The organism is Enterobacter sp. LM3, from assembly GCF_046622475.1.
GTDB lineage: Bacteria > Pseudomonadota > Gammaproteobacteria > Enterobacterales > Enterobacteriaceae > Enterobacter > Enterobacter cloacae_P.
On record NZ_JBJURN010000016.1, the window covers coordinates 56,594 to 99,231 of the forward strand.

General features: G+C 53.8%; 43 protein-coding genes, 1 tRNA gene and 1 other RNA gene (1 of these 45 cut by a window edge). 20 read left to right on the plus strand and 25 right to left on the minus strand.

What is annotated here, in order from left to right:
• The 7 genes from pflB to ACJ9N4_RS16335 form a co-directional block, all read right to left on the minus strand.
• Positions 1-207: the beginning of a formate C-acetyltransferase gene (gene pflB, locus ACJ9N4_RS16305; RefSeq protein ID WP_182272729.1), read on the minus strand. It extends 2,088 nt beyond the left edge of the window; only the first 207 of its 2,295 coding nucleotides appear in the window; the start codon lies at positions 205-207; its stop codon lies beyond the left edge, outside the window.
• 15 nt (positions 208-222) lie between these two features.
• Entirely contained in the window at positions 223-1,431 is a 1,209-nt protein-coding gene (gene tdcD, locus ACJ9N4_RS16310) for a propionate kinase (RefSeq protein WP_182272730.1), read from the minus strand.
• 30 nt (positions 1,432-1,461) lie between these two features.
• Positions 1,462-2,793, minus strand: coding sequence for a threonine/serine transporter TdcC (tdcC, locus tag ACJ9N4_RS16315; RefSeq protein ID WP_182272731.1), 1,332 nt, complete (start codon positions 2,791-2,793; stop codon positions 1,462-1,464).
• Between the two features lie 9 nt (positions 2,794-2,802).
• Complete coding sequence (gene tdcB / locus ACJ9N4_RS16320; RefSeq protein ID WP_182272732.1) at positions 2,803-3,792, minus strand: bifunctional threonine ammonia-lyase/L-serine ammonia-lyase TdcB; 990 nt, start codon at positions 3,790-3,792, stop codon at positions 2,803-2,805.
• Positions 3,793-3,908: 116 nt separating this feature from the next.
• Positions 3,909-4,829 carry a transcriptional regulator TdcA gene (gene tdcA / locus ACJ9N4_RS16325; protein WP_182918991.1) on the minus strand — a complete coding sequence of 307 codons (921 nt, stop codon included), beginning with the start codon at positions 4,827-4,829 and terminating at the stop codon, positions 3,909-3,911.
• A 687-nt stretch (positions 4,830-5,516) separates the two neighbouring features.
• Positions 5,517-5,895: RNase P RNA component class A (gene rnpB, locus ACJ9N4_RS16330), an RNA gene on the minus strand.
• Positions 5,896-6,022: 127 nt separating this feature from the next.
• Positions 6,023-6,832, minus strand: coding sequence for a DeoR family transcriptional regulator (locus tag ACJ9N4_RS16335; RefSeq protein WP_182272735.1), 810 nt, complete (start codon positions 6,830-6,832; stop codon positions 6,023-6,025).
• 239 nt (positions 6,833-7,071) lie between these two features.
• Between ACJ9N4_RS16335 and kbaZ the strand changes: the two genes are divergently transcribed.
• The 12 genes from kbaZ to ACJ9N4_RS16395 all read left to right on the plus strand — a co-directional run bounded on the left by kbaZ (position 7,072) and on the right by ACJ9N4_RS16395 (position 17,257).
• A complete protein-coding gene (gene kbaZ / locus ACJ9N4_RS16340; RefSeq protein WP_182918992.1) occupies positions 7,072-8,379 on the plus strand; it encodes a tagatose-bisphosphate aldolase subunit KbaZ in 1,308 nt (435 codons plus the stop codon).
• A 20-nt stretch (positions 8,380-8,399) separates the two neighbouring features.
• A complete protein-coding gene (gene agaV / locus ACJ9N4_RS16345) occupies positions 8,400-8,873 on the plus strand; it encodes a PTS N-acetylgalactosamine transporter subunit IIB (protein ID WP_182272737.1) in 474 nt (157 codons plus the stop codon).
• A 10-nt stretch (positions 8,874-8,883) separates the two neighbouring features.
• Positions 8,884-9,663 carry a PTS N-acetylgalactosamine transporter subunit IIC gene (gene agaW, locus ACJ9N4_RS16350; protein ID WP_182272738.1) on the plus strand — a complete coding sequence of 260 codons (780 nt, stop codon included), beginning with the start codon at positions 8,884-8,886 and terminating at the stop codon, positions 9,661-9,663.
• The gene (gene agaE, locus ACJ9N4_RS16355; protein WP_182272739.1) at positions 9,653-10,531 is read left to right on the plus strand and encodes a PTS N-acetylgalactosamine transporter subunit IID; all 879 of its coding nucleotides are present in this window, start codon (positions 9,653-9,655) and stop codon (positions 10,529-10,531) included. Before agaW ends, agaE begins: the two co-directional genes overlap by 11 nt.
• 16 nt (positions 10,532-10,547) lie before the next feature.
• Positions 10,548-10,982, plus strand: coding sequence for a PTS galactosamine/N-acetylgalactosamine transporter subunit IIA (gene agaF, locus ACJ9N4_RS16360; RefSeq protein WP_182272740.1), 435 nt, complete (start codon positions 10,548-10,550; stop codon positions 10,980-10,982).
• Complete coding sequence (gene nagA / locus ACJ9N4_RS16365) at positions 10,979-12,112, plus strand: N-acetylglucosamine-6-phosphate deacetylase (protein ID WP_411500648.1); 1,134 nt, start codon at positions 10,979-10,981, stop codon at positions 12,110-12,112. The genes agaF and nagA overlap by 4 nt, the downstream gene beginning before the upstream one ends.
• 246 nt (positions 12,113-12,358) lie before the next feature.
• Positions 12,359-13,507: an SIS domain-containing protein gene (locus tag ACJ9N4_RS16370; RefSeq protein WP_411500649.1), complete on the plus strand. Its 1,149-nt coding sequence runs from the start codon at positions 12,359-12,361 to the stop codon at positions 13,505-13,507.
• Between the two features lie 12 nt (positions 13,508-13,519).
• On the plus strand, positions 13,520-14,395 hold the full coding sequence (gene kbaY / locus ACJ9N4_RS16375) for a tagatose-bisphosphate aldolase subunit KbaY (protein ID WP_182918994.1): 876 nt from the start codon (positions 13,520-13,522) through the stop codon (positions 14,393-14,395).
• Between the two features lie 38 nt (positions 14,396-14,433).
• Positions 14,434-14,910 (plus strand): PTS galactosamine transporter subunit IIB, encoded by a 477-nt coding sequence (gene agaB / locus ACJ9N4_RS16380; RefSeq protein ID WP_182272744.1) that lies wholly within the window; start codon positions 14,434-14,436, stop codon positions 14,908-14,910.
• Between the two features lie 51 nt (positions 14,911-14,961).
• Positions 14,962-15,765: a PTS galactosamine transporter subunit IIC gene (gene agaC / locus ACJ9N4_RS16385; protein ID WP_182918995.1), complete on the plus strand. Its 804-nt coding sequence runs from the start codon at positions 14,962-14,964 to the stop codon at positions 15,763-15,765.
• Positions 15,755-16,546 carry a PTS galactosamine transporter subunit IID gene (gene agaD, locus ACJ9N4_RS16390; RefSeq protein ID WP_182272746.1) on the plus strand — a complete coding sequence of 264 codons (792 nt, stop codon included), beginning with the start codon at positions 15,755-15,757 and terminating at the stop codon, positions 16,544-16,546. The genes agaC and agaD overlap by 11 nt, the downstream gene beginning before the upstream one ends.
• Entirely contained in the window at positions 16,547-17,257 is a 711-nt protein-coding gene (locus tag ACJ9N4_RS16395) for a galactosamine-6-phosphate isomerase (RefSeq protein WP_411500650.1), read from the plus strand. It begins immediately after the preceding gene.
• 114 nt (positions 17,258-17,371) lie between these two features.
• Here the strand turns inward: ACJ9N4_RS16395 and rsmI are convergent, their stop codons facing one another.
• A complete protein-coding gene (gene rsmI, locus ACJ9N4_RS16400) occupies positions 17,372-18,235 on the minus strand; it encodes a 16S rRNA (cytidine(1402)-2'-O)-methyltransferase (protein ID WP_182272748.1) in 864 nt (287 codons plus the stop codon).
• A 60-nt stretch (positions 18,236-18,295) separates the two neighbouring features.
• On the opposite strand from rsmI, the gene ACJ9N4_RS16405 reads away from it, so the two are divergent.
• The 4 genes from ACJ9N4_RS16405 to dolP are packed head-to-tail and all read left to right on the plus strand — an operon-like array spanning position 18,296 to position 22,025.
• Complete coding sequence (locus ACJ9N4_RS16405) at positions 18,296-20,476, plus strand: penicillin-binding protein activator (RefSeq protein ID WP_411500651.1); 2,181 nt, start codon at positions 18,296-18,298, stop codon at positions 20,474-20,476.
• A complete protein-coding gene (locus tag ACJ9N4_RS16410; protein WP_182272750.1) occupies positions 20,434-20,829 on the plus strand; it encodes a YraN family protein in 396 nt (131 codons plus the stop codon). The genes ACJ9N4_RS16405 and ACJ9N4_RS16410 overlap by 43 nt, the downstream gene beginning before the upstream one ends.
• 20 nt (positions 20,830-20,849) lie before the next feature.
• Positions 20,850-21,440, plus strand: a complete 591-nt coding sequence (diaA, locus tag ACJ9N4_RS16415) for a DnaA initiator-associating protein DiaA (protein WP_003861754.1) — start codon at positions 20,850-20,852, stop codon at positions 21,438-21,440.
• Between the two features lie 9 nt (positions 21,441-21,449).
• Positions 21,450-22,025: a division/outer membrane stress-associated lipid-binding lipoprotein gene (dolP, locus tag ACJ9N4_RS16420; RefSeq protein ID WP_182272751.1), complete on the plus strand. Its 576-nt coding sequence runs from the start codon at positions 21,450-21,452 to the stop codon at positions 22,023-22,025.
• A 53-nt stretch (positions 22,026-22,078) separates the two neighbouring features.
• Here the strand turns inward: dolP and ACJ9N4_RS16425 are convergent, their stop codons facing one another.
• From ACJ9N4_RS16425 to ACJ9N4_RS16435, 3 genes are read right to left on the minus strand one after another with little or no spacing between them, the layout of a single operon-like run.
• Complete coding sequence (locus ACJ9N4_RS16425; RefSeq protein ID WP_411500652.1) at positions 22,079-23,116, minus strand: permease; 1,038 nt, start codon at positions 23,114-23,116, stop codon at positions 22,079-22,081.
• Between the two features lie 38 nt (positions 23,117-23,154).
• Positions 23,155-23,799, minus strand: a complete 645-nt coding sequence (locus tag ACJ9N4_RS16430) for an NAD(P)H-binding protein (RefSeq protein ID WP_182272753.1) — start codon at positions 23,797-23,799, stop codon at positions 23,155-23,157.
• A 3-nt stretch (positions 23,800-23,802) separates the two neighbouring features.
• Complete coding sequence (locus ACJ9N4_RS16435) at positions 23,803-24,231, minus strand: YhbP family protein (protein WP_182272754.1); 429 nt, start codon at positions 24,229-24,231, stop codon at positions 23,803-23,805.
• A 14-nt stretch (positions 24,232-24,245) separates the two neighbouring features.
• Between ACJ9N4_RS16435 and ACJ9N4_RS16440 the strand changes: the two genes are divergently transcribed.
• Positions 24,246-24,575 carry a GIY-YIG nuclease family protein gene (locus tag ACJ9N4_RS16440; RefSeq protein WP_182272755.1) on the plus strand — a complete coding sequence of 110 codons (330 nt, stop codon included), beginning with the start codon at positions 24,246-24,248 and terminating at the stop codon, positions 24,573-24,575.
• Here ACJ9N4_RS16440 and ACJ9N4_RS16445 read toward each other — a convergent pair.
• A complete protein-coding gene (locus ACJ9N4_RS16445; protein ID WP_182272756.1) occupies positions 24,562-25,065 on the minus strand; it encodes a GNAT family N-acetyltransferase in 504 nt (167 codons plus the stop codon). The genes ACJ9N4_RS16440 and ACJ9N4_RS16445 overlap by 14 nt on opposite strands.
• Positions 25,059-25,583 (minus strand): SCP2 domain-containing protein, encoded by a 525-nt coding sequence (locus ACJ9N4_RS16450; RefSeq protein WP_182272757.1) that lies wholly within the window; start codon positions 25,581-25,583, stop codon positions 25,059-25,061. Before ACJ9N4_RS16450 ends, ACJ9N4_RS16445 begins: the two co-directional genes overlap by 7 nt.
• Before the next feature lie 221 nt (positions 25,584-25,804).
• Between ACJ9N4_RS16450 and ACJ9N4_RS16455 the strand changes: the two genes are divergently transcribed.
• From ACJ9N4_RS16455 to ACJ9N4_RS16465, 3 genes are all read left to right on the plus strand, one after another.
• A complete protein-coding gene (locus tag ACJ9N4_RS16455; RefSeq protein ID WP_182919000.1) occupies positions 25,805-26,800 on the plus strand; it encodes a peptidase U32 family protein in 996 nt (331 codons plus the stop codon).
• Between the two features lie 7 nt (positions 26,801-26,807).
• A complete protein-coding gene (locus ACJ9N4_RS16460) occupies positions 26,808-27,686 on the plus strand; it encodes a U32 family peptidase (RefSeq protein ID WP_182272759.1) in 879 nt (292 codons plus the stop codon).
• Between the two features lie 203 nt (positions 27,687-27,889).
• Entirely contained in the window at positions 27,890-28,891 is a 1,002-nt protein-coding gene (locus tag ACJ9N4_RS16465) for a luciferase-like monooxygenase (RefSeq protein ID WP_182919002.1), read from the plus strand.
• A gap of 50 nt (positions 28,892-28,941) precedes the next feature.
• On the opposite strand, the gene mtr is transcribed toward ACJ9N4_RS16465, so the two are convergent.
• From mtr to ACJ9N4_RS16525, 12 genes are all read right to left on the minus strand, one after another.
• A complete protein-coding gene (gene mtr / locus ACJ9N4_RS16470) occupies positions 28,942-30,186 on the minus strand; it encodes a tryptophan permease (protein ID WP_411500653.1) in 1,245 nt (414 codons plus the stop codon).
• Between the two features lie 142 nt (positions 30,187-30,328).
• A complete protein-coding gene (locus tag ACJ9N4_RS16475) occupies positions 30,329-32,218 on the minus strand; it encodes a DEAD/DEAH family ATP-dependent RNA helicase (RefSeq protein WP_182272762.1) in 1,890 nt (629 codons plus the stop codon).
• On the minus strand, positions 32,211-32,291 hold the full coding sequence (gene yrbN, locus ACJ9N4_RS16480; protein ID WP_097533792.1) for a protein YrbN: 81 nt from the start codon (positions 32,289-32,291) through the stop codon (positions 32,211-32,213). Before yrbN ends, ACJ9N4_RS16475 begins: the two co-directional genes overlap by 8 nt.
• Before the next feature lie 107 nt (positions 32,292-32,398).
• Positions 32,399-33,283: a lipoprotein NlpI gene (gene nlpI / locus ACJ9N4_RS16485; protein ID WP_182919004.1), complete on the minus strand. Its 885-nt coding sequence runs from the start codon at positions 33,281-33,283 to the stop codon at positions 32,399-32,401.
• A gap of 109 nt (positions 33,284-33,392) precedes the next feature.
• The gene (gene pnp, locus ACJ9N4_RS16490; RefSeq protein ID WP_395121911.1) at positions 33,393-35,531 is read right to left on the minus strand and encodes a polyribonucleotide nucleotidyltransferase; all 2,139 of its coding nucleotides are present in this window, start codon (positions 35,529-35,531) and stop codon (positions 33,393-33,395) included.
• 242 nt (positions 35,532-35,773) lie between these two features.
• A complete protein-coding gene (rpsO, locus tag ACJ9N4_RS16495) occupies positions 35,774-36,043 on the minus strand; it encodes a 30S ribosomal protein S15 (RefSeq protein WP_003861789.1) in 270 nt (89 codons plus the stop codon).
• A 155-nt stretch (positions 36,044-36,198) separates the two neighbouring features.
• Positions 36,199-37,149, minus strand: coding sequence for a tRNA pseudouridine(55) synthase TruB (truB, locus tag ACJ9N4_RS16500; protein ID WP_182272765.1), 951 nt, complete (start codon positions 37,147-37,149; stop codon positions 36,199-36,201).
• Positions 37,149-37,553, minus strand: coding sequence for a 30S ribosome-binding factor RbfA (gene rbfA, locus ACJ9N4_RS16505; RefSeq protein WP_006687890.1), 405 nt, complete (start codon positions 37,551-37,553; stop codon positions 37,149-37,151). The genes truB and rbfA overlap by 1 nt, the downstream gene beginning before the upstream one ends.
• 102 nt (positions 37,554-37,655) lie before the next feature.
• Positions 37,656-40,346 (minus strand): translation initiation factor IF-2, encoded by a 2,691-nt coding sequence (infB, locus tag ACJ9N4_RS16510; RefSeq protein ID WP_182272766.1) that lies wholly within the window; start codon positions 40,344-40,346, stop codon positions 37,656-37,658.
• A 24-nt stretch (positions 40,347-40,370) separates the two neighbouring features.
• A complete protein-coding gene (gene nusA / locus ACJ9N4_RS16515; RefSeq protein ID WP_028017046.1) occupies positions 40,371-41,873 on the minus strand; it encodes a transcription termination factor NusA in 1,503 nt (500 codons plus the stop codon).
• 28 nt (positions 41,874-41,901) lie between these two features.
• Positions 41,902-42,354 carry a ribosome maturation factor RimP gene (gene rimP / locus ACJ9N4_RS16520; protein WP_152082405.1) on the minus strand — a complete coding sequence of 151 codons (453 nt, stop codon included), beginning with the start codon at positions 42,352-42,354 and terminating at the stop codon, positions 41,902-41,904.
• A 207-nt stretch (positions 42,355-42,561) separates the two neighbouring features.
• Positions 42,562-42,638 (minus strand) — tRNA-Met (locus ACJ9N4_RS16525).

Genomic DNA, 42,638 nt, shown 5'->3' on the forward strand with positions numbered 1-42,638 from the left:
CTCCTGGCGAATGCCAACCATCACCTTTTGCCACAGCGCCGTCGTTGCAGGCGTCGCCTGCGCGAGGAAAGCTTCATCGCCTTCATAAGGGGTGTAGTTACGCTGAATAAAATCGCGCACGTTAACGGCGTCTTTCCATTCTTCACCGCGAAACCCGGCCCATGCGTCGCTATAAGGCGCGACGCCTGTATCAATAGTTACTTTCATGACATTCTCGCTTTATCAGGCGTAAGCCGCAGCCGGTGTGACCTTCCCAAGACGGAGGGCGTCCAGTGCGATCATTTTTTCTTCGTTGGTTGGGATCACCGCGCAGGCCACGCGGGACGAATCGGTGGTAATCACGCGCTCACCCGCGCTGCCTGGCAGAGCGTTTTTAGCTTCATCCACGGTGATACCAAAGACCTTCAGGTGCTCAGCCACTAGCCCGCGAATAAGTTTTGAGTTCTCACCAATGCCGCCAGTAAACACCACACCATCCAGACGGTGCAGCGATGCCGCGTGACCGGCAATATGCCGCGCAATACGGTGCACAAAGGTGCGGATTGCGAGCTGCGCGCGCTGATGACCTTCATGCCAGGCTTTTTCCAGGGTTCGTAAATCAGAGGAAAGCCCGGAGATCCCAAGCAGGCCAGACTCTTTGTTGACCACGCGTTCCAGATCCTCGAACGACTGGCCGGTCTGCTGAGCAATCCACGCCATCGCACCAAAATCCACATCGCCACAACGCGTGCCCATCACCAGTCCTTCCAGCGGCGTCATCCCCATTGAGGTATCCACGCTTTCGCCGTTGCGCACCGCGCAGATGGACGCCCCGTTGCCGAGGTGAGCAATCACCAGCCCGCTGTCCTCAGGCGAAAGCCCAAGCAACGAATGTGCCTGCCCGGAAACGTAGCGGTGAGACGTGCCGTGGAAACCGTAGCGACGCACGCCAAGCTCTTCAAAATAGCGGTACGGCAACCCGTACAGCCAGGCATGCGGCGGCAGCGTCTGGTGGAAGCTGGTGTCAAACACAGCCACCTGCTGAATGCCCGGGAACAGGCGCTCAGCGGCTTCCACACCGCTTAGGTTGGCGTAGTTGTGCAATGGAGCCAGTGGGGAAACCTGGCGGATCTGTTCGATAACCTGTTCAGTGATAAGGGTCGACTCGCTGAAAAGTTCGCCTCCGTGGGCAATGCGGTGGCCAATTAAGGCCACGCTGCTCATCAGATCGCGTTTCTCCAGCTCCAGGGCGATGGCAGCCAGCGCCCCTTCGTAGTCATGGTGAGCCAGCGTGACTGGCTCACCCCCATTCACGGAAATAAAGGCTTTTTCAGTGTTGATACCGTCTGCAATCCCCGTCATCAGGGCATCACAGTTGCTGGCATCGAGTACCGAAAACTTAACAGAGGACGATCCACAGTTAATAACCAGTACAACCGGAAACTCAATCATGGTGTTACTCCGCTCTTCCTGAGCAATGATTTAGAACAGTTTGTAAACGATATTCAGGATGGTCAGCAGGCCGACAACCGTGACGAAGATGTTCTCGGTTCTGCCTTTGTATTTCGCCAGCGCCGGTGCCTTACGGATGGCATACATCGGCAACAGGCACAGCAGAGAAGCGATTATTGGTGCGCCCATAGCTTCGATAAGGTCGAGAATGTTCGGGTTGGCATATGCCACAACCCAGGTCGAACCCATGATGAAAATCATGCTGATGGTGTTCAGTTTGCGAAGGGAGACTTTCTTCTTATCACCCTTGTAACCAAACTTGAGGATCAAGCCGTTCAACCCTTCCAGGGTGCCCAGGTAGTGGCCGAAGAAAGATTTGAAGATAGCGACCAGCGCGATAATGGATGCACCATATTCCAGAATCGTAGCGAACGTAGATTTGGTACCCGACATCGATGCGAAGTGGTTCGCCAGGTAAGAAAGTACCGGAATGTTCTGCGCTTTGGCGTCCGCCATGTTCTGCGGAGAGAGCGTAAACAGGCAGCTAAAGGCGAAGAACATCACCACCGCCACCATCAGCATACTGGCGCGACCAATGATTTTGGAACATTTCTGCTCGGTGAACTCTTTACCAAACTCCGGCTCGTACTCTTCACGTTTAGAGACCACAAATGAGGAGACGATAGGTGAGAAGTTAAAGGAGAAGACCATGATGGAAATCCCCAGCCAGACCGTCACCAGAATGCCGTCATGGCCGGTGAAGGTGATATCGCTCAGGTTGACCTGGTCGATAACTGCGGAGTTCCAGTAAGGGATCAGCGACAGGGAAATCAGCACCAGACTGGCGATAAACGGGAACACCAGGAAGCTCATCACCTTCACCATCAGGTCTTTACCGAACCAGATGACAAAGGCCATCAGCAGCAGCAGGAACAGTGCCACAAAGCCACGGTTCAGCGCTGGCATCTGGAGCTGGTTTTCCCAGAAGGTCATGAAGGTGTTGGTAATGGTGACACCGTAAATCCACAGCAGTGGGCAAATCGCAAAGAAGTAGAGGAAGGTGATCACCACCCCACCGGTCTTACCAAAGTGCTCCTCCACCGTTTCGGTGATATTTCCGGAGACGTTGCTCCCGGACAGACACAGACGGGCCAGCGCACGGTGGCAGTAAAACGCAATTGGGAACGCGAGAAGCAGCATCAGCAGGATAGGGATCAAGCCGCCAAAGCCTGCACGAATAGGGAAGAACAGCACACCGGCACCGATTGCGGTACCAAACAGGCCGAGCGTCCAGGTGGTATCAGACTTACGCCAGGTCGACGTTTTTGTCTGGCCAACGATAATGCTTTCAGTGTTGCTCATAGGTCATCCTTATGCGTCAACGAAGCCGGTGATTTGGGAAACACGGGAGAGATCGATATTGCCGCCGGAAATAATGCTGACGGTTTTACGCCCCTGAATATAGTGGTCGAGCTTGCCGCTTAATAACGCGGCACAGGCCAGCGCACCAGCACCTTCCGTCACCACTTTATTTCGCTGAATGAGGGCAATCATGCTGTTGCGAATATCGTCTTCGCTGACCAGCACAATGTCATCGACCAATTCACGAACAATTTCGAAGGTTAAATTACCCGGGCGAGAAACATCGCAACCGTCTGCTAATGTTCCCGTCACACGGTGGGTCATGATTTCCCCGGCATAATACGATGCCGCCATGCCGTGAACGTTTTCAGACTGCACGCCGATAATATTGATGGTTGGGTTAATGGATTTAATGGCTGTCGCAATCCCGGCAATTAAACCGCCACCACCGATGGGCACAATCACGTTATCAACGTCGTACAAGTCTTCGAGAATTTCCAGACCGATAGTGCCCTGGCCTGCAATCACTTTAGGATCATCATAGGGTGGAATAAAAATGCGCCCTTCCATCTCAACGATTTCGCTCACTTTAGCGATGGTGTCATTGAAGTTCTCGCCGTGTAACACTACTTCTGCCGAGTAGTCACGGGTTGCCGCGACTTTGGATTTCGGCGCACCCATCGGCATCACTACTTTGCCGTCGATACCCAACATCGCGCAGGAGAGCGACACGCCCTGTGCGTGGTTCCCGGCCGAGCAGGCCACCACACCTTTGCGTTTTTCAGCATCGGTCAGCGAGCTTAATTTATTAAACGCACCGCGTATTTTAAAAGAGCCGGTACGCTGCATATTTTCAAATTTCAGGAATATCTCACCCTTACAACGCTCGCTGAGATAATTTGAACGCGGCATACCTGTTTTATATATTTTTCCCGCCAGTCGTTTTCTGGCATCCTGAATATCTTCAATTGTCACCGGGAGATCGTAGGTAATGTGCATAATATCCTCGTTATAATAATTCGTTTTCTTCAGGCAAAGTCAGGGTATCAGAGCATCGGTAAAATAAGCTCTGGGTGTTTTTTAAGAGATTTAACGTCAATCAGATAATTAATTAATCATCGTCGTCTTTCACTGTCGAGTGACGAATATTGTTTTGCCAGTTCAACTAATACTGACGCCGATTTTTTAATACGATAATTTTTCGACCACACCGCGGCATACCGTGCTACGGGTAATTCATCTTCAACTGGCAGGACAATAAACTGGTCAGAACCGAACGGTGCAATCATGTCGCGCGGAATGACCGTCAGGTAATCGGCATTCAGGACAAGGTTATAAATGGTGACGACGGAATCGGTCTGGACGATATTTTCAATGCTGATGTGGTTGTCTTGCAGGGTGGTCAGAAGTTCTTTGTAGTAGCCCATATCGGTTTGCGGCATCACCCACTGTTCATGCGTGAGCGATGCCAATGTAGTCGATCCGGTACACGTTCGTGATTTGCTTGCCACCAGTACAAACTCGGATTCAAACAGTGGCTCAACGTGGAGATCCTGCAGCAGCATTTCATCGCTCAGCGTGCCAATGGCGAAATCCAGTCGACCATCACGAATGGCGGGCAGGAAAGAAGAGAGCTGCGCTTCATACATGGAAACTCGTGCTTTTGGGAACACTTCCTTGAATTTTTTGATCATTTCTGACAGGAAAGTGAAGCCAATCAGCGACGGATAGCCAAAGGAGACATCCATGACGGTGCTGAAACTGAGGCTGTTAATTTCGCTCACCATGTTTTTCATTTCACGGGTGATCGACTCAGAGTATGACAGCAGAACCTGGCCTGCCGCGGTCAGTTTTACGCCGGTGTTTTTCCGCACCATGACTTCAACGCCGAAGTAGGATTCGATATCGCTGATAATTTTGCTGACCGCGGGTTGCGTCAACCCCAGTTGTCTTGCAGCAGAACCTATGGAGCCACTTTTAATGACTTCCTGAAATACAACAAGGTGCTGTGTTTTCGGTAGAATAATAGTGTTCATAATATTCTGCGTATATTTCCCTATGACGGGGTGGATTCTACTCAATATTGTTTCGGGGGGTATGTGCTGTTACTCACAATTTGCCTTTTCGCATCATTACCCACCGTCAAAAAACACAATAAAAAACATAAAAATCAACAACATAAACATTATCGAATACATTATTTGAATGACATTTATCAACAAAAATAGCAGTAATAAATTTATTTTATGGCGATAACCACGATGAATCTTTCACACTTTAAAATATCAATTAAGACTATCTTTCAGGCAATTAAAGGCTAATAAACAATCACCGCGCAATTAAAATAATCTTATGTTTTATCAAATAAATTGACAACGCGTTTACTGACCGGGTCTAAATAGTGGGATACATCACACATTCATTGGGAAAATGTTTTTGGATTCAATATATGTTTATCAAATAAGATAAAATCAGACATCATTAGAGCAACATTATTAACAAATAAAAAACACTGGAAAATAACCATTTTTCAGTGCGAAATTTTGTGATTACGATCACCAGTGGATGATGAATAAAATCCATCGCGGTAAAAATAGTGAAATGTGCTTAGTGTCGCAAAATTGAGAATTGATGTCGTTTGCAAACATTGCCGGGGGGCGCTTCGCTTACGCAACCTACAAAAAACCAAAAGCAAAAACCCCGCCGAAGCGGGGTTCTTTAAGAAGTGAAACTGACCGATAAGCCGGGTTCTGTCGTGGACAGTCATTCATCTAGGCCAGCAATCGCTCACTGGCTCAAGCAGCCTACCCGGGTTCAGTACGGGCCGTACCATGTGAACCCCTATTTGGCCTTGCTCCGGGTGGAGTTTACCGTGCCACGGACTGTTACCAGCCGCGCGGTGCGCTCTTACCGCACCCTTTCACCCTTACCTGATCCTGCTTGCGCAGGCCATCGGCGGTTTGCTCTCTGTTGCACTGGTCGTGGGTTTCCCCCCCAGGCGTTACCTGGCACCCTGCCCTATGGAGCCCGGACTTTCCTCCCCTCCGCCCGTCTCCCCCCGAAAGGGGACGACGACGAAGCGGCGACTGTCTGGTCAGCTTCGGCGCGAAGTATAGAGGGTTTAGCCGCCGCTGTCACCTTTGCGTGTATATCCCTGTCTTCACTATCGTCTGAGCGCCACTGATGGCAGGAAGACTTTCTTTACCAGATTCCTGGGGCGAGCCAAAAATCATCCCTTCACCAGCACCACCTCAACGCCACTTTTCCGCAATCCTTCCAGGCTCTCCGCCGGGATCCCTTCATCGACAATAATCATATCAATCCGTTGCGTATCAATAATCTTATGCAGACTGGAGCGGTTAAATTTGCTGGAATCGGTCACGACGATGATCCGCTCTGCTACCTCGCACATCTTGCGATTCAGCCGGGCTTCATCCTCATTGTGTGTGCTCACACCACGATCGAGATCGATGGCGTCGACACCCAGGAACAGCAGGTCAAAGTGGTAATTCTGTAATGACTGCTCGGCCTGATCGCCATAGAAAGATTGCGACTGGCGGCGCAAATGCCCGCCGGTCATCAGCAACTCAACCCCTTCCGCTTCCAGCAAGGCGTTCGCCACGTTCATCCCGTTGGTCATGGCAATCACATCCGTATGCTGACGAAGCATACGGGCGATTTCAAACGTCGTGGTGCCGGAGTCCAGAATGATGCGATGCCCAGGCTTCACCAGCCCGGCAGCCACCTGCGCGATGCTGCGCTTTACCGCCGTATTCAGCGAGCTTTTGTCTTCCACGGAAGGCTCCGCACCTGGCACATTGCCTTCACAAATCAGCGCGCCACCATAAGCGCGTACGGCAATGCCTTGTTTCTCAAGAAACGCCAGGTCATTGCGGATCGTCACCGTCGACACGCCGTATAAATGCGAAAGATCGTTAACCTGTACACTTCCCTGCGCCCGCAACCGCTGAATGATTTGTTCTCGCCTTTCACTGGTGCCGACGATGCGCTTTTCTGCGGAAGAATCGGTGCTGCTCATAGGAGTTCCTTAATCAATAAACTTTCGTTTCATTTCGTTTTACTTATTAAGGCCTTTCTTTTACGGGAATGCAAGCCCTGTCAGGCCATCATAAGCCGCTTCTCCCGGCGCTGAAACCTTTCATTATGTTTCTTTTGTGAAACAGATCGGAAAACTATTATCTTTCGTTTTATTTTTACAACACCATAATGCAGTATCAAATGAAACAAAACGAAAGATGAATACCATCACCATCCGAAATGGAGAGGAAAGTGAAACATCTGACAGAAATGGTGGAACAACATAAACGGGGGAATTCAAACGGGATTTATGCCGTCTGTTCCGCACATCCGTTGGTACTTGAAGCTGCAATTCGTTACGCCCATTCGCATCATACGCCGCTGTTGATTGAAGCCACCTCTAACCAGGTGGATCAGTTCGGGGGTTATACCGGCATGACACCCGCCGATTTCCATGGGTTTGTCTGCCAGCTGGCGGAGTCACTCGGTTTCCCGACATCACAGCTGATCTTCGGCGGGGATCATCTTGGCCCAAACCGCTGGCAAAACCTGCCTGCGCTTCAGGCGATGGCAAATGCCGACGATCTGATCAAAAGCTATGTCGCAGCCGGATTCAAAAAGATCCACCTCGACTGCAGCATGTCCTGTGAGGACGATCCGGTTCCCTTAACCGACGCTATCGTCGCCGAACGCGCAGCACGTCTGGCAAAAATTGCCGAAGCAACCTGCCGCGAACAGTTTGGTGTCTCTGACCTGGTCTATGTTATCGGCACTGAGGTTCCTGTGCCGGGCGGCGCACATGAGACGCTGACCGAACTCGACGTCACCACACCTGAAGCTGCGCGTGCCACACTTGAGGCGCACCGCCACGCGTTTGAAAAGGAAGGCTTAAACGACATCTGGCCGCGCATTATTGGCCTGGTGGTTCAGCCCGGCGTAGAGTTCGACCACGCACACATCTGCGACTATCAGCCACACAAAGCCGTCGCGCTGAGTGACATGGTTGAAGCATACGACACGCTGGTGTTTGAAGCGCACTCCACCGATTACCAGACGCCGCAGGCGTTGCGCCAACTGGTGAAAGATCACTTTGCGATCCTGAAAGTTGGCCCGGCGCTCACCTTCGCCCTGCGCGAAGCACTGTTCTCTCTGGCTGCTATTGAAGAGGAACTGTTGCCGGCTAAAGCCAGCTCTGGCCTGCGTCACGTGCTGGAAAACGTGATGCTCGATCGCCCGGAATACTGGCAGAGCCACTATCACGGTGACGGTAATGCGCGACGCCTGGCGCGTGGCTATAGCTACTCTGACCGCGTGCGTTATTACTGGCCAGACAACCAGATTGACAATGCCTTCGAGCGACTGGTGCGCAACCTGGCAGATGACCCTGTTCCGCTGCCGCTGATCAGCCAGTACCTCCCGCTGCAATACAGCAAAGTTCGCGAGGGTGCTCTCAAGTCAACACCGCGGGAACTCATCATCGACCACATTCAGGACATACTCCAGCAGTACCACACCGCCTGCGAAGGCGTAACGACTCAACACGTATAATTAAAAAAGAGGAAAACGCTATGCCAAACATTGTCTTATGCCGCATTGATGAACGTTTAATTCACGGTCAGGTAGGTGTGCAGTGGGTTGGATTCGCCGGGGCGAACCTGGTTCTGGTGGCGAATGACGAGGTTGCAGAAGATCCGGTTCAACAAAACCTGATGGAAATGGTGCTCGCGGAAGGGATCGCCGTGCGCTTCTGGTCGTTACAAAAAGTGATCGACAACATTCACCGCGCTGCCGATCGCCAGAAAATTCTGCTGGTCTGTAAATCGCCCACAGATTTTTTGACGCTGGTTGAGGGCGGTGTGCCCATCACCCGTATCAACGTAGGAAATATGCATTATGCCAACGGCAAACAACAAATTGCCAAAACGGTCTCTGTAGACGCGAACGATATCACTGCGTTCAACGGCCTGAAAACCGCCGGGGTGGAATGCTTCGTTCAGGGCGTTCCGACAGAGGCTGCTTTGGATCTCTTTAAACTGCTCTGAGGGATTCACAATGGAAATTAGTCTGTTGCAGGCCTTTGCGCTGGGCATTCTCGCCTTTATCGCCGGCCTGGATATGTTTAACGGCTTAACACATATGCACCGCCCGGTGGTACTTGGGCCACTGGTCGGCCTGATCCTGGGCGATCTGCACACCGGTATTCTGACTGGCGGTACGTTAGAACTGGTCTGGATGGGACTGGCTCCTCTGGCTGGCGCGCAACCACCAAACGTAATTATCGGTACCATCGTGGGTACCGCGTTTGCCATCAGCACAGGAGTGAAGCCAGATGTTGCCGTTGGCGTCGCCGTTCCGTTTGCTGTTGCCGTTCAGATGGGGATCACTTTCCTGTTCTCGGTGATGTCCGGCGTAATGTCCCGCTGCGATCGTATGGCGGCCAATGCCGACACTCGCGGTATTGAACGGGTCAACTATCTGGCACTGCTGGCGCTCGGCGTCTTCTATTTCCTGTGCGCTTTCCTGCCGATCTACTTTGGTGCTGAACACGCGAAAACCGCCATTGATGTTCTGCCGGAACGTCTGATTGACGGCCTCGGCGTCGCGGGCGGCATCATGCCAGCTATCGGCTTTGCTGTGTTGCTGAAGATCATGATGAAAAACGTCTACATCCCGTACTTCATTATCGGTTTTGTGGCTGCAGCCTGGCTCAAACTTCCGGTGCTGGCCATTGCGGCTGCTGCCCTGGCGATGGCCCTGATCGACCTGCTGCGTAAATCTCCTGAACCGACGGCTCCTTCAGCCCAGAAAGAGGAATTCGAAGATGGCATCTAATCAAACCACTCTGCCGGGTATTTCTGAAAGCGAAGAGACCCTGCTCACCGGCGTCAATGAAAACGTCTACGAAGACCAAACCATCGGTGCCGAGCTGACGAAAAAAGATATTAACCGCGTCGCCTGGCGCTCTATGCTGCTGCAGGCATCGTTCAACTACGAACGTATGCAGGCGTCCGGCTGGTTGTATGGTCTGTTGCCTGCGCTGAAAAAGATCCACACCAACAAGCGGGATCTGGCACGCGCCATGAAAGGTCACATGGGCTTCTTCAACACCCACCCATTCCTCGTGACCTTTGTTATCGGCATCATTCTGGCAATGGAGCGCTCTAAGCAGGATGTGAACAGCATTCAGAGCACCAAAATTGCCGTAGGCGCACCGCTCGGTGGTATCGGTGACGCGATGTTCTGGCTGACCTTACTTCCCATTTGCGGTGGTATTGGTGCCAGTCTGGCATTGCAAGGCTCCATTCTTGGCGCGGTGGTCTTTATCGTGCTGTTTAACGTGGTGCATCTCGGCCTGCGTTTTGGCCTGGCGCACTACGCTTACAGAATGGGCGTAGCAGCGATTCCGCTGATCAAAGCCAACACCAAAAAGGTCGGTCATGCGGCCTCCATCGTCGGGATGACGGTAATTGGCGCACTGGTGGCAACTTATGTACGCCTGAACACTACGCTCGAAATCAAGGCGGGTGATGCGGTCGTTAAACTGCAAACCGACGTCATCGACAAGCTCATGCCCGCCTTCCTGCCGCTGGTCTATACCCTGACCATGTTCTGGCTGGTACGCCGTGGCTGGAGCCCGCTGCGCCTGATTGGCATTACCGTGGTACTGGGCGTTGTGGGTAAGTTCTGTCACTTCCTGTAAAAGCAAAGAGGTTGCGATGTTAGGCATTATTTTGACGGGTCACGGCGGTTTTGCCAGTGGGCTTGAGCAGGCGATGAAGCAAATCCTCGGCGAACAACCGCAGTTTATCGCCATCGATTTTCCGGAAACGTCCACCACCGCGCGGTTGACCGCCCAGCTCGAACAGGCGATGAGCGAGCTGGACGAGCAGCACGATATTGTGTTTCTCACCGATCTGCTGGGCGGCACACCGTTCCGCGTGGCTTCAACGCTCGCGATGCAAAAACCGGGCAGTGAAGTGATAACCGGTACTAACCTGCAGTTATTGCTGGAGATGGTACTGGATCGCGATGGGTTAAGCAGCGAAGCGTTTCGACTGCAGGCGCTGGAGTGCGGGCATCGTGGCCTGACGAGCCTGGTGGATGAACTGGGACGCTGTCACGAGGAAGCACCGGCTGAGGAAGGGATATGAGCCAGCTGCTGCGCGCGCGCCGTGTTCTCACAAAACAGGGCTGGTTGAACGACCACCAGCTCTGCATGGCGCACGGGGTGATCACGGCAATTGACCCCATCCCAGCGGGCGTTACCGCTCGTGATGCCGAACTGCTTTGCCCGGCATATATTGATACCCACGTGCATGGCGGTGCGGGCGTGGATGTCATGGATGATGCACCAGATGTGCTGGATACGTTAGCCCTGCATAAAGCGCGTGAAGGGGTGGGTGCATTTTTGCCCACCACCGTCACCGCGCCGCTTGAGGCTATCCACGGGGCACTCAGGCGAATCGCCCGGCGCTGTCAAAACGGTGGCCCCGGGGCACAAATTCTGGGTAGTTATCTGGAAGGTCCGTACTTTACGCCGCAGAACAAAGGGGCGCATCCGCCGGAACTGTTCCGGGAGCTGGATATCGCTGAGCTGGACGCGCTCATTGCTGTCTCACAAAACACCCTGAGCGTGGTGGCGCTTGCTCCAGAAAAACCCGGCGCATTAGAGGCAATTCGTCACCTGAAACAACGGGGTGTACGCGTTATGCTGGGCCACAGTGCCGCCACCTACGATCAAACCCTCTCTGCGTTTGATGCGGGCGCAGATGGACTGGTGCACTGTTATAACGGCATGACGGGGTTGCATCACAGGGAACCAGGCATGGTGGGCGCAGGGCTGACTGACCCGCGGGCATGGCTGGAGCTGATTGCTGACGGGCATCACGTCCACCCGGGTGCCATGCGGCTGTGCAGCTGCTGCGCGAAGGATCGTATGGTACTGATTACCGATGCTATGCAGGCTGCAGGAATGCCGGACGGGCGCTATACGCTGTGTGGTGAAGAGGTCACCATGCAAAGCGGTGTTGTCCGTACCGCCTCCGGTGGCCTGGCGGGCAGCACGCTGTCGCTGGATGCCGCAGTGCGTAACATGGTGGAGCATGCACGGGTAACGGCAGAGGACGCTATTCATATGGCTTCGCTGCACCCTGCCCGCCTGCTGGGTATTGATAACCAGCTCGGATCGTTAGCGCCGGGCAAACGCGCAAATATTATCTCGCTGGACGCTGGGTTACACCTCCAGCAGATCTGGATCCAGGGCCAGGCTCTCCCCCTATAGCCCTTTCATTGTATGTCCTGTTGGCCTTACGACGTGCGATCGTAAGGCCTTTTTTTTCCTTTCCTTAAATCTTTCCTTTTCTTTGTCGATCACACTTTTCGTTTTATTTCTTTTCTTTCATTGAAGTTTCGATTTCTTTTCTATAGATTTTATTTAACTGCTTAAGTGAACAAGTGAAACGAAACGAAAGATAGCGACACGTTTGCCAGCGTCTGATGTGGAATTCACATGACTAAGGACTGAGTTATGCCAGAAACAAACACCCCCGCTACAACCGGCACATGGACCGAAGAAGAGATCCGCCAACAACCCACTTGCTGGATCCGCTCGCTCAATAACATTGATAGCCTGCGTTCCTCGATCGACAATTTCCTGATGCCGTTGCTGCGCAAGCACGATCTTAAGATCGTGCTGACTGGCGCGGGCACATCCGCGTTTATCGGTGACATCATTGCTCCCTGGCTCGCCAGCCACACCGGGAAAAGCATCACTGCCGTACCGACAACCGACCTGGTCACTAATCCAATGGATTATCTCAGCGCCGCGCATCCTCTGTTGTTGGTCTCTTTTGCTCGCTCCGGCAATAGTCCGGAAAGCGTGGCCGCCGTTGAACTGACGAATCAGTTTGTGCCGGAGTGCTACCACCTGTCGATAACCTGCAATGAGGCGGGAAGTTTGTACCAGAACACGGTCGACAGCGATAACGCTTTTGCCCTGCTGATGCCTGCCGAAACCCACGATCGCGGGTTCGCCATGACCAGCAGCATTACCACCATGATGGCGAGCTGCCTGGCGGTATTCGCGCCAGAAACAATCAACAGCCAAACCTTCCGCGACGTCGCCGATCGCTGTCAGGCGATCCTGTCCTCGCTCGGTGATTTCAGCCACGGCGTCTTTGGCAACGACTCCTGGAAACGGATCGTTTATCTGGGAAGTGGTGGTCTGCAGGGTGCAGCGCGTGAATCGGCGCTGAAAGTGCTGGAACTGACCGCAGGCAAACTGGCGGCCTTTTATGACTCGCCTACCGGTTTCCGTCACGGGCCTAAATCACTTGTAGATAACGAAACGCTGGTGGTGGTGTTTGTCTCCAGCCATCCGTATACGCGTCAGTACGATCTCGATCTACTGGCGGAACTGCGCCGCGACCGCCAGGCCATGCGCGTGGTGGCTATCGCCGCTGAAAATGATCCGGTCATTGAAGCTGGCCCGCATATCCTGTTGCCACCTTCCCGCCCGTTTATCGATATGGAGCAGGCGTTCTGCTTCCTGATGTACGCCCAGGTCTTTGCGCTCACGCAGTCGCTTAACGTAGGCAATACGCCAGATACACCATCGGCGAGCGGCACGGTTAACCGTGTTGTGCAGGGCGTGGTTATTCATCCGTGGCAGCTTTAAGAGGATCGCATCATGAGCATTATCTCAACGAAATACCTTCTGCAGGACGCTCAGGCAAAAGGCTATGCCGTTCCGGCATTCAACATCCATAACGCTGAGACGATCCAGGCGATCCTCGAAGTGTGCAGTGAAATGCGATCGCCGGTGATCCTCGCGGGCACGCCGGGCACCTTTAAGCACATTGCGCTGGAAGAGATTTACGCCCTGTGCAGCGCTTACTCCCTCACTTACGACATGCCGCTGGCGCTGCATCTCGATCACCATGAATCGCTGGATGATATTCGTCGCAAAGTCCACGCCGGTGTGCGCAGCGCAATGATTGACGGCAGCCATTATCCGTTTGAGCAAAACGTGAAGCTGGTGAAATCGGTGGTCGATTTCTGCCACCTCAACGACTGTAGCGTCGAGGCCGAACTGGGCCGTCTGGGGGGTGTGGAAGATGACATGAGCGTCGATGCGGAAAGCGCCTTTCTGACCGACCCGCAGGAAGCGAAACGCTTCGTTGAACTGACCGGCGTCGACAGCCTTGCCGTTGCTATTGGTACCGCGCACGGTCTCTATACCAAACGTCCGAAAATAGACTTCCAGCGGCTGGCCGAGATCCGTGAAGTGGTGAGTGTACCGCTGGTACTGCACGGTGCAAGCGATGTGCCGGATGACTACGTTCGCCGCACTATCGAACTGGGCGTTTGCAAAGTCAACGTGGCAACCGAGCTGAAGATTGCCTTCTCAGACGCGGTTAAAGCCTGGTTTGCCGACAATCCACAGGGCAACGATCCGCGCTTCTACATGCGGGTCGGCATGGATGCCATGAAAGAGGTGGTCAGAAGCAAGATTATGGTTTGTGGCTCGGCAGATAAATTAACGCTGAACCCTGCGACGGTATAAATGTGTAAACACCAGACAATGCCTTAAGGAGCAGAAATATGAGCACGCCAAACATTTTGTTAACCCGCATCGACAACCGCCTTGTGCATGGCCAGGTCGGTGTGACCTGGACATCCACTATTGGCGCGAATTTGTTGATAGTCGTTGATGACGAGGTGGCAAAAGACGATATCCAGCAAAAGTTAATGGGAATAACGGCGGAGACTTATGGGTTTGGCATCCGGTTTTTCTCTGTTGAAAAAACCACAGCCATTATCGCGAAAGCCGCACCGCATCAGAAAATTTTCCTGATATGCCGGACACCTGAAACCGTGAAGAAATTGATTGAAGGCGGCGTGCCGCTGAAAGACGTCAACGTAGGAAATATGCATTTCTCTGAGGGTAAGAAACAGATCAGCAGCAAGGTTTATGTCGACGATAACGATCTGAGCAATCTTCGTTTCATTAAACGAAGTGGCGTAAACCTCTTTATTCAGGACGTGCCTGGTGATGCAAAAGAAGGCATTCCTGACTAATTTCGCTGTCTCGACATTCTAAAAAGCGGGTCACGATTACGAGGCAATAAAATGCATGAAATAACATTAGTTCAGGGTTTATCTCTGGCAGCATTAGTCTTCATTTTGGGAATCGATTTTTGGCTGGAAGCACTTTTTCTTTTTCGTCCTATCATCGTCTGTACGCTTACGGGAGCGATACTGGGCGATATCCATATTGGCTTGATCACCGGCGGGCTGACCGAATTGGCGTTTGCCGGGCTAACACCGGCCGGTGGCGTGCAGCCCCCTAACCCCATTATGGCGGGGGTGATGACCACCGTTATCGCCTGGTCAACCGGGGTTGATGCGAAAACGGCCATCGGGCTTGGCCTGCCGTTTAGCCTGCTGATGCAGTACGTCATCCTGTTCTTCTACTCGGCATTTTCTCTGTTTATGTCCAAAGCGGACAACTGTGCGGAAGAGGCTAACACTGCGGCATTTGCGCGTCTCAACTGGACAACAATGCTTATCGTCGCCAGCACTTACGCCATTATCGCTTTTCTTTGTACCTACCTGGCACAGGGTGCAATGCAGGCGCTGGTAAAAGCGATGCCCGGCTGGCTCACGCATGGCTTCGAAGTCGCGGGGGGTATTTTGCCTGCCGTGGGCTTTGGCTTACTGCTTCGCGTGATGTTTAAGGCACAGTACATCCCTTATCTGATCGCTGGCTTTCTGTTTGTCTGTTACATCCAGGTCAGCAACTTGCTGCCTGTCGCCGTATTGGGTGCCGGGTTCGCGGTGTATGAATTCTTTAACGCCAAAGCCAGAAACGCCGCCCAGCCTCCCGCTTCGAGCGTAAAAAACGATGAAGAGGACTACAGCAATGGGATCTGAAATCAGTAAAAAAGACATCACTCGCCTGGGATTCCGCTCCTCTTTGCTCCAGGCCAGCTTTAACTACGAACGTATGCAGGCAGGCGGGTTTACCTGGGCCATGCTGCCAGTGCTTAAGAAGATCTATAAAGACGATAAAGACGGCCTGAGTGCCGCGATGAAAGATCATCTGGAATTTATCAACACACACCCAAACCTGGTCGGCTTCCTGATGGGCTTGCTGATATCAATGGAAGAGAAAGGCGAAAACCGCAGCACGATCAAAGGGCTGAAAGTGGCTCTCTTCGGGCCCATTGCCGGGATTGGGGATGCAATTTTTTGGTTTACGCTGCTGCCGATTATGGCCGGGATCTGCTCGTCCTTCGCCAGCCAGGGAAATTTACTGGGACCCATCCTCTTCTTCGCTGTTTATCTCGCGATTTTCTTCCTGCGCGTCGGCTGGACACACGTAGGGTATTCCGTAGGGATCAAGGCGATCGATAAGGTGCGGGAAAATTCGCAGATGATTGCCCGCTCGGCAACCATACTGGGGATTACGGTGATTGGTGGGCTAATCGCCTCGTACGTCCATATCAATGTAGTGACGACGTTCGCCATCGACAGTACCCATAATGTTGCACTCCAGCAGGATTTCTTCGACAAAGTGTTCCCCAATATTTTGCCAATGGGGTACACACTGCTGATGTATTACCTGCTGCGCGTGAAGAAAGCGCATCCTGTGCTGTTGATTGCAATTACCTTTATGCTGGCCATTGTCGGCTCTGCCTTCGGAGTTCTTTAAATGAGTACGATCGCTTTTCAGGACTATCCTGACTACGAAAGCCTGAGCGAAGCGGCCAGCAAGCATTTGCTGACCCTGGTTCAGTGCAAGCCCGATGCGGTGATTTGCGTGGCAACGGGAGCAACCCCTCTGCTGACCTACCAACGTTTCGTCGACAAAGTAAAAGCATACGGGATCGATATCAGCGGAGTGACCTTTGTGAAGCTGGATGAGTGGGTAGGACTGGCACCTGATAATCCTGCAACCTGCGAGGTCTTCCTGCAGCAACATCTACTTAAGCCACTCGGCGTTGCTCCTGAGCGCTACATTGCATTTGCCTCTGACAAAGCGGATCAACATGAGTGTAACCGTGTAACCAGAGACATCGCGGCGCGCGGTGGTCTGGATCTCTGCGTGTTAGGCATTGGCAAAAACGGGCATCTGGGGCTAAACGAACCGGATGACTGGCTGGAGCCAGGTTGCCATATTACCTCTCTCGACGAACGTACGCGGATGCATGAGATGCTCAGAGCGGCAGGCACATCGGTAGAACAAGGCATCACGCTAGGCTTGCAGGATATGCTGGCAGCAAAGGACGTTTTGTTGCTAGTGGCCGGAGAAGGTAAACAACAAGCGTTTTCGGCAATGAAAGAAGGGAAAGTGTCAACGAAAGTACCGGCGTCCTTCCTTTGGCTACACCCGAAAACGTCTTGTCTTTATTGCACGATGTAAGATGCAGAGAGTATCAGGCAGGTCAGCATGATCTGCCTGCCTTTTCTTTTCCGACTGTTTTTGATTTGCCGGATAAGGCGCAACCGCCACCCGGCAAAACAAACGCGCCAGGTTTTACTCCCCCTGCTGCTCCAGCGCATACTTATACAGCGCATTCTTCTTCACGCCGTGGATCTCCGCCGCCAGCGCCGCAGCTTTCTTCAGCGGCAGTTCCGCCTGCAGCAACGTCAGGGTACGCAGCGCATCAGCAGGGAGCGCATCTTCTTCCGCTTTATGCCCCTCAACAATCAGCACCATTTCGCCTTTGCGGCGGTTTTCATCTTCCTTCACCCATGCCAGCAGTTCACCCACTGGCGCGCCGTGGATGGTTTCCCAGGTTTTCGTCAGCTCACGAGCCAGCACCACATAGCGGGCCTCACCCCAGACGGTAACCATATCTTCCAGGCTTTCCAGCAGGCGGTGAGTGGATTCGTAGAAAATCAGCGTACGCGGTTCCGCTTCCAGATCTTTTAATACATCACGACGGCCTTTAGATTTGGCAGGCAGGAAGCCTTCATAGCAGAAGCGATCGGACGGCAGACCCGCCGCGCTTAATGCCGCAATGGCAGCACACGGCCCCGGCAGAGGCACCACGCGGATCCCCGCTTCGCGGCAGGTACGCACCAGATGGTAGCCAGGGTCGTTAATCAACGGCGTCCCCGCGTCGGATACCAGCGCAATGTTCTGCCCTTCTTTCAGCTTCGCCACCAGCGTTTCCGCTTTTTGTTGCTCATTGTGATCGTGCAGGGCAAACAAACGGGCGTTGATCGCGAAGTGTTGCAGCAGTAAACCGGTATGACGGGTATCTTCAGCTGCAATCAAATCAACAGCTTGCAACACAGTGAGCGCACGTTGGGTAATATCAGACAAATTCCCGATAGGAGTAGGTACAATATAAAGCTGGCCTTGAGAATTATCTGCCGTTTCGTGTTGTTTCATTGTTTAGTCCGTATTACCGATTTAATATTGAGCATTGCGTAAAAAATCACTGGATACAGTATGGTACCGTTAACGTTTCTTCGAAAAAAAGCCACGCGCAGCGTGCCGCTTCTGCTGGCAGCCCTGATCTTCGCAGGCTGTGGCACCCAGGCACCCGATCAAACCACTGCCCATATGCAGGGTTCAGCCCAGGCTGATTCTGGCTTTTATCTGCAACAAATGTCGCAGAGTTCAAATGATACCAAGACCAACTGGCAATTACTCGCCATTCGTGCACTCCTGAAAGAGGGGAAAACCCAGCAGGCTGCCGAACTGTTCAACCAGTTGCCGAAAGATCTTAACGACACTCAGCGTCGTGAGCAGGAGCTGCAGTCTGCCGAACTGAAAGTGGCATTGAAAGATTTCGCGGCTGCGAAAAAGATCCTCGGTAATATCGACGTGAGCACGCTTGATAAAAACCAGCAGGCTCGTTTCTGGCAGGCCGGTATCGCCGCAGAGCAGGGCCATCCTTCCCTGACGCTGCTGCGTGCTCTGGTCGCTCAGGAGCCCCTCCTCGGTGGGACGGACAAGCAGAAAAATATTGATGCTACCTGGCAGACGCTCGCCTCCATGACTCAGGAACAGGCCCAGGCGCTGGTCATCAATGCAGACGAAAACGTGTTGCAGGGCTGGCTGGACTTACAGCAAATGTGGTTCAACAACCGCAACGATCCGAAGATGCTGAAAGCGGGTATTACCGACTGGCAAACCCGCTACCCACAAAACCCAGGTGCGAAAATGCTGCCAACACAGCTGGTAAACGTGCAGAACTTTAAACCTGCATCCACCAGCAAAATCGCTCTGCTCCTGCCGTTGAATGGCCAGGCGGCGGTGTTTGGCCGTACCATTCAGCAAGGCTTTGAAGCGGCGAAAAACGGTACTCCTGCGGTAACAGGCAGTGCCGTTCCTGCTCAGGCGGCCCAGGCCGCGAACGTGAACGAGGTGGTCAGCCCTTCCACCGCAGAGACCAGTGACCTGACGACAGCACAAACGCCAGCTCAGGGCACCATGCAGAACCCGGTCACCGCGCCTGCCACGCCTGCAGCTGCACCTGCTGTCACACCTGCCCCGGCGGCTCAAGCTCCGGTGGCAACACCGGCTGCTCCAGCGACCAGCACCGCAGTAGCACCGCAACCACAGACTACTCAACCTGCGCCTGCACCTGCACCTGCACCTGCACCGCAGCAGGCAGCACAGCCCCAGAGTGTGGCAACCACCAGCGCCAACCCGGGCACTGAGCTGAAAATCTACGACACCAGCTCTCAGCCGCTCGATCAGGTTCTGGCGCAGGTTCAGCAGGACGGTGCAAGCATCGTTGTTGGCCCACTGCTGAAAAATAACGTGGAATCGCTGATGAAGAGCAATACCACGCTGAACGTGCTGGCGCTCAACCAGCCAGAGCAGGTTCAAAACCGTGCCAACATCTGCTACTTCGCCCTTTCACCGGAAGATGAAGCCCGCGATGCGGCACGTCATATTCACGAGCAGGGTAAACAGGCTCCACTGTTGCTGATCCCACGTAGTTCGCTGGGCGATCGTGTCGCCACTGCGTTTGCCGGAGAGTGGCAGAAACTGGGCGGCGGTATTGTGCTGCAGCAAAAATTTGGCTCGACCTCTGAACTGAGAGCGGGCGTAAATGGCGGCACAGGTATCGCCCTTAATGGCAGCCCGGTCTCTGCCAGCCTGCCACAACAGCAAGGCGTAACTATCGGCGGCCTGACCATTCCTGCCCCACCAACCGACGCGCAAATCAGCGGTGGCGGCAAAGTGGACGCGGCCTATATTGTGGCCACACCGGAAGAAATTGCCTTCATCAAGCCAATGATTGCTATGCGTAACGGTAGCCAGAGCGGCGCAACGCTTTACGCCAGCTCCCGCAGCGCACAAGGTACTGCCGGCCCGGATTTCCGTCTGGAAATGGAAGGTCTGCAATACAGCGAAATCCCTATGCTGGCAGGCAGCAATCCTGCACTGATGCAGCAAGCGCTGAGTACCGTGCATAACGATTACTCTCTGGCGCGGCTGTATGCGATGGGTGTCGATGCGTGGGCGCTGGCGAACCACTTTACCCAGATGCGCCAGGTGCCAGGCTTTGAGCTGAACGGCAACACGGGCGATCTGACAGCAACTCAGGACTGCGTGATTAACAGGAAGTTATCATGGCTCAAATACCAGCAGGGGCAAATCGTCCCGGCCAGTTAAGCCGCAAAGAGACCGGTGACGCGTGGGAGTTAAAAGCGCGTCGCTGGCTTGAAGGCAAAGGACTGCGCTTTATCGCCGCTAACGTTCGCGGACGTGGCGGCGAAATCGACCTGATCATGAAAGACGGTCAAATTATCGTGTTTGTTGAAGTACGCTACCGACAGTCTTCCCGTTTTGGCGGTGCTGCCGCCAGCGTGACGCTCGCCAAACAACATAAATTATTACAGACTGCCCACTTGTGGCTTGCCCGCCATAATGGGAGTTTTGATACTGTGGATTGCCGTTTCGATGTGATAGCCTTCACCGGAAGTGAGATCGAATGGCTTAAAAACGCGTTTGGCGAAGGCGCATAAATAAGATTTAAAGGGATAACGTGCTCGAAAGAATTAAAGTGTGCTTCACAGAAAGCATTCAGACTCAGATTGCTGCGGCGGAAGCCCTCCCGGACGCGATCTCCCGCGCAGCAATGACGCTGGTACAGTCTCTGTTGAACGGCAACAAAATCCTCTGTTGTGGCAATGGCACCTCGGCCGCCAACGCACAGCATTTTGCTGCCAGCATGATCAACCGTTTTGAAACAGAACGCCCCAGTTTACCGGCCATTGCACTAAATACCGATAATGTGGTCTTAACAGCGATTGCTAACGATCGTCTGCATGACGAGATTTACGCGAAGCAGGTGCGTGCCCTGGGTCATGCCGGAGATGTGCTACTGGCGATCTCCACGCGCGGTAACAGCCGGGATATCGTCAAAGCCGTTGAAGCCGCCGTCACTCGCGACATGACCATCGTTGCATTAACCGGCTATGACGGTGGTGAACTGGCGGGGCTGCTTGGGCCGCAGGATGTGGAAATTCGCATCCCTTCTCACCGTAGTGCGCGTATTCAGGAAATGCATATGCTGACGGTAAACTGCTTATGCGACCTAATCGATAACACGCTTTTTCCTCACCAGGATGATTAAGGAGTACTAATGAAGGCTTTATCGACCCTCGCAGTCCTTATGTCTGCACTGTTACTTCAGGGATGTATTGCTGCGGCCGTTGTCGGTACCGCAGCTGTAGGTACAAAGGCAGCAACCGACCCGCGTTCTGTGGGTACGCAGGTAGATGACGGTACGCTGGAGCTGCGCGTCAACAGTGCGCTGTCTAAAGATGAACAAATTAAGAAAGAAGCGCGCATCAACGTGACGGCTTATCAGGGCAAGGTGCTGCTGGCAGGCCAGGCACCGAATATGGAGCTCGCCTCACGTGCTAAACAGATTGCGATGGGTGTAGAAGGTACCACGGAAGTGTTTAATGAAGTGCGTCAGGGCCAGCCAATTGGCCTGGGCACGGCCTCTTCCGATACCTGGATCACCACCAAGGTACGTTCCCAGCTGTTGGGTACAGACCAGGTGAAATCCTCAAACGTGAAAGTGACGACCGAAAATGGCGAAGTGTTCCTGCTGGGTCTGGTCACCGATCGTGAAGGGAAAGCGGCTGCCGATATCGCCAGCCGGGTGAGCGGTGTGAAACACGTCACCACCGCGTTTACCTATATCAAGTAAGCAGAACGCAAAACTGCAGGCCCGGTAGGCGTCATCAACGCTACCGGGCTTTTTTATATCAGCGCAATACACCCCACAATCACCCCGCTTAACGCCACCAGCCCCGCAGTCAGCCACAGCGCTTTCGCCGGGAATGACTTTCTCAGCATGATAAGTGACGGCAGGCTGATCGCCGGCAGTGTGATGAGTAGCGCCAGCGCCGGGGCGGTTCCCATACCGGCCAGCATCATGGTTTGCACAATGGGGATTTCCGCCGCGGTTGGGATCACAAACAGGCAACCTGCAACCGCCATCGCCACTACCCACAGCAGCGTATTGTCGATTGCCCCGTCCGCATGCGGGAAGAGCCAGACACGCGCGGCCCCCAGAACCAGCACCGCCAGGATATAAACCGGGATTGTGCTCCAGAAAAGCTGCCACAGCGCACTCCCCCAGCGCGCAAAGAAACCACCCTGCGGCTCCCCCATCTCCAGCTCGACAGGGGCTGGCTCAGGTTCGTTGTCTTTCACCAGGTTTTGTACCAGCGTCGCCACCACCAGCACCGTCAGAAGCCCAGCCACCAGACGGATAACGGCAAAATGCCAGCCAAGCACAAAGCCCATAAATACCAGCGTTGCCGGGTTTAACAGCGGGTTGCCCATCCAGAACGCGAGCGCACCGCCCATTGATACGCGCTGGCGACGCATTCCGGCGGCGACAGGTGCAGCACAGCAAGAACACATCATCCCCGGAAGGGCAAAAATCGTCCCCAGCAGGGTGCCCTGAAAACGTGGTTGACCCAGGGTTTTCACCAGCCAGTGACGCGGAATAAGAACCTGAATCAGCGACCCCAGGATCACGCCGAATACGGCAGCTTTCCAGACCGCAAGGAAATAGACCATCGCATAATCCCACGCCGCCTGCAGCGGGCTGGAATCGGCCTGAGTGAGAATGGATTTACCTATGCTGTGGGTATCGGCGGCGGTGAAAGCTTTACCGTAATACGGCTGCCATTTCACATACCAGAGGCCGACAATAACCACGAGAAAGAAGAGTGCGGGTTTCCACCATTGAACAGGTGTTGCCGCCTGAGATGAAGACTGACCAGTCATAGCATTCCCCGGAGAGTGTTAGAATTAGCCGGGGGAGTTTACGCCTCGCCCTGAGCGATTTCACGCAGTTTTGCCGAAGGGATGATATTCACCCCCTCCTGAGACGGAGCCAGCGCTTCTTTCAGCATCGCGCGCGCCACATCCCGCGCTTCAATAGATTTCCAGTTACCGGGCAGCAACGTAAACAACGGAGCGAAGACAGATTCATTAAAACGCCGTTTTTCGCGGTGCCCAAGCAGCATAGAGGGGCGGACGATCGTCAGGTATTCCCACTTCTGCGCGATCAGCGCCTTCTCCATCTTTCCTTTTACCTTGTTATAGAAAAAGGGAGAGTTTGCATTTGCCCCCATCGAACTGACCACCACCAGATGTCTGGCACCCAGCTTTTTGGCTCTGAGCGCAGTATCAATAACCAGCGCATAATCGGCATGCACAAACGCTGCTTTACTGCCCGCGTCACGCCGGGTCGTGCCCAGGCAGCAAAACGCAATATCAATGGGATCACGCACCTGCGCCAGCGCATCGGTCAGATTAGGATCATGAGGATTAAACACACCGGAGGTATCAGCAAGCGGGCGGCGCGTCGGCGCGGCGATGTAATTCACCTTGCGCTCCTGAATCAGCAGTCGTAGCAAATACCCGCCTACCAGCCCGGTTGCGCCTGTAATTAGCACCTGACTCATACGCTACTCCTGACGTAGCCAGTGGATTTTTTTACCAAATCCCAGTGTGTTATCTGTGAATTTTAGCTCATCAAGGCGGATTTCCCACACCGGCGCTTTAAACGCAAGCGCAACCGGGAAACGGCGAGTGTAGTGTTTACGCTGTACCTCGCTTTCTTCCCCGTCCAGACGGCGGATCTCTCCTTTGAACTGCACCCCGCGGATCTGCGCGACCGTTTTCGGCTGGCCGTTGACCGTACCCGCCACCTTCGCCTGTGGCCCCGTCATTTGTGCATGACGCGTTTTATCTTCGCTCAGGACATAAAAGGCCACGCGTACGGGATCGTAGTAGTAGAACGCGTTTGCACACCACATTTCACCTGCGTCATACACACACCAGGTAACAACATGCTGCTTCGCCAGCCAGCGGTTAATGGCGGCCAGTGTTTCCATTTTCGTTCTCTCTCATGCTATGGTGCGCTCACCTTAACATACTGAATCTGTATACCGTGTGCTGGTTTCTCTATCTTGTCCGAACCGCTGATAATGCCCTCTACACCGGAATAACCACCGATGTGGCGCGGCGTTTCCTGCAACATCAAACGGGGAAAGGGGCAAAAGCGCTGCGGGGGAAAGGGGAATTACAGCTCGCCTTTTCAGCGCCCGTGGGGGACAGATCGCTGGCGCTCAGAATGGAATACCGCATTAAGCAGCTGACGAAGCGCCAGAAAGAGCGCCTCGTCACCGGAGACGGCTCCTTTGAGGCGCTACGCGAGAGCCTGGTTAAAACCGATTGAAGTGGTCGTGGTACTCTACCAGGCCATTCACGCCGTTTAGCGCATCATCTGCCAGACGGTGTACCTGGAAGGCGGATTCAGTGCCCGGCCAGCGGCAACGCAGATCGTAATGCGCCGCCTGCTCGAAACCTAAACGGCTATAGAGTGCCGGTTCGCCCAGCGTCACCACGGCGGCGTAGCCAAACTCATTCAGCGAGTCCAGCCCTTCATAAACCAGCTGACGCGCCAGCCCCTGACCACGGTAGTTCTCATCGACCGCCAGCGGTGCCATTCCTACCCACTGTAGCTCTTCACCCTGAACTGTCACCGGGCTGAAGGCGACATAGCCAACCACCTGCCCTTCGTCATCGGTGGCAACCAGCCCCAGCGTAATCAGGCCGTCTTCGCGGAGATCGTGGACCAGTTGGGCTTCTGCATCGCTCGCAAAAGAACGGCGTAACAACGCATCGATACCCGGTGCATCAATCCCAATTTCAACTCGAATCAGCATGGCTCACCTACTGAAGTGTGTTTACTTTCCGGCGGGGTTTTCAGCCCGGCCTCAACGAAATCTGCCATTTGCATCAACATCACGTGCAGTGCTTTCGGCATCTGCTCCAGCTCAATGGCATCCATTAAATTTTTGACGTACAGACCGAGTTCCGTATCACCTTCAATCACCAGACGGCGCTGGAAGAAGAGCGTATCCGGATCCTGCTTACGCGCGGCGATCATCAACAGATCGCTGGCATTGGCGCTAAAGCTCACATCCGCTTCGGCGGACTCTCGTACGATCAGCTGGTTATTCTCAACCGAAGTAAACCAGCGCAGCCCGATATCACGGACTTCAATACTTAGCCAGCGGCCTTCCAGAAACTCCAGCTCGCCGTCCTGCAGCGCCTGGCGAAACTGCCAGCTCAGCACCTGCTCCAGCACCTGGCGTTTAAGCGCGAACGGTGCCAGTTTTACCGGCACGCTCAGCATTGATGGCCCAAATTGTACGAGACGTGAACGCAGTTTATCCAGCACGAGCTTTACTCCCTGATAGCAATAATCCGGTTATTTTGCCATATCCGGAGGACAACATAGCGGCGTAAATCAACAAACTGTCGTCCGGTGTACCTCATTATTGGTGTCATCAATACGCCATTAGCTGCCTTAAATCAAAAATTGTCGCGTATGGGTTAATTAAAATCCCAGCTCGTTAACAATTTTGCGATCGCAGTGATCGACTTACATCAGGATAAATTATGGAGCTGCTCTGCCCTGCCGGAAACCTTCCGGCGCTTAAGGCGGCCATCGAAAATGGGGCCGATGCGGTCTATATCGGGCTGAAAGACGATACTAACGCCCGCCATTTTGCTGGCCTCAACTTTACGGAGAAAAAGCTTCAGGAAGCCGTTAACTTCGTACACCAGCACCGCCGTAAGCTGCATATCGCCATCAACACGTTTGCCCATCCTGATGGCTACGCACGCTGGCAGCGCGCGGTGGACATGGCGGCGCAATTGGGTGCAGATGCGTTGATTCTGGCCGACCTCGCCATGCTTGAGTATGCGGCAGAACGCTACCCACATATTGAGCGCCACGTCTCCGTTCAGGCATCCGCCACCAACGAAGAGGCCGTGCGTTTTTACCATCGTCATTTTGACGTTGCCCGCGTCGTGCTGCCGCGCGTGCTCTCTATTCATCAGGTTAAGCAACTCGCACGCGTCACGCCAGTGCCGCTGGAAGTTTTTGCCTTTGGCAGTCTGTGCATCATGGCCGAAGGGCGTTGCTATCTTTCCTCCTATTTAACCGGTGAATCACCGAATACCGTCGGAGCCTGCTCACCTGCCCGCTTTGTTCGCTGGCAGCAAACGCCGCAGGGGCTGGAGTCTCGCCTGAATGAAGTGCTGATTGACCGCTATCAGGACGGTGAAAACGCTGGCTACCCGACGCTGTGCAAAGGCCGCTACCTGGTCGACGGCGAGCGTTATCACGCCCTGGAAGAGCCCACCAGCCTCAACACGCTGGAGCTGCTGCCGGAACTGCTGGCTGCCAATATTGCCTCTGTGAAAATTGAAGGCCGCCAGCGCAGCCCGGCCTACGTGAGCCAGGTGGCAAAAGTCTGGCGTCAGGCCATCGACCGTTGCATGGCCGATCCGCAGAACTATGCCCCGCAACCTGTCTGGATGGAGACGCTCGGCGCGATGTCTGAAGGTACACAAACCACGCTTGGCGCGTATCACCGTAAATGGCAGTGAGATAACCATGAAATATTCATTAGGGCCAGTGCTCTACTACTGGCCAAAAGAGACGCTGGAAGATTTTTATCAACAGGCCGCGACCAGCAGCGCAGATGTGATTTACCTCGGCGAAGCGGTATGCAGCAAGCGCCGGGCAACAAAAGTGGGTGACTGGCTGGATATGGCCAAAAGCCTGGCGGGAAGTGGCAAACAGGTTGTGTTGTCGACGCTGGCACTGGTTCAGGCCTCATCTGAACTGGGTGAGCTGAAGCGCTATGTCGAAAACGGTGAGTTCCTTCTGGAGGCCAGCGATTTAGGCGTGGTGAATATGTGCGCCGAACGCAAACTGCCGTTTGTCGCCGGACATGCGCTGAACTGCTATAACGCGGTGACACTGCGCCTGTTGCTGAAACAGGGTATGACCCGCTGGTGTATGCCGGTAGAACTCTCCCGCGACTGGCTGGCAAACCTGCTGACTCAGTGCGAAGAGCTGGGGATCCGCAATCAGTTTGAAGTGGAAGTGCTGAGCTACGGGCATCTGCCGCTGGCCTACTCCGCACGTTGTTTTACCGCCCGTTCGGAAGACCGTCCGAAAGACGAATGCGAAACCTGCTGCATAAAATATCCAAACGGACGCAGTATGCTGTCGCAGGAAAATCAGCAGGTATTTGTCCTCAACGGTATTCAGACCATGAGTGGCTATGTCTATAACCTCGGCAACGAGCTGGCATCGATGAAAGGGCTGGTGGACGTGGTACGCCTGTCACCGCTGGATACGGAAGTCTTCGCGATGCTGGACGCATTCCGCGCCAATGAAAACGGTGCCTCTCCCCTGGCGCTGACGGCCAACAGCGACTGTAATGGCTACTGGAAACGCCTCGCCGGGCTGGAGCTGCAGGCGTAAATTTACACAACATCATTCAAGTTGCATCAAGGCGGCAAGTCTGAGGATCCCCAGGAGCTTACTCAAGTAAGTGACTGGGGTGAACAGACGCAGCCAACACAGAGACAGCGTGAAGGATGAAGTGTAAAAGCTCACTTTGTTAACAACGGTTAGTAATTTTTAATGCACTATTAAAAGATTCACCGTCGACAAAGTGAGCTGTTATGACTGATAAAACCCTTCCGTTTTCGGTGCTGGATCTGGCTCCGATCCCTCAAGGTTCCTCGGCTGGAGTTGCTTTTTCACACTCTCTGGATCTTGCCCGTCTGGCCGAGAAACGAGGTTATCACCGCTACTGGCTGGCCGAGCACCACAATATGGTGGGGATCGCCAGCGCCGCAACCTCAGTGCTGATTGGTTACCTGGCAGCCAATACCACCACACTCCACCTGGGGTCGGGCGGTGTGATGCTGCCGAACCACGCTCCACTGGTGATAGCCGAGCAGTTTGGTACCCTGAATACCCTTTATCCAGGCCGGATTGATTTAGGGCTGGGGCGTGCGCCAGGCAGTGACCAGCCGACCATGCGCGCCCTGCGTCGCCATATGAGCGGCGACATCGACAATTTCCCGCGTGATGTTGCTGAACTGGTGGACTGGTTCGATGCGCGAGATCCGAATCCGCATGTACGCCCGGTGCCAGGCTACGGCGAGAAGATCCCGGTTTGGCTGTTAGGCTCAAGCCTTTATAGCGCACAGCTCGCCGCGCAGCTGGGGCTGCCGTTTGCGTTTGCCTCGCACTTCGCGCCGGATATGCTGCACCAGGCGCTGCATCTCTATCGCACCAACTTTAAACCGTCCGAACGTCTGGAAAAACCGTACGCGATGGTGTGTATCAATATCATTGCCGCCGACAGTAACCGCGACGCAGAATTCCTGTTTACCTCCATGCAGCAGGCGTTTGTGAAATTGCGGCGCGGCGAGACGGGACAGCTACCGCCACCGGTGGAGAATATGCATCAGCTGTGGTCGGCTTCCGAACAGTATGGTGTGCAACAGGCGCTGAGTATGTCTCTGGTGGGGGATAAAACAAAAATCCGTCACGGGCTGGAAGCGGTGCTGCGTGAGACGCAGGCAGATGAAATTATGGTTAACGGACAGATTTTCGATCACCAGGCGCGTTTGCACTCGTTTGAGCTGGCAATGCAGGTGAAAGAGGAAATGTAGCGTGGTGCGGTTTGTTGCCCTCTCCTTGTGGGAGAGGGCAACAAGAGATTTTACGGGTAGACAGGCAGCAGGTTAAAACTCGACAGGACGTGAACCAGCGCGTTGCCAAAACCGAACACCAGAATCAGCGCAATCATCGGTTTGCCGCCCCAGACGCGGAATTTCGGGCTACCGAAGCGTTTACGCGATTTACGCGCCAGCAGTGCCGGGACAATTGCCGCCCAGATAGTCGCAGCCAACCCGGCATAGCCAATGGCGTACAGGAAACCGTTCGGCCACAGCAGACCACCGACAACCGGCGGCAGGAAGGTCAACAGCGCGGTTTTGAAACGCCCCATTGCCGAATCATCAAAGCCAAACAGATCCGCCAGATAATCAAACAGGCCCAGGGTTACGCCGAGGAAGGAACTCGCCACGGCAAAGTTGGAGAACACCACCAACAGCAGATCCAGACTGCGGCTGTTCAGTACCCCGCTCAGTGCCTGAACCAGCACATCAATGTTACCGCCCTTCTGTGCAATACCGATAAATTCAGGGCGCGGAATGTTACCCATCGTCCCCAGCAGCCAAATTACATACAGTCCCAGCGCCAGCAGCGTACCGTAGACCAGACACTTCACAATCGTACGCGGATCTTTGCCGTAATATTTCATCAGGCTCGGCACATTACCGTGATAGCCAAACGACGCCAGACAGAACGGCAAGGTCATCAACAGGTACGGCGTATAAGAGGTATTCACTTCTGCCACGTTAAACAGCGTCGCCGGGGTAACGTGCCCCAGCAGGCTGCCGAATGTCAGGAAGAAGGTAATGACCTTCGCACCCAGCACGATTGCCGTCATGCGACTGACCGCTTTGGTACTCAGCCAGACAATAAACGCCACGCCCAGCGCGAAGCATAGCCCCGCCAGACGGGCCGGGACGTTCAGCGACATCTCCGCAAAGGTATGGTGCAGAATCGAACCACTCGCAGAAATGTATGCGTAGGTGAGGATATAGAGCACAAATGCAATGGAGAGGCCGTTCACCAGGTTCCAGCCTTTGCCCAGCAGGTCTTTGGTGATGGTGTCGAAGCTCGAACCAATGCGGTAGTTCAGGTTAGCTTCGAGGATCATCAACCCGGAATGGAGCATGCAGAACCAGGTAAAGACCAGCGCCGCCAGCGACCAGAAGAACCACGCACCGGACATAACCACTGGCAGGGAAAACATCCCGGCACCAATGATGGTTCCGCCGATGATCACCACACCGCCAAGCAGCGAAGGTGACGTTTGGGTGGTGGTTAGTGTCGCCATACAGCCATTTCTCCAGTCAATAATGCGGTGATGCATTTTAATGTGCAGCACTGTACCAGTACAGGAGTACAAAAGGAATAAAAAAAGCCCCGATAGTGTTTATCGGGGCTGTATATTTTACTTTACGTCAGTTGCGTAAGGCTTACGCGTCACGGCGACGGCTTGAGCCTTCGTCACGACGTGGGCCACGGCTTTCGCGACGTTCGCCGGAGAAACGACGACCTTCACCACCGCGACCTTCGCTGCGACCGCCTTCACGACGTTCGCCACCGAAACCACGACCACCGCCACGACGTTCGCCACCACGGTCAGGACGTGGCTGTGCATCGCCCAGCAGCTGCATGTTCATCGGCTTGTTCAGGATACGGGTGCGAGTAAAGTGCTGCAGTACTTCGCCCGGCATACCTTTTGGCAGCTCGATGGTGGAGTGAGAACCGAACAGCTTGATGTTACCAATGTAACGGCTGCTGATGTCGCCTTCGTTAGCGATCGCGCCAACGATGTGACGAACTTCAACACCATCATCACGGCCAACTTCAATGCGGTACAGTTCCATTTCGCCAGCGTCACGACGCTCACGACGTGGACGGTCTTCACCGCCACGCTCTGGACGGTCACCACGTGGGCCACGGTCATTACGGTCGCCACGACGTTCGAAACGATCGTCACGGTCACGGAATTCACGCTTAGGACGCATCGGTGCATCTGGTGGCACGATCAGGCTACGTTCGCCCTGAGCCATTTTCAGCAGTGCTGCAGCCAGGGTTTCCATGTCCAGTTCTTCGCCTTCAGCAACAGGCTGGATCTGCGACAGCAGCGCACGGTACTGATCCAGATCGCTGCTTTCCAGCTGCTGCTGAACTTTGGCGGCGAATTTTTCCAGGCGGCGTTTGCCCAGCAGATCTGCGTTTGGCAGGTCAGCTTCTGGAATGGTCAGCTTCATAGTACGTTCGATGTTACGCAGCAGACGACGCTCGCGGTTCTCAACGAACAGCAGCGCACGGCCAGCACGACCTGCACGACCTGTACGGCCGATACGGTGAACGTAAGACTCGGAATCCATTGGGATGTCGTAGTTCACAACCAGGCTGATACGTTCAACGTCCAGCCCACGTGCTGCCACGTCGGTTGCAATCAGGATATCCAGACGACCGTCTTTCAGACGCTCCAGAGTCTGCTCACGCAGGGCCTGGTTCATGTCGCCGTTCAGCGCTGCGCTGTTGTAGCCGCTACGCTCCAGAGCTTCAGCCACTTCCAGGGTCGCGTTTTTGGTACGAACGAAGATAATCGCCGCATCAAAATCTTCCGCTTCCAGGAAACGTACCAGCGCTTCGTTTTTGCGCATGCCGTACACAGACCAGTAGCTCTGGCTGATGTCCGGGCGAGTGGTAACGCTGGACTGAATACGCACTTCCTGCGGCTCTTTCATGAAGCGGCGGGTAATGCGACGAATTGCTTCTGGCATGGTTGCAGAGAACAGTGCGGTCTGATGACCTTCCGGGATCTGCGCCATGATGGTTTCTACGTCTTCGATGAAGCCCATACGCAGCATTTCATCTGCTTCATCCAGTACCAGGCCGCTCAGTTTAGAGAGATCCAGAGTACCGCGCTTCAGGTGATCCAGCAGACGGCCCGGCGTACCGACAACAATCTGTGGACCCTGGCGCAGGGCACGTAACTGCACGTCATAACGCTGGCCGCCGTACAGGGCTACCACGTTTACGCCGCGCATATGTTTAGAGAATTCCGTCATTGCTTCTGCAACCTGAACAGCCAGTTCACGGGTTGGAGCCAGGACGAGGATCTGCGGAGCACGCAGATCGGGATCGATGTTGTTCAGCAGCGGCAGCGAGAACGCCGCAGTTTTACCGCTACCAGTCTGGGCCATGCCCAGCACGTCACGACCAGAGAGCAGATGTGGGATACATTCTGCCTGGATCGGAGATGGTTTTTCGTAACCCAGATCGTTAAGGGCTTCAAGGATAGGAGCCTTCAGGCCCAGATCTGCAAAAGTGGTTTCGAATTCAGCCATGTAGTACGAGTGCCTCAATGTCAATGGCGGCCAGTCTACTTAGCTCATCGTGAAAATGATCTGCAATTTTCATTGAAAAGTGTGAACCGGCTCAAATTAGATGTATTGACGAACAACAACGCCCTCACCAGTTAAGGTGATGGCAATCAAAAGATTACGGGCTGATGTTTATGTCGTCAGCTATTGCTGGTCCGATTCTGCCAGGTCGTCGTGCTCCTGGCCCAAGAGCGATAATTCCAACAATGCATAACGGTGCTCAACGAAGTTGTGTACGTTGTTAGCAACCGCTAATTTGAACAGTGCCGTAGCGCTGTCCTTATCCCCCAGACTTAGGTAGTACTTACCTAAATAGAAGTTGGTTTCACTGAGATGCTCAGCGAGCGAGGTGTTATCCGTTGCGTCCGCCTTGAGGCGTTCCATCAGCGTTGCTTCGCTAATGTTGCCCAGGTAGAACTCGACAATGTTCCATCCCCATTGTTCCTTGTCCGATTTATCGAAGCGCTGTTTCAGTGCTTCTTTGGCCTGCTTCTCATCAAGCTTTCGCTCAACGATGTAAAGCCACAGGCTACGGAAAGGATCATTAGGATCGTCATGATAAAACGCCAGCAGATCATCTTGCGCTAACTTATCACGACCGCCGTAATACAATGCGATACCGCGATTCAAGTGCGCGTAGTTGTAAGTTGGATCAAGCTCAAGTACAGAATCAAACGCTTCATAGGCAGCATCAAAATTGCCTGCCTGCGTTAAATAAATGCCTAAGTAGTTGAATACTTCAGGCATATCAGGTCGGATAGCCAGCGCTTGTGAGAAATCATTCCGCGCTAATGCCCTCAGACCGAGACTATCATACAACACTCCGCGCTCATATAAAAGCTGTGCGCGTTCGTCATCGGTTAAAGCCCGACTGGCAAGAATTTGTTCCATGCGTGCCAGAATCACTTCCTGCTGCAAAGTCGGTTGCAATGGCACTGCGAGGACTTCGCTCTTACGCCAGGCAGAGTTGCTGCATCCTGCCAGCGTTAAAGCTGTCGCAACGAAACACCAGCGCAAAAAAGGCTTCATTTCCCACTCCCGAAGACAACAATTGGATGAACGTCCTGTCCCCCGGCGGCTTAACAAGGCGTCCTGCCTGATAATAGGCCCTCCGCAATGCGGAGGGCAAATGGCAACCTTACTCGCCTTGCTGTTCTGCGGCCTGTGCTTCTGGCGCAGCAGCTGGCTGAGACTGCTCGGTTGCTTCTTTAATGCTCAGACGGATACGGCCCTGACGGTCAACTTCCAGAACCTTAACCGGTACTTCCTGACCCATCTGCAGGTAATCGGTCACTTTCTCAACGCGCTTGTCAGCGATCTGAGAGATGTGTACCAGACCTTCTTTACCGCCACCGATGGCAACGAATGCGCCAAAGTCAACGATACGGGTCACTTTACCATTGTAGATGCGGCCCACTTCGATTTCTGCAGTAATTTCTTCGATGCGACGAATAGCAAATTTCGCTTTCTCGCCGTCGGTTGCTGCGATCTTCACAGTACCGTCATCTTCGATTTCGATGGTGGTGCCCGTTTCTTCGGTCAGAGCACGGATAACGGAACCGCCCTTACCGATAACATCTTTGATCTTGTCTGGATTGATCTTGATGGTGTGGATACGTGGAGCGAATTCAGAGATATCACCGCGTGGTGCGTTGATTGCCTGTTCCATCACACCCAGGATGTGCAGACGCGCACCTTTAGCCTGGTTCAGAGCAACCTGCATGATCTCTTTGGTGATACCTTCAATTTTGATATCCATCTGCAGCGCAGAGATACCGTCGCGGGAACCCGCTACTTTGAAGTCCATATCGCCCAGGTGGTCTTCGTCGCCCAGAATGTCAGACAGAACAACAAAGTTGTCGCCTTCTTTCACCAGACCCATTGCGATACCCGCAACAGCGGCTTTGATTGGCACGCCTGCATCCATCAGCGCCAGAGATGCGCCACACACGGAAGCCATTGAAGAAGAACCGTTGGATTCGGTGATTTCAGAAACCACACGAACGGTGTACGGGAATTTATCAGCTTCTGGCATCACAGCCAGCACGCCGCGCTTCGCCAGACGACCGTGACCAATTTCACGACGCTTCGGTGAACCCACCATACCGGTTTCACCTACGGAGTACGGAGGGAAGTTATAGTGGAACAGGAAGCTATCAGTGCGCTCGCCCATCAGTTCATCGATGATCTGTGCGTCACGTGCGGTACCCAGCGTTGCGGTAACCAGCGCCTGAGTTTCGCCACGGGTGAACAGTGCAGAACCGTGAGTACGTGGCAGCACGCCAGTACGAACGTCCAGACCACGGATCATGTCTTTTTCGCGGCCATCGATACGCGGCTCGCCTGCCAGTACGCGGCTACGAACAACGTTTTTCTCGATAGCGTGCAGGATTTCACCGAGTTCGTTAGCGTCCAGCGCTTCGTCTTCAGCAACCAGCGTCGCGATGGTTTCAGACTTGATCACGTCAACCTGAGCATAACGCTCCTGTTTGTCGGTGATGCGGTAAGCATCGCTCAGACGAGATTCTGCCAGTGCCGCAACGCGTGCATTCAGCACGTCGTTAACCGCTTCTGGCTGCCAGTCCCAACGTGGTTTACCGGCTTCTTTCACCAGTTCGTTGATGTTCTGGATAACAACCTGCTGCTGGTCGTGGCCAAATACCACAGCACCCAGCATCTGGTCTTCGCTCAGCAGTTCAGCTTCGGATTCAACCATCAGAACCGCCGCTTCAGTACCTGCAACCACCAGGTCCAGCTTACTTTCTTTCAGCTCTTCCTGCGTTGGGTTCAGTACGTACTGGTCGTTGATGTAACCGACGCGCGCAGCACCGATTGGGCCGTTGAATGGAATACCAGACAGAGACAGGGCAGCGGACGCACCGATCATCGCCACGATGTCCGGGTTAACCTGTGGGTTAACGGAAACAACGGTCGCGATAACCTGCACTTCGTTAACGAAGCCTTCCGGGAACAGTGGACGCACCGGGCGGTCAATCAGACGCGCAATCAGGGTTTCGCCTTCGCTTGGACGGCCTTCACGACGGAAGAAGCCACCCGGGATTTTACCGGCAGCGTAAGTACGCTCCTGGTAGTTCACGGTCAGAGGGAAGAAGTCCTGACCTGGTTTTGCTTTTTTCTGGCCAACTACGGTCACGAATACCGCAGTGTCATCCATGCTTACCATAACAGCAGCAGTAGCCTGACGTGCCATCATGCCGGTTTCCAGCGTGACGGTATGCTGACCATACTGGAATTTACGAACGATCGGATTCAGCAAAATTCTGTCCTTTCTCAAATGTTTGACAGCACACCACCGGTGTGCTGACGATTTAACCCGATCTTCTTCGCATCCTCGCGACTAATGACAACCGACACCCTCATGGGTGAAGCCTCTCATTAGCCGCGCGAACCTCTGCAATGAAGATCATTTATAGCAACAATACAATAGTTTCCAGTGAATTGCTGCCGTCTGGTTGAAAAAAGGGGCCATCAGGCCCCCTTTTCTGAAACTCGCAAGACTTAGCGACGCAGACCCAGACGCTCGATCAGCGCGGTGTAACGTGCAACATCTTTACGTTTCAGGTAGTCGAGCAGTTTACGACGCTGAGAAACCATGCGCAGCAGACCACGACGGCTGTGGTGATCTTTTTTGTGCTCTGCAAAGTGACCCTGCAGGTGGTTAATCTGTGCAGTCAGCAGTGCAACCTGAACTTCGGTAGAACCGCTGTCGTTAGTACCACGACCAAACTCAGAAACGATTTTAGCTTTAGCTTCAACGCTTAGAGACATTTTCAAACTCCAGAATATAAAGAATGTAAGGATGCCGATCTCTAATTCAGCAATCCCAGTATACGACCCGCAGGTTGTTAAACAATTTGCAGATCGTTAAGCGGCGATATTCTACTCGTCTCCCCTGCTTATCGCAAGGTGAGCCGTTATCGCCTTTAGCCTTCGACCGGATATTCCACCACCAGACGACGCGGCGCAACGCGCCCTTCGCCATCCATTTCACCCATGCCGATAAACTTACCGTCATCACCTTCAGTCACGCGTACCAGACCGTCCTGCGGCGCATCCGTTGTGCGAACCGGGTTTCCGTTTTTAAAGTAAACGGACGATGTTAAAGGAAGATTAACGATCGGGAAGTCTGCTGCCGGACTGTCCATCGGCATCAGCAGCGGGTCAAGCAAATCAGCCGGGGAGATCCCCTGCTCTTCAGCCTGTTCAGCCAGCGCGCGAAGGTGTTCAAGGGTCACCATTCGCTCAACCGGGTATTTACTGACGGCCAGACGACGCAGGTAAATAACATGCGCACCGCAGCCCAGCTTCTCGCCCAGGTCATCGATGATGGTACGAATATAGGTGCCTTTCGAACAGTGGACTTCCAGCTCCAGTTCATCACCTTCGTGGCGAATAAAGAGCAGTTCATACACGGTAATCGGGCGGGCTTCACGCGGAACCTCAATGCCCTGGCGCGCATATTCGTAGAGTTTTTTACCCTGATACTTCAGTGCCGAATACATTGACGGCACCTGCAGCGTGTCGCCACGGAAACTCTCCAGCGCGGCATCCAGCTGCTCAGCGCTAAAAGTGACCGGGCGCTCTTCAACTACCTGACCATCGGCATCAGAGGTATCAGTACGCTGACCGAGTTTTGCGATCACCCGATAACGCTTGTCGGAATCCAGCAGATACTGGGAAAACTTTGTCGCTTCCCCCAGGCAGATCGGCAGCATACCGGTTGCCAGCGGATCCAGCGCACCAGTATGGCCCGCGCGGTTGGCGTTAAAAATACGCTTAACTTTTTGCAGCACGTCGTTGCTGGATGCGCCCTGGGGTTTATCCAGCAACAGCACACCATGCACGTCGCGACCACGACGACGAGGACGACTCATCAGTCCTCCTTGCTGTCGTCCGTCGGGTTAACACGACGCTCGTCGTCGTGTTTCACCACGCTGGTCACCAGGTTGGACATACGCATACCTTCGACCAGCGAGTTGTCGTAGAAGAAGGTCAGCTCAGGCACGATACGCAGGCGCATTGCTTTACCGAGCAGAGAGCGGATGAAGCCAGATGCTTCCTGCAGCGCTTTAATGCCATTTTTCACAGCAGCTTCGTCCTGGTCGTTCAGGAAGGTCACGAACACTTTGGCATACGCCAGGTCACGGGACATTTCAACGCCAGACACGGTGGTCATCATGCCCACGCGTGGATCTTTAATTTCGCGTTGCAGGATGAGAGCGATCTCTTTCTGCATCTCCTGCGCTACGCGCTGTGGGCGACCAAATTCTTTCGCCATAATAAATTCTCCAGACAAAAAAGGGGCTAAAGCCCCTTTTTAAAATTATTGCCGGGTGGCGCGAGGCGATCCCGGCCTACACATGGACTGATCCTTGCTGGATTAGTCGATGCTACGTTGGATCTCGATGATTTCGAACACTTCGATCATATCGCCAACGCGAACGTCGTTGTAGTTCTTCACGCCGATACCACATTCCATACCGTTACGGACTTCGTTAACGTCATCTTTGAAGCGGCGCAGGGATTCCAGCTCGCCTTCGTAGATAACCACGTTGTCACGCAGTACGCGGATTGGGTTGTGACGTTTGATGGTACCTTCGGTAACCATACAGCCCGCGATCGCACCGAATTTCGGTGATTTGAACACGTCACGAACTTCAGCCAGACCGATGATCTGCTGTTTCAGTTCCGGAGACAGCATACCGCTCATCGCTGCTTTCACTTCGTCGATCAGGTTATAGATGACGGAGTAGTAACGCAGATCCAGGCTTTCTGATTCAATCACGCGGCGAGCAGATGCATCAGCACGCACGTTGAAGCCAACCAGGATAGCGTTGGACGCTGCAGCCAGGGTCGCGTCGGTTTCGGTGATACCACCTACACCAGAACCGATGATCTTCACTTTAACTTCGTCAGTAGACAGTTTCAGCAAGGAGTCGGAAATCGCTTCCACAGAACCCTGAACGTCTGCTTTCAGAACGATGTTCACTTCGTGAACTTCGCCTTCAGCCATGTTCGCGAACATGTTCTCGAGTTTAGATTTCTGCTGACGAGCCAGTTTAACTTCACGGAATTTACCCTGACGGTACAGTGCAACTTCACGCGCTTTCTTCTCGTCACGTACAACGGTCACTTCGTCCCCGGCAGCCGGAACACCGGACAGACCCAGGATTTCCACTGGAATGGACGGGCCAGCTTCCAGTACTTCCTGACCCAGTTCGTTACGCATTGCACGAACACGGCCGTATTCAAAGCCACACAGTACGATATCGCCTTTATGCAGCGTACCTTCGCGAACCAGAACGGTTGCAACCGGGCCACGGCCTTTATCCAGGAAGGACTCGATAACCGCACCGCTCGCCATACCGTTACGAATCGCTTTCAGCTCCAGCACTTCAGCCTGCAGCAGGATTGCGTCCAGCAGGTCATCAATACCGGTACCTGCTTTCGCAGACACGTGTACGAACTGGCTTTCACCGCCCCACTCTTCTGGCAGGATGCCGTACTGGGACAGCTCGTTTTTAACGCGATCTGGATCCGCTTCTGGTTTATCGATCTTGTTCACTGCAACCACAACCGGCACACCCGCCGCTTTCGCGTGCTGGATAGCTTCGATGGTCTGAGGCATTACGCCATCGTCGGCAGCAACAACCAGAACCACGATATCGGTCGCCTGAGCACCACGAGCACGCATTGAGGTAAATGCGGCGTGGCCTGGGGTATCCAGGAAGGTGATCATGCCGTTATCGGTTTCTACGTGGTATGCACCGATGTGCTGGGTAATACCACCCGCTTCACCGGAAGCCACTTTCGTAGAACGAATGTAGTCAAGCAGAGAGGTTTTACCGTGGTCAACGTGACCCATGATGGTCACGACCGGTGCACGCGGTTCAGCCGCAGCACCTGTATCACGGTCGCTCATTACTGCTTCTTCCAGCTCGTTTTCACGACGCAGGATAACTTTGTGGCCCATCTCTTCGGCAACCAGCTGTGCGGTTTCCTGGTCGATAACCTGGTTGATGGTCGCCATTGCGCCCAGTTTCATCATCGCTTTGATGACCTGAGAGCCTTTAACCGCCATCTTGTTCGCCAGATCGCCAACGGTGATGGTTTCGCCAATCACAACGTCACGGTTAACCGCCTGAACAGGCTTCTGGAAGCTCTGTTGCAGAGAAGAACCTTTACGCTGTTTGCCGCCTTTACCACCACGAACAGCTGCGCGAGCTTCTTCACGGTCAGCTTTAGACTCGGCGTGTTTGTTGCCTTTCTTCGCCGGACGCGCTGCTTTCGCGTTGCGACCACGGCCACGGCCGCCTTCAACTTCACGGTCGTTGTCATCTTCAGCCTGACGCGCGTGCTGAGAAGTGGTTACGTGGTAATCGCTGGTGTCTTCAGACTGCTCAGCGGTATCAACACCGTTCTTCTCGTTTTCTTCTGCCATACGGCGTGCTTCTTCAGCCACACGGCGAGCTTCTTCTTCGAGCTTGCGACGTGCTTCTTCTTCCGCTTTACGCTTCAGCTCAGCAGCTTCATTTTCACGACGGGCTTTTTCAGCCTGGGCGGTTTTGGTCATTTCGTCTGTCTGTTGATTGCTCACTTTGTCTTTTTCCGCAGCTTCACGCTTCACTTTATCACTGGTGTCGCGTTTCGCTTTTTCTGCGGCCTCACGTTCAGCTTTTAATTCTGCCTCACGTTTGGCAGTTGCTTCCGCCTCACGCTGAGCTTGTTCTTCCGCTTCACGCTGTGCCTGCTCTTCCGCGGCAAGGCGTTCTGCCTCTTGCGGATCACGTTTTACAAAGGTGCGCGTCTTGCGGACTTCAATTTGTACCGATTTGCTTTTACCACCGGTACCAGGGATATTCAACGTGCTGCGCGTTTTGCGCTGCAGCGTCAGCTTGTCAGGCGTAGAGCCGTGTTCACGGTTCAGGTGCGCTAACAAGGTTTGTTTTTCGTTCGCCGTCACCGAATCATCAGCGGACTTCGGGATCCCTGCATCAGCAAATTGCTGTACCAGGCGGTCCACGGAGGTCTGAATCTCGGCAGCCAGCGATTTTACAGTTACATCAGTCATGCTGTTCCTTCCTGCTACAGTTTATTACGCTTCGTCGCCGAACCAGCAAATATTACGTGCGGCCATGATGAGTTCGCCGGCTTTCTCGTCGGTTAAACCTTCGATATCAGCCAGGTCATCAACGCCTTGCTCAGCGAGATCTTCCAGCGTACAAACACCACGGGCAGCCAGCTTGAACGCAATCGCACGATCAAGACCTTCCAGATTCAGCAGGTCATCAGCCGGCTTCTTATCGCCAAGGCTTTCTTCCTGAGCCAGTGCCAGGGTGGTCAGTGCGTTTTTAGCGCGTTCACGCAGGGCTTCAACGGTTGGTTCATCCAGACCGTCAATTTCCAGCAGCTCTTTCATTGGCACATAGGCCAGTTCTTCAAGCGTTGAGAAACCTTCTTCAACCAGAACGGTGGCGAAATCTTCGTCAATGTCCAGATATTTGGTGAAGGTATCAATCGCCGCATGGGCTTCAGCCTGATGCTTAGCCTGCAGGTCATCAACGGTCATCACGTTGAGTTCCCAACCGCTCAGCTGTGACGCCAGACGTACGTTCTGACCGTTACGGCCGATTGCCTGCGCCAGGTTGCCCGCTTCAACCGCGATATCCATCGTATGTTTGTCTTCGTCAACAACGATAGATGCCACATCCGCCGGAGCCATTGCGTTGATCACGAACTGTGCCGGGTTATCATCCCACAGAACGATATCGATACGTTCGCCACCCAGCTCGGTCGAAACCGCCTGAACACGCGCACCGCGCATACCGACGCAAGCACCGACCGGGTCGATACGCTTGTCGTTGGTTTTTACTGCGATTTTCGCGCGGGAACCCGGATCACGAGCAGCGGCTTTGATTTCGATAACTTCTTCGCCAATTTCCGGTACTTCGATACGGAACAGTTCAACCAGCATTTCTGGTTTAGAACGGGTCACGAACAGCTGAGCACCACGCGCTTCTGGACGCACAGCGTACAGAACACCACGGATACGGTCGCCTGGACGGAAGTTTTCACGCGGCAGCATGTCTTCACGCAGGATCACGGCTTCAGCATTACCCGGCATCCCTTCGGATTTGATCTCCAGAGAGATGTTGTCGCGGTTAACTTTCTTCACCACGCCAGTAATGATCTCGCCTTCCTGATCGCGGAACTGGTCAACAACCAGCGCGCGCTCGGCTTCGCGAACTTTCTGCACGATAACCTGTTTTGCGGTCTGGGTAGTGATACGGTCGAAGGTCACAGATTCAATCTGGTCTTCAACGTACTCGCCCACGTTCAGGCTTTCGTCTTCAAAACGTGCCGCTTCCAGCGTGATCTCTTTAGTCGGCTGGGTCACTTCTTCAACAATTACCCAACGACGGAATGTATCGAAGTCACCACTTTTACGATCGATTTCTACGCGAACATCGATCTCTTGTTCGTATTTTTTCTTGGTTGCTGTAGCCAGTGCACTTTCCAGCGCTTCGAAAATCTTTTCACGCGGCAGTGATTTCTCGTTGGAGACGGCTTCAACAACAGCCAAAATTTCTTTGTTCATCGCGGGCTTTTCACCTCAATCCAGACTGTTAAAAGTGGGGAACCAGGTTCGCCTTCTGGATATTACTCAGCGCGAACACTTCATCTTTGCCTTCGACTGCCACCGTGATCATTTCACCATCAACGGCTTTGATAATTCCCTGCCATTTACGGCGGTTCTGTACGGCCATACGCAGAACGAGAGCCACTTCTTCACCGGTAAAGCGCACATAGTGCTCGGCCGTGAACATCGGACGATCGAGGCCAGGTGAGGAAACTTCCAGGTTGTACGCAACGGTAATTGGGTCTTCAACATCAAGAACCGCGCTCACCTGGTGGCTAACATCAGCACAATCATCAACATTGATGCCATCTTCACTATCAATATAGATGCGCAGCGTCGATGTACGGCCGCGAACGAATTCGATGCCGACCAGTTCGTAGCCCAGTGCTTCGACCGGTGCAGTAATCATCTCTGTTAATTTTTGCTCTAATGTGGACAAGCCCACCCCCAAGACATAAAAAAAGGGCGTAAAGCCCAGTTATTCTGTAGTCAGATAACAAAAAACCCCGATAAATCGGGGCTTTAGATAACTGAACCCTATAGCCACAACGGTGGCCTGGAGCACTTTCCGAAAGAATTTTTTCAAATCCAGCTACGAAGGCTCTAAGTCTTCACAGTATATTTGAAAAATGACTTTATGGGAAAATGGTTGCGGGGGCCGGATTTGAACCGACGACCTTCGGGTTATGAGCCCGACGAGCTACCAGGCTGCTCCACCCCGCG

Excerpts from the sequence above, each read along its gene's own strand:
- ACJ9N4_RS16445 (WP_182272756.1), bottom strand. The coding sequence starts at position 25,065 with ATGCTGATTCGAGTTGAAATTGGGATTGATGCACCGGGTATCGATGCG.
- tdcD (WP_182272730.1), bottom strand. The coding sequence starts at position 1,431 with ATGATTGAGTTTCCGGTTGTACTGGTTATTAACTGTGGATCGTCCTCT.
- infB (WP_182272766.1), bottom strand. The coding sequence starts at position 40,346 with ATGACTGATGTAACTGTAAAATCGCTGGCTGCCGAGATTCAGACCTCC.
- kbaY (WP_182918994.1), top strand. The coding sequence starts at position 13,520 with ATGAGCATTATCTCAACGAAATACCTTCTGCAGGACGCTCAGGCAAAA.
- nusA (WP_028017046.1), bottom strand. The coding sequence starts at position 41,873 with ATGAACAAAGAAATTTTGGCTGTTGTTGAAGCCGTCTCCAACGAGAAA.
- dolP (WP_182272751.1), top strand. The coding sequence starts at position 21,450 with ATGAAGGCTTTATCGACCCTCGCAGTCCTTATGTCTGCACTGTTACTT.
- ACJ9N4_RS16425 (WP_411500652.1), bottom strand. The coding sequence starts at position 23,116 with ATGACTGGTCAGTCTTCATCTCAGGCGGCAACACCTGTTCAATGGTGG.
- ACJ9N4_RS16475 (WP_182272762.1), bottom strand. The coding sequence starts at position 32,218 with ATGGCTGAATTCGAAACCACTTTTGCAGATCTGGGCCTGAAGGCTCCT.
- ACJ9N4_RS16440 (WP_182272755.1), top strand. The coding sequence starts at position 24,246 with ATGCTATGGTGCGCTCACCTTAACATACTGAATCTGTATACCGTGTGC.
- ACJ9N4_RS16430 (WP_182272753.1), bottom strand. The coding sequence starts at position 23,799 with ATGAGTCAGGTGCTAATTACAGGCGCAACCGGGCTGGTAGGCGGGTAT.
- ACJ9N4_RS16395 (WP_411500650.1), top strand. The coding sequence starts at position 16,547 with ATGAGTACGATCGCTTTTCAGGACTATCCTGACTACGAAAGCCTGAGC.
- ACJ9N4_RS16465 (WP_182919002.1), top strand. The coding sequence starts at position 27,890 with ATGACTGATAAAACCCTTCCGTTTTCGGTGCTGGATCTGGCTCCGATC.
- nlpI (WP_182919004.1), bottom strand. The coding sequence starts at position 33,283 with ATGAAGCCTTTTTTGCGCTGGTGTTTCGTTGCGACAGCTTTAACGCTG.
- ACJ9N4_RS16455 (WP_182919000.1), top strand. The coding sequence starts at position 25,805 with ATGGAGCTGCTCTGCCCTGCCGGAAACCTTCCGGCGCTTAAGGCGGCC.
- ACJ9N4_RS16405 (WP_411500651.1), top strand. The coding sequence starts at position 18,296 with ATGGTACCGTTAACGTTTCTTCGAAAAAAAGCCACGCGCAGCGTGCCG.
- rbfA (WP_006687890.1), bottom strand. The coding sequence starts at position 37,553 with ATGGCGAAAGAATTTGGTCGCCCACAGCGCGTAGCGCAGGAGATGCAG.
- rsmI (WP_182272748.1), bottom strand. The coding sequence starts at position 18,235 with ATGAAACAACACGAAACGGCAGATAATTCTCAAGGCCAGCTTTATATT.
- ACJ9N4_RS16460 (WP_182272759.1), top strand. The coding sequence starts at position 26,808 with ATGAAATATTCATTAGGGCCAGTGCTCTACTACTGGCCAAAAGAGACG.
- ACJ9N4_RS16435 (WP_182272754.1), bottom strand. The coding sequence starts at position 24,231 with ATGGAAACACTGGCCGCCATTAACCGCTGGCTGGCGAAGCAGCATGTT.
- truB (WP_182272765.1), bottom strand. The coding sequence starts at position 37,149 with ATGAGTCGTCCTCGTCGTCGTGGTCGCGACGTGCATGGTGTGCTGTTG.
- agaD (WP_182272746.1), top strand. The coding sequence starts at position 15,755 with ATGGGATCTGAAATCAGTAAAAAAGACATCACTCGCCTGGGATTCCGC.
- agaF (WP_182272740.1), top strand. The coding sequence starts at position 10,548 with ATGTTAGGCATTATTTTGACGGGTCACGGCGGTTTTGCCAGTGGGCTT.
- kbaZ (WP_182918992.1), top strand. The coding sequence starts at position 7,072 with ATGGAGAGGAAAGTGAAACATCTGACAGAAATGGTGGAACAACATAAA.
- agaC (WP_182918995.1), top strand. The coding sequence starts at position 14,962 with ATGCATGAAATAACATTAGTTCAGGGTTTATCTCTGGCAGCATTAGTC.
- mtr (WP_411500653.1), bottom strand. The coding sequence starts at position 30,186 with ATGGCGACACTAACCACCACCCAAACGTCACCTTCGCTGCTTGGCGGT.
- ACJ9N4_RS16370 (WP_411500649.1), top strand. The coding sequence starts at position 12,359 with ATGCCAGAAACAAACACCCCCGCTACAACCGGCACATGGACCGAAGAA.
- yrbN (WP_097533792.1), bottom strand. The coding sequence starts at position 32,291 with ATGAAAATTGCAGATCATTTTCACGATGAGCTAAGTAGACTGGCCGCC.
- tdcB (WP_182272732.1), bottom strand. The coding sequence starts at position 3,792 with ATGCACATTACCTACGATCTCCCGGTGACAATTGAAGATATTCAGGAT.
- rpsO (WP_003861789.1), bottom strand. The coding sequence starts at position 36,043 with ATGTCTCTAAGCGTTGAAGCTAAAGCTAAAATCGTTTCTGAGTTTGGT.
- agaW (WP_182272738.1), top strand. The coding sequence starts at position 8,884 with ATGGAAATTAGTCTGTTGCAGGCCTTTGCGCTGGGCATTCTCGCCTTT.
- tdcA (WP_182918991.1), bottom strand. The coding sequence starts at position 4,829 with ATGAACACTATTATTCTACCGAAAACACAGCACCTTGTTGTATTTCAG.
- agaB (WP_182272744.1), top strand. The coding sequence starts at position 14,434 with ATGAGCACGCCAAACATTTTGTTAACCCGCATCGACAACCGCCTTGTG.
- agaV (WP_182272737.1), top strand. The coding sequence starts at position 8,400 with ATGCCAAACATTGTCTTATGCCGCATTGATGAACGTTTAATTCACGGT.
- nagA (WP_411500648.1), top strand. The coding sequence starts at position 10,979 with ATGAGCCAGCTGCTGCGCGCGCGCCGTGTTCTCACAAAACAGGGCTGG.
- tdcC (WP_182272731.1), bottom strand. The coding sequence starts at position 2,793 with ATGAGCAACACTGAAAGCATTATCGTTGGCCAGACAAAAACGTCGACC.
- ACJ9N4_RS16335 (WP_182272735.1), bottom strand. The coding sequence starts at position 6,832 with ATGAGCAGCACCGATTCTTCCGCAGAAAAGCGCATCGTCGGCACCAGT.
- ACJ9N4_RS16410 (WP_182272750.1), top strand. The coding sequence starts at position 20,434 with ATGGCTCAAATACCAGCAGGGGCAAATCGTCCCGGCCAGTTAAGCCGC.
- agaE (WP_182272739.1), top strand. The coding sequence starts at position 9,653 with ATGGCATCTAATCAAACCACTCTGCCGGGTATTTCTGAAAGCGAAGAG.